Raw genomic sequence first — 57,671 nt, 5'->3', positions numbered from 1 at the left:
ACTACGATCCTGACTCAGGTCGTACAGTTCCCAGTCGTGCTGATCTTCTTTGACCAGTTTCCAGTTTCCCTCGTGAATGGCTTTGTTGCCTTCATGTTCCCAGAAGAGTGTGCGCGGTTTGGTCTGTTCTGGATGGTGAAAAGTCGGCAAGAGGCTGATGCCGGCAAGCGGGGTGATCTGTTTTCCGTTTCGAGTTTTGGGATATTCCGCTTTTGTTATGTCAACAAACGTGGCCAGCAGGTCAACGACGTGCCCCGTCTGTTGTGTCCAGTCGCCGGTCTGTTTGATCTGTTCCGGCCAGCGGGCAATCAGGGGCGTCGATATGCCCCCTTCATGCATCCACATCTTATGAAAGCGAAACGGCGTGTTGCTGGTATTGGCCCAGCCTACTTCAGCACAGCGAAAGGATTCGCGAGTGCCTGTGACTGCGCCAGGCTGGTGTCCACGGTCGATGTATTCGGCACTGGCACCATTGTCGGATAAAAAGAGGACCAGGGTATTGTCAGTGGCTTTCATTTCGTCGAGTTGTTGAAGTACCTGGCCGATGCCTCGGTCCATGCTGGTGATCATGGCGGCGTAGACGGACATCCGCAGATCCCATTCCTGCTGTTCTGTTTCCGTAAGTGATTCCCAGGATTTGGCATCGGGGTCGCGCGGGGAGAGCGGGCTGTTGATCAGTCCCAGGTTCTGCATTTTCTGATGGCGTTGTTTGCGGAACTGATCCCAGCCTTTCAGATATTTTCCTCGATAGCGGGCAATGTCTTTCGGCCAGGCATGCAGAGGGAAATGAGGCGCCGTATAAGCGAGGTACATAAAGAAGGGTTGCTGCGGTTGATTCTGTGCATGGTCTTTCAGGTACTCGACAGCCCGCTGGCTGAAGGCATCGGTGACGTAATAATCCTGCTGCGGAGGTTGAATATGTTGATTGTCTTCGTAGAGTGGTCGGGGGGCAAAATAGTTACCACCTCCCCCGGTACCATAGGCGCGTAAGAAGCCTCGTCCCAGGGGCCAGTTTTCATTCGCTTCCCGCATCCGGTAAGTCAGATGCCATTTGCCGACGTGATAACATTGATAGCCTGCCGGCGAAAGGACCTGGGGAATGCTGACACAGTGCTGGTTGAGTTCTCCTTGATAGGCGGGCAGTTTGTCGTTCCGGTTCATCCAGCCGATACCCGCCTGATGCGGATACAGGCCGGTCATGAGAGAGGCACGCGTCGGGCAGCAGCGACCGGCATTATAAAACTGTGAGAACCGGAGCCCGTCTTTCGCCAGTTGATCGAGATGGGGAGTCTGGATTTCCGAGCCGTAACAACCCAGGTCGGAAAACCCCAGATCGTCGGCCATGATCAGGATGATATTAGGAGACTTTGCCTGACAGGGGATTGTTGGAATAGCGGATAGAAGCGGGCAGAGCAGAAGCAGCAAAACAGGAAAGTTCAGTTGGCAGAATACATACTGTGAGTTTCGATTCTGGTGCATGATGTTTCTGTTGGTCCTTTGCGTGAGCGTCCGCATTCGAAACTGTTTTGTGTCAATTAAATTGTAGCTGATTCAGAAACGTATTGTATTTTCCTGATGTGAATTCTGTTCGTCAACTCTCTGGTGGAACCAGTGCCGTTTCATCTGGATCAGAGAACGATTTTCGGATCAGGTTGTTTTTGCGTTCGATTCGACGGATACTGCAGTTCAAGGCTTTGGAGATCTCCGCGTTGGTCATGCCGGCCAGTTTCATCGAAACAATGGTCTGACACTCCAGGTCCAGTCGTTGTGATGCTTCCTCAAGTTCGAGTCTGACCTGATGATTGACTTCGTGGAACACAATCTCTTCGAAAAGTGCCTCGAACGGAGTATAGATGCGAGAAATACTCTGGCAGACTCCCTGTTATCAATTATCACTTCCGGGTTTGGAGAGAGTCAATGAGCGAACTGTCTTTTCAAGATATTCCAGGATCTTTAATTAACCTGATTTATCCTTCCCCCTTCGTCTGAATTCTGCTTCTGGCAGGCAGTTTCGGTTGCTCTACAATTCCGGAGATTCTCTGGCTGTCGGGATTCAGGTCAGAGCGACGCAAGCGTGAAATGCAATCGCATCAGGCTCGAAGCGGGAACAGACTTCTTTTCATCTTTTTTGATTCATCAGTTTATGACCGCGTCCTTTTGTCAAACGCATGAGGCTGTCAAATGTCGATTATTCAGCGCCCAATGGACCAGAATACGATCAAACTCTGATTGCGATGAGAATGTACATAACTGTTGATTTGAATGAGTAATCTCTTCCTAAATGCACTGTTGCCGGTAATTTATGTCGATATTGGAAGATTAATTTTATATGATGGAACAGTTAATTTATTCTGAATTCGATTTTAATGGGGCCACATATGCGAATTCTGATTGGGTGGGATAATCCCGATGAATGCGAACTCATGTCTCTGTATCTGGGAGTGAGTGAGAATGAACTGGTAATCTGTGCGACACCCGAAGACTTCATGTCACAGGTACAGGAACAGCATGACTGGGACATCATACTGATGTCGATCATGTCTCCTGATCCGCAAACCGCCTTTGATCACTTTGAGCAGATACAAAAGAAGCACCTGGATACGCCCATCGTGGGAGCCTGTCCGACCCAGGGGACCTTTCATGTCGCCCGCTTCTTAACGGCCGGCATGCGGGCTTACATTATCCGCGATGAAGGCGGGGACTTCATGTTTCTGCTGGAAACCACATTACAGAGCGTCGTGGATTCTGTCCGCGCCGAGCGCGAACGTTTTGTGGCGGAGCGTCTGCGGGAGGAAGTGGAGTCTGTGCGCAAGCTGCAGGAATCAATCATCCCGACCAACCTGATTTCCCCCGACCGGTTTGATGTTACTGCGCGGTATGAATCTTCACAGATTCGCGTGTTCGGTGGTCAGCCGGTCACGCTGGCGGGAGGGGATTATTACGATGTCTTTATGCTGGATGATGATAATCTGGTGTTACTGGTCGGCGATGCTTCGGGGCACGGCATGAAAGCCTGCATGTCGATCATGACCATGCATACGCTGGTGGGAATGATTCGTTCCAACAAATATCTGGATACGGCTGCCTTCGTGAAAGATGTGAATAATCGACTGTGTGACCAGGCGATCGTAAATGATGATGGGGGTTTTATCACGCTGCTCTATGGAATCCTGAATTCCAAAACAAATGAATTTCAATGGACGTCCGCGGGTGCACCAATTCCAATGATTCAGGAACTGGAAACCAATCAGGTGCGCGAACTGGGGACACTCGATGATGGGGGGCTGCCCCTGGGGATTGTACCAGGTGCAGAATATGATATTCACACCTCCGTAGTTCCACCTGACAGTCGCCTGCTGATTTTTACAGATGGTCTGGCGGAAGCATTTCCCGGAGAGAAAGAGACATTCGGCGAATTTGGAATACCCGGAATCATGCAGTCATTACAGTCATCGCGGAGCCAGAATCTGGAAGAATCACTTGAAAACCTGTTTCGGGATTCCAATGCTTTTACAGACGGATCTGGCAGGCACGATGATACATCAGTTGTATTATTAGAGCGAAAAAACTAGAGTTCCTGTATTAATTTGAAACGAACTGAACGGATAAGTTTGTCTGGTTTAATGCAGGGTTTTCGGTTTTATGGCAGCTGATGCAGAATTGAATCTCTCGTTTATCGAGAAGAAATTAGGTACGCTCGGACGTATTTCACTTTATGCAGGGCTGGTCGGGGCTTACAGCCTGATACCTGTGGTCAAAGAAAACCCAGGTTGGCTTCACGACCTGGGTTTATCTGAAACACTAAGTGATGAAATCGAACAGTTCGGAGATCTGTCTTCCAGTCTGCATGGAATTCTGGGGCTGGTGCTGGGCCTGTTGCTGGTGTTTCGAACGAACAGTTCTTACTCCCGCTGGTGGGAAGCCCGTAAGCTGTGGGGCCGCCTGGTGAATGTGACCCGGAACATGGCGATCAAATTTCGCGAGTTCACCAACTTCAACCGCGATGAACTGCGGGAACTGGCGGGAATTATTGTCGCGTTTCCCGAAGCGCTACGCGATCACCTGCGTGAAGATGATGACTTTGACATGTTTCCGGAACTCGAACAGATCGATCCTCCACCACGTCATATTCCAGCTTATATTGCAGACCTGATCTACCGTCGCGTGATAGGCTGGAAACGTTCCGGGCTGATTGACGGTGATGAATTGCGAATCATCGATACCGAGGTTCGCGAACTGATGGAGATCTGCGGCGGTTGCGAGCGGATTCGCCGAACGCGGCTTTCGCCTTCCTATCGGCTGTTCGTGCGCCACTGTATTACGCTTTACCTGTGTACGCTTCCCTGGGGACTGGTAGAAGACTTCGCACTGTGGACGGTACCACTGACGGTCATCATGGCTTATTTCATGATCGGGATTGAAGTCATTGCACACTCCGTGGAAGAACCATTTGGTCTGGACGAAGACGACCTCGACCTGGATGGTCTGTGTATTACGATTCGATCCACGGTGAATGAGATTCTGGATCGCTTCGGTAAACAGACAGATAACCCCACCTGAGTCTCGGCCTATTCCGTGACCTGTTCCATGAAGTTGGTATAGGCGTACCAGTCGGGATCGGCTTCTGTATGGAACTCGATCGGAAGAGGTGCTGCCTCAGCTAGCGTTTCGTTCAATACCTGCAATGCCTGGTCTGCATCACGCAGGTACCATTGCCACTCACAGATCTGGTTACCGGTGATCAACATGGTCAGGTGTCCCAGGCCTGCTTTCAGCCAGATCTCGACCAGTAGTTCTTCAAACTGGTTCATCTGCTCCTGATCTTCCGGACCGGGCATGCCAGTTTCGTTGGGCGAAGTATACGACCAGATGATTTCTACCCGGGCGGGAAAATCAGACGTACCGAGGTCCTGTGGGATTGCCGGCAGGAGGCGAAACAGGACGGTGAACTCATCCTCCATCGCGGTTGCCGTGAGCCATTCCTGTTCATGTGGTTGATCTGTCAATTGACCGACTCCTCTGTTTTGGGCTGTGTCAATAACGAGACGACAATCAGGACAATGAAGCCCAGCGGGATGGTGACGAGTCCTGGTTGACTGAAGGGAACAATGGCTGTTTCAGGATCCCATCCATAGATACCTTTGTAGGAGTCGGCACTCAGCAGAATCCAGCCCAGTGAAGTGATCATGCCGGTAAAGATGGCGACGGTAATTCCCTGCTTCGTGGTTTTAGGCCAGAAGAGCAGCATCACCAGAGCCGGCAGATTCGCCGACGCCGCCACACTGAAGGCCCATCCAACCAGATAGTTCACGTTGAATTTTTCAAACAGAATGCCCAGGATAATGGCAATTACTCCGACTACAACCGACGCGATTTTGGCGATGCGGACTTTGGCGAAGTCATTCATTTCAATTTTCAGAAAGCTCGACATCAGGTCGTGCACTACTGCACCGCTGGATGCGATAATCAAACCGCTGACCGTTCCGAGTACCGTGGTGAAAGCAATCGCAGAGATAATCGCAAACAGCCAGTCGCCGATACTTTTTGCCAGTAGGGGGGCAGCCATATTGGAGTTAGTGACATCCATCGCGCCACTGGTCATGGCTCCCAGCCCCATGAACAGGGTCAAGATATAGAAGTAACCAATACTGCCGATCCCGACAATCGTACTTTTACGGGCACTGGCCTGATCCTTCACAGTGTAGTAACGAATCAGGATGTGTGGCAGTGATGCGGTTCCGCAGAAGAGCGCCAGCATCAATGAGAGGAAGTTGAGTTTTTCATAAAATTTATCCCCACGAATACCGGCAAACTTGGGATGGTTGCCGGGACTGAGGACTTTTTCCCCTGAAGTCGGTTTAGGGAAATAAATCGTCAGCGCTGAACCGTCTTCTTCTTTAATGGATTCAGAACCCCAGAGAATGATTTCACTTTCCCGAATGGTACTTAAAAAACCGGTCAGTCCCAGTGGACCAGTTTCGGTTTTGTCACCGGGTAGTTTGCTGATCCGACCGACAGGATAAAAATCAGTTTCTCCCTCGCCAGTCCCCTGCGGCAATCCATTGATAATGACCGCACCCTGGGAAGTGGTCAGTTTGTATTGGGTTTCGGAAAGAAAATACTGTTGTTCTTCATTTTCGGAAATTTTCCAGTAAGAGTTCTTACCGTCCTGTGTCAGTTGCAGGAATCCTTTTTCTGCCCATGCACCCTGATCGAGAGAAGTCAGTTTGTCCTGATCGGTCAGCTTGAGTTCTGATCTCCATTGCTTAAGATCATTCTCTGCAACAGGCCCGAGGATCTGGAACTGGTGTGTGCTCTTGCCGTCGTTGACCGGTTCGGTGGAAAGTCCACGCTGTAGAATCAGGACTGTGAGAATCGTGCTGAAGATGACGAGCAGAGAGCCTTTGAGAAACTGCACATAAGTTGTACTGACCATCCCTGCTGTGACCACAATCAGGATGACAATCGTTCCGACCATCAACACGCCAACATAGTGTGGAAAGCCGAGCAGGGGAGTGATCAGTGCGCCGGCACCAACCATCTGGGGGATCAGGTAAAAGATACTGACAGCCAGCGTACTGATGGCGGCGGCAAGTTTGATACCTCGTGACTGGAATTTACTGTCGAGCGCATCGGCGAAGGTAAAACGCCCCATGCGTTTCAGTGGTTCTGCAATAACGAACAATGCGACGATCCAGCCTGCCAGGTACCCAATGGAGTACAGAAACCCATCGTATCCATAAAAGGCAATCATGCCACAGATACCGAGGAAGGAAGCGGCTGACAGGTAGTCTCCTGCGAAGGCCACCCCATTCACAAACCAGTGGATGCCACCGCCGGCAGCGAAATAACCTTTCGCTGATTTGGCTTTGGCTCCCAGCCAGAAACTGAGCCCGAGGGTCACGGCAACGATGGCGCCGAAGATTAAGACGGCCATCAGAGAGGGTTCATAAATCATGATTTTGCCTCCCCGTTCTCTGCTGTCGGGGAGTCAATTTCATTACGGCACATCCAGCCATATATCATGGCCAGCAGAAACGCGGCGATGATCAGGGTAAAGCCATACACGATGGCCAGGTTCAAGCCGGCAAAAACCACTAATTCCATCCGGGCAGGCGAGAATGTATTCAGAAAAACAAATCCGCCGTACAACACCAGATAAACCATGAAGAGTTTGAGACCCAGTCGCGTGTTTCGCGAAATGGTCTCGAGGCTCTCTTTTTCATCTGGCTCGTTGGAGCCATGATCAAAACCTGCCATAAGAAGTAAACCCTTTAGATGAAACGCTATTTCGGGCAAGATCAGCCAGAAAGGCTGAATCTGGATAAATGATTGAAATGACTATTCAACCGTGATTCGGGTGTGGAATCAACTGACTTCAGAACGGGAGCAGCAAAGATATTGAAAAACGGCTCTTTTAGACAGGGAATCAGCGGACTTCCTCTTTCAGACGCTGTACAAGCCTGAACAAAATCAGATTCAGTCACTGGGAGTTTTCGAAGAGGAATTCAAAGCCAGATGCTTACGATTGGCATTCAGTTTCTTTTCTCCGATGCCTTTGACGTTCAGCAAGTCATTGATGGAAGCGAATGGACCATTTGCTTCCCGGTGGGCCACAATTCGTTTTCCCAGTGAAGTGCCGATACCCTCAAGTTGTGCAAACTCCACCCAGGTTGCCTGATTGATATCAACCTGATACTCGTACGGGAGATGGGGCAACCGCCCGATTTCAACCGCTTCTGTTCCCCAATGTGACATCTGGATCAAGTGAATCATTGCAGCTACAAGGATTGCGACGAACAGGATTCCTAAAAAATACTGGTCATCCCTTTTCAGGCCGAGGAAAGGGCGTGATGGGGGTTCGTTGGTTTCCTGCTCCTGCATCGGCGGTCTGTTCTCGCGTTGAAGAGTGATGAAAAAGTACTGAGAAATACCGTGTCCGGAAAGGAAAGGTCTTGAAAAGCGAGGACACTATTTGACCTCACTGAGAATAACCCATAGAATAAAAGTATAGTTCAACAGAATTATTGCCTATCCAGTTCAGATTGTATCAACAAGCTTACAACCACAGAGAATTTATTCCAACGTTGAGGGGGTTCCGTGCGAAATCTTTTACATTGTATGAAACACACACATTTGATCTGTTCGGTCTTCACGTTGCTTTCCATTTCGCTGATGAGTAATGGCGTGGTCTGTGCGCAGTCTGATACTAAAGGTCCGCCAAAACCTCAGGAAATGACATTAACGGCACAGGGGGGGTGGCCGATTGCGATTACCTACTATGAATCCAGTAATGCCTCTGATTCCCCGGTAGTTGTATTGCTGCATGGTAAAGGGGGAAGCAAACGGGTATGGGATCAGCAGTTTGCATCTATCCTGCAGCAAAATGGTTATGCAGTTGTTTCTGTGGATTTACGAAAGCATGGAAAAAGTAAGTTGAATGCCGCCGATGCAGGAGGCAATCAGAATCAGAAAGGGAATTCCCGGGATAAGCTGACCGCTCTGGATTACAGGGGGATGTTGGCCCTGGATATGGAAGCTGTCTGGAAGTTTCTTTACGACGAGCATCAGAAAAAACACTTAAACATGCAGAAGACGGCAATCATTGCTGCTGATATGAGTGTGCCGATTGTCTTGAATTATGCACTGTATGACTGGAGTAAAATTCCCTATGACGATGCTCCTGTGCTGGCAGCTAAAACTCCTAAAGGCCAGACGGTAAGAGCACTGGTGCTGATTTCGCCTGATACCAGTGTGCCTGGAGTCTCTGGAGCGCTTGCCGCAGTAAAAGTCAAGGACCCAATATTAGGGATGGGTTTTTTCGTGTGTACGGGGGCCAGCGACTCCCTGGATCGTGGTGCTGCCAAGAAGCTGTTTACGCAATTGTCTTCTTCACAGGATTCGAGCGAGCGGATGTACTTCAAGGAATATCCAGGCAAGTTGCGAGGCACTGATATGCTTGGAAAGCGTTTGGGACTCGAAGTGGATATCTTAAAGTTTCTGGATAAGCATCTGAAAAAGCTGCAGGGTGAGTGGTCTGATCGTCGTCCCCGCTATGACCGGGATGAATAAACTCACCACCGTGATTTGAGGGGGCAATGACTGTCAGGCTGCTTTTTGCGAAGGAGTGTCATCCTGACAGGTATTCTCGCACACGGACAGGGGATTCGAGGCAATTCTGTCTGACAGTATCGCGATTTCAGTCTTAATTGCATTGATTTCGCGTTCTTTTTCCAGCAGGATGGATTCCAGACGTGTGATCCTTTTTTCCGGATTGCGTTGCAGGAGTCGGTTGATGACATCCAGCATGAGAGCAGCCCGGTAGAGCTTCATGACCAGGCTCTTTAAGCGAAACATTCGTGCCGACTTCAGAAGTCCGGCCATACGAAACGCCCGCAGGAAGGCAATCATCGGCAGGCAGATGACGGCCAGATCGATCCAGTGTTTGCGGCAGTATTCGATACGTTTCTTTTCGATTGAAATCATCACGATGAATTCGAGAGTGAATGCAAACCAGATGAACCCGGTCGCGAGTGCAGTGATATCCGCCAGAAGGGGGCTGGCTTCAATCTGCTTCTGCCAGTAATTCTCCACAGCAAACAGAGGTAGCACGAGCAAGGCTATCACCAGCATCGGGACGGAAAAGGATTTTCTCACCCGTTCCAGAAATGCCTGATTCACTTCTCGCCACGCCAGAAGGGGAAACCAGATGGCCCGCCCTGTCATTTGATCTCGTGCGCAAATTCTGAGAGGGGGCGCCAGGCAATAGAGCAGGTTAAATTTCCAGCGGGGACTTCCCAGTGCAATATGCGTGACCGCTTCAACGACAAAGCAGGGGTATAGCAGGAACAGGCACCAGTTGCAGATATTCAATGCGATTCCCGGTGATTCCAGATTAATGAGATGTAGCGTGCCTGCAAAAAATACAAGAAACAGAATGGAGCAGCAGAACATGGGGGCTGCTGCAAACTGGTCTACTTTTTTGATATACCGATTCATGGTTCTCATCACTGGAAATGGGGATGGGTGCGAAATACATCCCAATGAAAACGTCAGCTGGGGCGAAGGTTTATATTGGATATCGGCAAGAGCGTCTATTCAGAATAACCGGACCAGCCTGGTCGCAGAAAAAAGAGACCAATCAATATGATGACAGAATGGAGCGGTCAGAATCCATGTAAACGCTGTTTCAGATTAGCTGATCCGTATAGATTCTCCGGATATTTAACCTGTGTTATTGAATGTGTCTCAAAGTGAGGTGTGTTTGTAGAAATGATGTCGTAATTGTTACAAAAGTTGATGGATTGTGTTGCGGATATGATTCTGGTACTTGTGACGCGGTTTTTGTAAGTTGTATTATTGTAACGTGATAAGTGAGGTAAGTTCTGTTTTGGGGGTTGTTTTGGCACGGCGAGTGCATAAGTTTCTGAATACCACGATGTGGTTTAAATGATAACAGAAACTTGTCTTTTCAAAAGTGGAGAAATCTCAATGAAACGTTTACTTACAGCTTTGGCAATTTGTACCGCGGCAGTTGTGATGCTGTCTGGCGATTCTCAGGCCGCTGAAACTCAGACTGCTTTTTTTCAACCTCGTCCCGGTGGTGTGGTTGACGTGATTACCTCGCCATTTCGTGCATTAACACAACCGGTCAGTTACCGGACTGCACAGCAAACCTATCGCCCCTATTACGGCCAGGCCTCTTATGGCAGTACGAATTGTGTGAATGGGGTCTGTTATCCCACCAGTAATTACTCCAGTTACAGTAGTCCTTGCGCTTCTGGTAACTGCGGGACAGGAATGGCATGTCCCGGTGGTAACTGTGGGACTGGTTACAATAATGTTAGCTGCCCTGGAGGAAACTGTAACTTGACTCAATACCGTTATCCTACGCAGAGTTACAGTGGGTATCGTGGAACAGGTCTGAATAATATGCAGCAATACCCTGCCTATCGTCCCGTAGCCCAGCCTGTGTACCGGACCTCTGTGCCGACGTCTACTAATTCTATCCGAAATGATCCATTTTTCCCTTAATTCAAGTGTGATTCTCACAAAAACTGGTTCAAAACTACAGGATGAATAATGTGGTTATGCAAACACTGAGCTGCTGGACTGTTCCAGCAGCTCAGTTGTCATTTTTGGAAAATTACTCTGGGTAAAGTTGTTTTACTTGTTAAACTAACTACAGGTGTCAGTTAATTTATGTATAAACTGACTATTGGTTGAATAAAGTGCAAAACGATCTTTCTCTCGATCATAGCTTCATCCAATTACAGATTTTGAGGTTCTCGATTTCAGTATAAAAAAGAATGATCAACTACAGGCAGGGACGTCGAAGTATAGAATTAGGGATAATGGTTAAAATTTAATGGCGGTTGCTTCTGTCCGATGACATGAGGTGACAGCTGTTTGGGAATATTAAAGACATGTAGCTGTATCGGACGGAAAGTTCTGATTTCTTTTTTTGGTGCTCAGGAGAAGATTCCTTAATTTTCAAATTAAACGTTTGATGCAGTCATTGTGAGGAACAGGACAGTAATGGGTCGCGAATTGGTACACTCTCTCAGCTCCCCGATTCATTCCATGCATACATTTTCCTACGGCGCGGTGCCGCAGGACAACGGGGTGCTTTTTTCTGTTTACAGTCGATCAGCTACATCCATGTGGCTTCTGCTGTACAATCATGTTGATGATACAGAGCCTTCGGAAGTCATCCGTTTCAATCAGGAATATGGGCGTCTCGGAGATATCTGGACTGCATTCATATCCGGCATTGGTCCAGGTCAACTTTATCACTTCCAGGCGGATGGTCCCTTTCAACCGGAAATCGGTCAGCGGTTTGATAAACGGGCACGACTGATTGACCCCTATGCAAAAGCGCTTGCGGGTAATTTTCAACCCTCATTAGATGGTATCGTAAGGCCTCCCAAATGTGTGGTCGTCGATGATCAGTTTGACTGGCAGGGAGACCGGCATGTCCGTCACCACCTGGCAGACACGGTGATTTATGAAATGCATGTTCGTGGTTTTACCAATTCGCCTTCGAGCGGAGTAGAGCATCCCGGCACTTACCTGGGTGTTATCGAGAAGATCCCGTATCTGATTGATCTGGGGGTCACCGCGGTCGAGTTAATGCCGATTCACGAATTCCCGATGAATGAGGCTGATGGTACATTCACAGACCATCAGAACTATTGGGGCTATGAAACTCTGGCGTTCTTTGCGCCACACCGTGGTTTTGCGACGAATTCAGAACCGGGGGGGCAGGTACGAGAATTCAAAGAGATGGTGCGGGCGCTGCATAAAGCCGGCATCGAAGTCATTCTGGATGTGGTATTCAATCATACTGCAGAAGGCAATGAAAACGGCCCGACTCTCTCATTCCGTGGATTGGAGAACCAGGTTTATTACCACCTGGATCAGGGTGGGAAGTACTATAAAAACTATTCCGGTTGTGGAAACGCAATCAACGGAAACCATCCGGTAGTGCGGGAAATGATCTTCCATTGTCTGCGGCACTGGACGTGTAACTATCATATTGACGGATTCCGTTTTGACCTGGCATCGATTTTGAGCCGAGACCGTAGCGGTCATCTCGTTCCCAGTCCTCCGCTGGTGGAAGCGATTGCAGAAGATCCATTGCTTGCCGATACCAAGCTGATTGCCGAAGCCTGGGATGCTGCCGGTGCTTATCAGGTCGGATCATTTTCCCACATCCGCTGGGCGGAGTGGAACGGTCGTTACCGGGATGATATCCGTCGATTCTGGAGAGGTGATGTTCCCACGCTGGGAGATTATGCCACGCGTATTTCGGGATCGAGCGATCTCTATCAGGAGACGGGGCGCGAACCCTTTCATGGCGTCAACTTTATTACCGCACACGATGGCTTCACGCTGAATGACCTGGTGAGCTACGAACACAAGCACAATTATGCCAACCGCGAAGATAATCAGGATGGCGAAAACAATAACATCAGCATGAATTTCGGCGTCGAAGGGCCGACTGATGATCCTGCGATTATCGGAATGCGTGAGCGTCAGATAAAGAACATGCTGGCGACGCTCTTTCTGAGCCAGGGAGTCCCGATGCTGCTCTCCGGTGATGAATGCCGCCGAACTCAGCGTGGGAATAACAATACCTACTGTCAGGACAACGCCATCTCATGGTTTGACTGGTCACTGGTCAACAAGTACAAAGGCCTGTATCGGTTCTGTAAGGAACTGATTCATTTCCGGCTGTGTGAGCCGACTCTGAGGCAGAAAAACTTCCTTACCGGTCAATCAGATGGTGTTGAAAAACTGCCTGATATCAGCTGGTATAATGTCATGGGCCAGTCTGTCGACTGGAGTCATGATAAGCACTGCCTGTTATGTATTCTGGGGGCAAGGCATTCCTCAAGACGGGTACGCGATGGTTCTGACTTGATGATTCTGGTGAATTCCTCACCCGATCCACAGGCATTTGAATTGCCTGTGGGGATCAAGCCTAAGGAGTGGAACCTGACGATTGATACGTCGGCCCGTTCTCCGCTGGATATTTACCCCAAGCGGGATGGAGCGACGCTGTATCCCCGTGTTGCCGTACTGCCGCCACGCTCACTGCGTTGCTATGTACGTCGGGGTGGTCGTAAATAAACCGTTGATGGTCAGATCAACTGCATGATTACGATGAGGATTCCCAGGGGAATGCACCAGTACGCGAAGTAGTGCAGCTTGCCTTTTTCCAGCCAGCGCACCAGCAACCAGAGGGCCACGACTCCCACCACTGCTGCGATCAGTGCGCCGGAGAGTAAGAGGTTCAGTGGTGTGCTGAGGTGCTGGTTCGAAATGATTTCCGCCGTCTCCAGAATAGTGGCACCGGAAATCGCCGGGATCGCAAGTAGAAAAGAGAAGGTGGCAGCGGACTGCCTCGACATCCCTGTGAACAGTCCAGCAACGATGGTGCTCCCGCTGCGTGAGATTCCCGGCAGAATGGCGATCGCCTGCGCCAGTCCTATCAGCAGCGCCTGCTTGTAGGTGATTTTTGTGTAACTTTGATCGTTCTGAGGGATGCGAGGGATCAGCAACAGGATCAGGCCGGTCACAGGCAGCATGCAGCCAGCCAGCAGGGGGCTCTCCAGAAAATGCTCTGCATATTTTTTGGCAGTCAAGCCAATGACAACGACAGGCAGTGTGCCCACGAGCAACAGCGGAATGACGCGTAGGTCCTGACTTACGAGCCGGAAGATCGTTTTGTGATAAAAGATCAGGATTGAGAGCAGCGTTCCTGCGTGAAGCACGATATTCACATCAGTCTGATCTGCCTGGATCTCCAGCAGGCTCTCCACGATCACCAGGTGCCCGGAAGAGCTGATGGGCAGGAACTCGCTGATTCCCTGGATGATGGACAGCAGTATCATTTTTAACCAGGTCATGATGGTGTCTTTTCAAGGAAACAGGAAGAGATTGGCATCGACCAGTCTTGAGACTGATCAGCGTTGATTGATCCCAAAGGCATTATAATGTCACGATGCCCTGGAGTTTGAAGTGATGTAAGTATTTATATAGATAAGGAATACAGAATGTGAAGGTTGTTGATTCTAAATGAAAATCGTGGGAGTCTATTGCAGAGACTCTATAACGAGGAATCGGAATCTTGTCAATTTGAGTCGAGTTTAACGGTTGAACGGGTTAGATTGAGTCGCTATTGTGGTTGCCTACTGTAAATGAGGTTTCAAAAGTCTTTAATTGTAATGGATCACAATGAATACACTCATCCCAGCAACACTGGTGTTATCTCTTTCATTAGCACCAGCTCAGTCAGTGGAAGTCCCTGCGTTACCTGACAACGTCATTCAACTTTTTAAAATGGAAGAAGATGTCTCCCGCCATCAGCTGTTACTGTTTACCGCAAGCTGGTGTCCTGCCTGCGTGCAGATGAAGAACAATGAATTTCCCGCGCTCAGAAAACAGAACTGGGAAATCAGTGAAGCGAAATCAAGCCATATCCGCGTGATTGATGTCGACCAGCACGCAGATTTGACTGATAAGTATAATGTGCAGTCACTGCCGACGTTGATTCTGATTGTCGATGGGAAAGAAGTCAGTCGTTCCGGTTCATTGAATGCCTACCGCATCGCTGAGATGTTCTATAATCGCAAATAGACTGTTTCGAGTATAGCTGTAGCGACTCCAGGACCAGTTGATCGAGTATCATTGATGGAGAGACGCTATGGTTAAAGGTGACGCGCTCTGGACAGCATTCAGGTTTAGTGAGTTGCTTGAGAGCCGATGTGCTTAATCGGCTCGTTTACTTTCCAGGAACCTAAGATTCTGGAAGATGCGATTTCAGAGCGAAGCTGATGTACTTCTCCCTGCATGCGTTCCAGTGAATGCTGTTGAGAGTAGATCTGACGGCACTCGCGTTCCAGGTGGGGGAACAGGCCGTGTGACAATCTGGTTTTGGCTAGATGGTCTGCCAGTTGATTGATTTCCTGTTCCAGCCCCCGTTTCAGTTTGCGGGTAAACATCATGACCAGAAACCCGGTCCAGATCAGGAAAATGACTCCCGCGGTGACGTAGAAGTCAATTGCCAGGATATTCGATTCGTCGAGGAACGAGTCGTAGAAAAAGTTTTTTCCGATGCGCGCGAGTGCATAGACGACCAGTGCCAGAAACAGGGTTTCATACACACAACGGGTAAACCAGCCTGAGTTTTTATGCGTCAGTCGGGTAATAATGCTGTCGATTTTGGTGCCGGCGTCATTCAGGAACTGTTCTTCGACATGCGCGGCTTCGGTCTGCAGGGATTCCAGTGAGCCGATCTGGTGTCCTTCGGGAGGGTTAAGGCCTGCCGCCTGGGTATATCCGTCGATCAGCAACTGTGATTCGCGTAGTTTATTATCATCCAGTCCGAATGAACCAATCCGTTTCAAGCGGTCATCCGCCGCTTGTTCCTGTTGCCGATTTCCCAGCCAACGAGCACCCTGCAGGGCACCGATCAAAGCGACCTGTGCCGAATTTCTGGCACGGAACAGGCTGGCTGAAGCGACCAGATTTCCTAGTCCATTGTATAGACGGAGCATCAGGGAAAAAGGGCTTGAGCCCCAGGAATCCGAGACGCAGGAAAGGAGTCTACGTTCCCAGAGGTTGCGGCTGACAAGTAGTTCCGTACGCAGTTCCTGTGACATTTGTTGCGTGAGAACAGCCTGCTGTTGCTTCAGGAATGACTCGAGTTCCTGTACTGCCGGCAGTGCGTTTTTGATTTTACCTGCACAGTGGTCGATAGCATTCTGCATTAATTCCAGCAGGTTGGCGCGCCGAACCTGAAGTCGTTCCGACTTGCCGAGCTGAGAACTTAAAATGTTCTGTAATGCAGCGAAATCCGGATCGGGGGTTCGGTCTGCCAGTTGATCTTCCAGTGCTTTGACCGAATCGACAAAGAAGATTTCCGGTACTTCAAACTGCTGTGAAAGCTGCTGTTTCCAGTCTTCGCGAATGTCCTCATCCAGTCCGGCGTGTGTCTGCACGAAAATCAGTCGCCGACCGATGGCTGCTTCGATCAGCTCTTCAGAGACCCGCGCGGAGCGATATTTCTGCTGTGTTGAGGTGTAAAGTAAAATGTCACACAGCGGAATAATGTGTTGCAGTCGGGTCAGGTTGTTTTCTTCGAAGTTAGATTCAGATGTATCCGGGTCCGGGCAGTCGATCAGAATGATGTTCTGCAACTGATCCAGTTTTTTCTGTTCGACTTGAAACTGGCTCAGGTCCAGCCCCAGACGATCAAGGTCTGTTTCCGGATGCGCGATCAGGACCGGTTTTGTTGTTGTTGGTCGCTGGCGTCCGGATGACGTGCAGTACGATCCGATCAGTGCATTGACCAGGCTGCTTTTTCCTGTTCCCGTTCCGCCAAAGGTGGCGATGACCAGGGGAGATTCCAGTCGAACGCGGAGCATTCCCAGGCGGGGCAGGAGTTGCTGGATCACTGCCTGGCATTGTTGTGCGGTTTTCCAATGCGTCTGCTGCTCACTCCATTGTTTGAGCTGATGGATCAGGTTGTCCACAGCTGCCAGCATTTCAATTTGTGCTAATTCTGATGTAGGCATGGTTTCTGTCTTTGTTTGTGATCTCATGTCTCAGATAAAGTTGAAGCGGTTTCCAAATTCAAAGTGGAGGCTCAATTCTAAAGCGTGATCTGCAGTTGATTCAGCTGTTGTTCCAGTTCGTTGACGGTCTGTTGAACTGCATGGTAATGTTTGGAGTCTGGCAAGGCGACGGCAGACTTCAGTTCTTCAGGAAGGGTTTTGAGTAAATGGGTTCGAACGGCATTTGCCAGCCACTCGGTCCGTTTCTGTGCAAAGACAGCGTGAAATCGTCTGATTTTTGCTTCCAGGTATCCCATGCCTGAAGCAGCCGAACTGCTGACGGCTGTTTCTCCAACTGTCGTGGCTGCAGCGCCGCCGGCCACATCACCGGCGACATTGACAACCGACTGAATCATAGTATCGGTGACGATTTGGGTTCCCACATCACCGACGGCGCCGAAGCCGACAAAGAATAATCCGACACTGAGGACCGGGCGTCCCACGGCAGCGGCTCGGTCGATCTGTTTGATCAACGAATAATACTGCGGGCTTTCCGATTTGAAACTGGTCATCTCTCGATCGACCAGCTCTTCAAATTGAGTCGTGAAGTCAAACTGTGAATGCTCTGAATGCAATGTCTTCAGAAGTGCTTCGCGTGAGGTCCCGCTTAACAACGATTTCAGACGACTGGTCAGCAGGGCATTACCCAGTTCACTGACGAGTGTCAGGCGATCATAGATGCCCTCCACTGTCTGCAGTACCACAGACCACTCCTGGTCACGATAAACTTCCATCGGAGGCCGTTTTTCTTCTGTAGTGAGTGCATGCAGGTAACGAACCGGCCAGAGGACTCCTTTGCCCAGTGAATTGTAGAAACCGTGCACGTGGGCGGACCAGCCTTCCCGCTGTTCCTGCCACCATTTACGGACGGCGGCAACGATCACGGAGTTGGGAACCAGCGGCCAGTTTTCGATCTCGGCCAGTTCATGCTCTGAAAGCAACTCTGCTGCAGAACGGAATTCCTGACTGCGGGATTTGATTTCCCTCAGATAAGAAGGGACCCCTGTATCCTGCTGGATGAGATACTTCAATGCACCACGCAGTGTCTGAATTTTGATCTCGCCGAATTGCATTTGTGACAGGACTTCCATCAGGTTTACAGGTGAGTCTGACTGTGGAGTGTCGGCATTAATCTCGGAGGGGGCATCTGTCGCAGCTGGTTCAAACTGACGAGGATAAAAAGGGAGTTCCAGGTTGGTTGCCGCACGTCGGTCATTCGGAGCGATAAAAACCAGTTCCGGATGCGCTCCGGTTTCCTGGCAGAATGTGTTTAACCACAAAGGCCAGTATGCTTCATCGTCGGGTAGCTGGCATTGATTGAAGACGGTGAGGATGACCTTGTCTTCCCGGGCGGCTTCCCGGAAAAACTTTTTCACCGCGGCGTCATTATATTTCTGCTGAGTGAGCACGGTGACCAGCACGTCTGCGCATTGCCTGATCCGTTCTGCACGTTCCCAGTTGACTTCGGCATCGCTGTCGATATCGGGGGTATCCAGTACGAGGAGGTTCGAAGCCAGGGTATCACAGTTTTTCCAGAAGAGCAGATGCGCTTCATCCTGTTTGAGGGGATCTTCAGCAGATGACCAGGGCACCAACTGGAATCCCTGGAAGACTTCCCGTAAATCGTGCTGCTGCTCAAAGTGCTGGGGCACGAGGCAAACCGGATGGCGTGTCTGGGAGGCAAGCGGGCTGATGGCGCTGGTCTGTTGATCCACCAGGTGATTGAAGATCACACTTTTGCCGATATTGGTTCCGCCCACCACTGCGACGACCAGATACATCTGGTTAGTCAATTGGGGGATCAACTTACGTTCCAGTATATCAAACCATTCGCGGCCACTGAGCCTGGGGATCTCCAGTTGGCTGGACTCTGCTTCCAGTGCCTGCAGATGATTTTGCAGCTGGTGGATCGTGTTCGAAAATTTGTCAAGCGTGGTGGACATAGGACAATTGAGCTCAGGGGGATTGTGTTTCAGTCTGTCATTCGTCTGTCAGAGTTCATTCTTGTGATGAATGGTAATGTTTGAGTATATCGATTTCAGGATTACAGGATGACCCCAAATTGAAGCTCAGTCACTTCAAATTCGATCCAATTCCCTGAATTAACGGTCGCAAGGTTTGACGGGCGCAAATAACTCAGATAGGATCCACCCAGCCGCACTTTGCAGTGTTCTCAGCTCAAATTGCGCAAAGAGAATTTGTAAATGCTGTTTGACGCCTTCAATAGCTAAGTCTATTGATTGTAATTCTTTAAGAACGTGGCCCCTGGCAGGTCATGTGCCCATTAACAAAAGAGGAGCTGAAGATGTCGGATTTAGTCGTCAAGGATATTCTTGAAGCGGGTGTTCACTACGGTCACAAGACGAGCCGCTGGAACCCCAAAATGCGACCTTATATTTACGGTCGCCGTAACCAGATTCATATTATCGACCTGAAAGAAACTGTCCGCGGTATTATTCGTGGAAAACGTTATCTGGAACGGGTTGCCTCACAGGGAAGTCTGATCCTGTTTGTAGGTACCAAGAAGCAGGCACAAGGCCCGATTCGCGATGCAGCGACTGCATGCGGTATGCCTTATGTGACAGAACGCTGGCTGGGTGGTGCATTAACCAACTTCCGCACCGTACGTAACCGCCTGAAACGTCTGGAAGAGCTGGAATCATTTGATGAAACTGGTGAAATTCATTCTTACTCCAAGAAGATGCAGTCCACACTGCTGCGTGAAAAGCGAAAAGTCTTCCGTAACCTGAACGGCATCCGGACGATGAACCGTCTGCCCGAAGCACTGGTTGTGGTTGACCCAACCAAGGAAAAGAATGCGGTTCACGAAGCACACATTCTGGGAATCAAAGTGGTTGGTCTGATTGATACCGACTCGGATCCTGATGAAGTCGATCTGCCGATCCCCGGTAATGATGACAGCATTCGTTCGATCCGCCTGGTGATGAATCAACTGGCTTCTTCCATCATGGAAGGTAAAGGCAAACTGCCTGATACCGGTAAAAAAGATGACAGTGGTGATGCAGGTGCTGAAGAAGAATTCAAGCCTGTTCCTTCGCTGTAAGCAATACATGGCAAATCGAGATGGCGACAGTGTCTCCCGCCGACTGGCAAATCAGCCAGTCAGCGGAGTCACTTCAAAACACACATAAATCGGAATATCAAATTAAAGCAATTGATGAAGCAGTTGCTTTCGAAGGAGATTACTGAGATGGCTGAAATCACAGCAGCAGCCGTGAAAGCATTACGTGAAATTACCGACCTGCCCATGATGGCCTGTAAAAAAGCATTACAGGAAGCAGACGGGGATCAGGAAAAGGCAATCGAAATTCTGCGGGAAGAAGCTGGCAAAATCCAGTTGAAGCGGAGTGATAATGCGACTTCAGAAGGTCGAATCACTGTTCTTTCCAGCGAAGATGGTTCAGAGACAGTGATGCTGGAAGTGGCCTGTGAATCTGCTCCCGTTGCCAGTGGAGAAGATCTGGTTAACTTTTCCAACGCCTGTGTCGCACAGCTGATTGCAAATCCGGAAGTCGATACGGTCGAGGGTCTGCTGGCACTGCCATCCGAAAAGACACCGGGAAAAACTCTGAATGATGACTTCATGGATATGTTAAACAAGATCCGTGAGAAAATCGTTGTTACCCGAATTGCCCGGTCACAGGGACCAACAGGCAGCTACGTGCACCATGATGGCAAAACCGGCGTGCTGCTGCAGGCAAAAGGTGAAACGGCAGATGCCGAACTGCTTCGTGGCGTGGCAATGCACATCGCTGCTTTGAAACCGGTTGCCGTCAATGAATCAGATCTGGACCCTGCTGTTGTTCAGGAAGAACGTGATCGACTGATTGCGGAAGCCAAAGCGACAGGCAAGCCAGATAATATTATTGAAAAAATTGTAGATGGCCGCATGAAAACATTTTTTGTGGAACAGGGAGTCCTGAATTACCAGCCTTATGCGGTTGATGATTCCAAAACTGTCAGCCAGGCTTTAGCCGAAAAAGGCCTGGAAGCAGTTTCGTTTACCCGTTGTGCAATTGGCGGTTAAGTATTTGAATACTGTGACGCATGCGTACTGATTCAGTGCGCGTGCGTTTTTTTCTATATCGACTCTGAGTGCTCTGTTTTTATACCAACATCTGACCGACTATTGAGGATACCACGGATGACCGATTCTCCTGCCCCTTTGCTTCAGCCTGCTTATGAGCGTGTTTTACTCAAATTAAGTGGCGAAGTTTTCTGTCGCGATGGTGAAGGTGGCATCAGCATGTCTGAGCTGGTATCGATTTCTGCTCAGATCAAGCGACTGGTTGATTCCGGAGTTCAACTGGCCATCGTCTGTGGTGGCGGTAATATTCTGCGAGGGAAACAGTTCTCCTCTTCCAGTGGATCCATCAATCCGGCGACCGCCCATTATATGGGGATGCTGGCAACCGTCATCAATGGTCTGGCTTTACAGGATGCCTTGGAAAATGCGGGTGTGCCAACTCGCCTGCAGACGGCAATTCGTATGGAAGGAGTGGCTGAGCCTTTTATACGTCGGCGCTGTGTTCGTCATCTGGAGAAGGGACGTGTGGTCATTCTGGCTGCCGGAACCGGGAGTCCCTTTGTGACGACGGACACCGCTGCGGCTTTGCGTTCGCGTGAAATTGATGCGGATATCCTGCTCAAAGCGACCAAGGTTGACGGTATCTATTCTGATGATCCAGAGAAAAATCCGCACGCGGTCCGTTTCTCAGAGATCAGCTATCAGGATGTCCTGCATAAGAACCTGCAGGTCATGGATGCCCAGGCATTGCATCATTGTATGGAACATGGAATTCCGATCCTGGTTTTCAATTTCCGCAAAACAGGAAATATCGAAAAGGCAGTGGCTGGTGAAAACATTGGTACTCGCGTCCTGCCAACCGTCGAATCGCGTACCGACGGTTAAGCAGATCTGCTGCCAGTTATTTCTTGCGAAGAATGAAGACAACATCTTCGGTCTGCGCATCGAGCTCGATGGTAAAGTCCATTTCATACATGAAGTCGTATAATTCAACGACTTCGAGTTCAGGGACTTTTTTCAGCAATGCCTTAAATTGGGGCGCGGTATAAGTACGGTAGTCCATCGTATCGAACAGCTGAAACTGACGGGACGGAGTATAGACATCAAACGTCATTTCCAGATGTTCGTTGCGTTTCTTCAGATCTGTTGAAATCGACTGCATATGCGAGTTAATCTGCAGGTTGCCTCGCCTGGCCGACCAGCTTTCACTCTGCATCGGCTCACCAACAGTGGGAGTCAGGTGCAGTCCCAAAATGTACAACCCGCCGGGGGCCAGCGCATCGGCCACACATTTCAAGTGGTTTTTTGCAGCGGTTTCAGAAGGCAGGTGACGAAAACTGTTGATGGTATTGAAAGCGGCGTCGACAGGCTTTTTCAGTTTGAAGTCAGACATGTCTCCCAGGACTGCAGAGCGGGGGAAACCAAAACGTTCGAGCCGGTCATTACAGTAGTTGATGGCGTGCTGGTTGAGATCGTTACCTGAGACCTGGTAACCCGCCTGGGCCAGTTTGATCAGCAGGCGACCCGTCCCACAGGCTGGCTCAAACAGTTTTTTCACTTTACGGGTAGCGTGCTTCTCAAAGCAGCTTTGCAGAAAGTCAAACTCGGCTTTCCAGTCATCACCAAAAATGAGATCGTAATATTTGGGATAGTCGTAGAGATGCCCTTTGATCGTTTCCATAATTCTTTCTTGCCGAGGTACGTATTATGCTCTGGATTATGACATGCGTGATATCAATGAAAAAAGCCTTAAGCAGAAGTTATAGTCTGCTTAAGGCTGATGTTCAACCAGTGGCAAAAGAATCTGGTTTACGCTGATCCGTTACAGGGCTTTTCCCAGTGTATGAGTCGGAATGTCTTCAACCATCTCGCCTGGTCCATGGACAAAATCAATAGAGGGGTTTTCTCCCAGTCCGACGTAGACGGTAATCGTGTAGTCTTTGAAGAAACCTTTCCAGGTATACTGCTTCATTTTTTTGCACATCTGGGTATGGTTGTCTGCAGGCCTTGTCACAACACTGGGAGTACCTGCAATGTACTGGTTCACTTCAGACATCCGTAGATCTTTGTTCTGCTCGAGCATTTCTGTCTGGGCAAGCTGTAAAGCAAGTTCGGTCTCGTGGGCATACGTCTGGGCGTAAAAGTCAATCATCGCCAGGCAAAACACAATTGTACCCAAGGTCCAGGACAAGACTTTAATTGCGGATTGTATAAATGATTCGACAGTGAGTGAGGAAGGATCATTTGAGCGCGATTCGGGCGCTTCGATAGTAATTGTGGACATCTTTGAGCCTTTCTGTAGTTCCTACTTAAGGTGGGTGCAGGACAGGGGTGGGATATTAAGGCGTTTCATCTCAATAGTAAGGCGGGGACTTAAAACTTAACCGGTGGGAATGTTACCTCCTGAGTTTGAATTTAACATAGACAACAGGTTAACTTTTCATGAACCAACGAACTTTTCTGGATAAAAAGGCTGGTTGATTCTTGCCCGTTATTTACAGGCACTTGCTTACTATATGTTAGGAGATTGGCTGTGTGATTGACAAGCCTGATTTTCTGAATTCGCCAAAAATGATACAGGAGAACACTATTTCTGGTCGAGGTCCTCAAGCTTAACGTCTTTGACCATAAACTGATTCAAATCTAAATTTCCTTTCAGTTCCGAGTCAATTAACTGTAGTCGAGCTTCAATCTTATGTAATCGGGCTTCCAGAGCAGGGTGGAACACCGATTTACCCGTTTGAGGCATATTGCGGGGGACTTCTGGATATCCCAGTTGACGTTGCAAGGCGCCAAACATGTAAAGGGGATCACGATTGTGATTGGCTTTGGCGATGCGCCCGTCCTGGCTGCTGAATAAAACCGGGTAACGAGGCTGAAAGTCGGCATTTCCGGGCCGTCTGCGCTGTTCATCGACAAAATGTTGAGAACGCAGATAGATCAGGTCTGCGAAATCAACCGACCCCAGTTGTTGTTTCAGTTTGCGGATCCATTCTGACCAGTCGGCATTATATTGCGTATCCTGGGAGATGGCTTCGAGTCCATGATGATAGCCCAGGCGGTTGCGTGAAATGCATTCGAACTGATATATGAACATACCTGCGCTGCTGGGGTTTTCGGTACGATATTTTGCTTCGCGTTCCAGGATTTTCAACGCGATTTTCTGGTCAAATTTGGACTTATCATCTTCCGCATTTTTCATGATGTAAGTCTGGAAGGGCGTGAAATAGTGCGAGAGCTTTTGCATGCCGTCGGAGATCCGACCAGTCAGCATTAATTCGCCTTTGAGGAAGTCGATGGCCATTGGGAGTTTGGTCGTGGCCAGGACCTCTTCGTAGATCGTTGCCAGAACAACCTGCGAGGGGATGGCATCTTCCAGTCTCTCGCGGTAGTTGCGAAAGAAGTAAGTCTGCTCGATATATTCTTCACGGTCCAGAGGGGGCTGTGGCATTGAGTTGAGTTCGAGATCTTAGAGTCTGGAAAATCAGGGCAAGTCTAACTGCCTCACTGTTCTCATTATACAACATCCGAGGCAAAAACGATTCAAAAAGATTCGGGAATCTGGTTACGGTTCGGACTGTCGAGAAATGACTGCAAAATTATCTGGGCCGCAAGTTTATCCAGATAGGCTTTCCGTTTGTTGCGACTCATATTCAGGTTGACCAGAATTTCTTCAGCGGTCGCGGAAGAATAACGTTCGTCCCAGTAACGGACGGGGATTTCTGCAAACTGACTGACCCAGTTGCCGAACTGGCGGGCCTCTTTGGCTTTCTGTCCTTCATCGCCACTCATATGGACGGGAAGTCCGACGACCAGTCCTTTACATCGATACTCTGTGATAATACTTAAGAGATGTTTCTGGTCCTGCGGCAGGCTTTGTCGGTTATAGTTATCAAGTGGACTGGCGATATTCTGTTCAAAGGTGGAAATCGCAATGCCGACGCGTTTGGTGCCGTAATCGAGTCCCAGCAGCCGCCCCTCCGCAGGGAATTCCGCTTCAAAAGGCTGCCCGTTTTCAGAGGTATTGGTCATAGCCACGCTCCTCGATCAGGGTCACCAGTTTTTTGATGGCGGATTCATCATCTTTGGGTGCGATTAACGTTGCATCGGGAGTGTGCACGATCAGGCAGTTTTCCACACCGAATGTGGCAATCAGGTGATCATCTGTGGTGCGAATGATACTGTTGGATGTTTCCAGACCGCAGTGCAGTCCGAGCACGGTGTTGCCATCGTCATCGGTCGGAAAATATTTCTGCAATGTATTCCAGTTGCCGACGTCGTCCCATTCAAACTCAGCGGGGATCACTGCCAGGTACTCTCTCGAGTGTTCAAAGACCGCATAATCGATCGAAATGGATTTCATCGTAGTGAATTCTGCTGCGAGGACTCTTTCATATTCCGAGGTTCCGATGGCAGCACTGATCCGATTCAAGGCGGCGTACATTTCCGGTTCCCATTTTTTCAAAGCCATCAGAATTCGATTGGCTTTCCAGGCAAAAATCCCGCAGTTCCAGAGATAGTCGCCGCTGTCACAATACTGCTGCGCAGTTTCCGGATCAGGTTTTTCCTTGAACTCTTTGACACTTAAACCTGGCAGGTCTGCTGCGATGGCAGATCCTGTCTGGATATAGCCGTAACCCGTCGCAGGGTAAGCTGGTGGTACGCCGATGAGCGCAAGAGTTTCCGGCTCGGCTTCAATCAGTTTTACCGCCTGATTGACAGTATTCACAAAACCCGACTCCGGCTGGATTGCATGATCGGACGAGAGCACGAGCATGATGGCTTCGGAATCGACGTGGAGCAGGTGAATTGCCGCCAGTCCAATACAGGGAGCGGTATTACGCGCTGCTGGTTCGACGAGAATGTGTTCCGGATTCAACTGCGGCAGTTGCCGCTTGATTTCAGGTGAAAGTGTACTGTTAGTGGCAATCCAGACATGTTGTTCATGTGAAAGTTCACGACAGCGCGCCACCGTCTCCTGAATCATGGTTTGTTGGCCCACGAGTTTCAGCAGTTGTTTGGGAATCGCTTTGCGGCTTTGCGGCCAGAAGCGTGTTCCGCTGCCACCTGCCATGACAACTGTGTGAAGCATGAAGCCTGTTTCTCCGAAAGGGAAATGTTGTTCGCGTGAATGAAAGTGGGAGTTGATTCTGGCAGCTTAACTGCCGAATTCTATTCTCCCAGATACACGGGAGATGTAAATTGCGCATCGGTTGAGATTTTTTGTTTTAACTCTGTTTCATCGACCGCAAATAAGGGACTGATCTCAACAGTCGCTTCTGCGGGGAGCGTCACGCCACAGGAGGTCAGCCAACTGGAAAAGATACGATTGAGCGCTGCATGGGCTGTCTGGGGAGAATCCTGGCCTTCCGCATTTTTAACGGGATTAAATTCTCGTTGTCGATCGATTTCATAGACCAGTACGGTCTCTGCTTCAGGCAGCACATCAAAGATAAACCGTTCAAACTTAATGGCGTTGGGCTCTGCAGGAGCGACCTGGGTCCCCGACGCATCAATGTACGGCACTTTTTTATTCGCCTGATGAAACGGAAGGCGTGCATCGTCGTTGGCGATCTGCTCCAGAAAATCCCGGTTGAAGATATGAATTGCCGTGCTGCCTGCCCAGTGCAGCAGCTTGCCGTCATCATCCGTTTGTTCAGAGATATGGTCGGGCAGATCGCTGTATTCGATGATTTGGGTTTTTTGGTCCACATCGCAGACGATCCCCATTTTTTCATCGGGTGCGCGTTTTGACACCACTTTGACTGATACGTCTGCATTTGCCGTCTGATGATAACCCAGGAACTCGGGGTCGCAGACGATGGCAGTCGGGTTGTCGACCTGATGGTAATAGAGTGTGTCGATTCCTTTTTCCCGCATCACGTCAAACATACCGTTGTTCTTGAGGGCTGCGAGCATGCCCCCATGTCCGTCCGGGCTGACGGCAATGCGGTGTTTTTCTTCCAGGAGAATTTGCCCGGAATCCGCATCGACAGCGGGCATCGTACCCTGTTTGAAGAAGTAGAGTTCGCCATCCGCCAGACCAAAATTCTGATGCTGCTGAAAATATTCCACGGTTTCATCATGAGTGGCATCGCTGGTCATGATGAAATAGCAGATCGGCTTTCCTGCCTGTCGTGCGCGGGCACGCAACTGTTCCACCAGAATCTGAAACAGGGAAGTCTGTTTGACGGGCCCGATGGGAAACATGCCTTTCGGATGGCTGAAGCCCAGACGGGAACCCTGACCGCCTGCAACCAGGATCGCCCCGACTTTGCCTGCTGCCAGCAGTTTCTGGCCACGTTTCGTTGCCTCTTCCGATTCAGAGGGAGACGAACAGCGATCTTCCAGTCGGACTACAGTCGCCGGACGCGTGGCGCGTTCCGCTTTCTGTGCCGGCGATTCTGCCTTTTGAGTTGTCTCTTCAGGGGCATACAACCGCTGGATCTGCTTGAAATTAATCGCCTGGATCTGTGCTGAGAGACTGGCTTGTTCCTGTTGACTCAGGTCGTTCCACCAGGTCAATAGATGGGTTTGCTGAAAGTCAGATAATGTCTGGTAAAGATCCTCTGGAAAGGAATCGGGGGCTGACATGATTTCTGGTTCCCTTGTATTTAAGTTGGGGTTCCGGGGTTATTCGCAGTCCGGCAGCAGGGCTTTACTCACACAGCCATGATGTGCCTGTGAGGTGGTGGCTGAAAAATCAGCCAGATAGCCGCGGGAATGTCTGACGGGTTGAAGTGGTTTTTTCACTCGGCGTTGCTGAAATTCCTGGTCGGAGACATCAACGCTGATTTCTCCTTTAAGCAGATCGAACGAGATCTGGTCACCATCCTGAATCAGACCAATCGGACCTCCGACTGCCGCTTCGGGAGAACAATGCACGCCGATGGCACCGTGTGAAACACCGGAGACACGTGTGTCCGAAATGAATGCCACTTTGCCATCCAGTTCCGGTACCGTCAGAGCGGCAGTCGCGACAAGTACTTCAGGCATGCCTGATGCGACCGGACCCAGGTTTCGTAGTACGATGACACTGCCGGGTTTGATCTTACCTGCTTCGACGGCATCGACTACGCCTTTCGCTTCATCGAAGCAGCAGGCGGTTCCCGTGAAATGTGATTCCTGCATGCTGGAAACTTTAAAGACAATGCCTCCCGGTGCCAGATTGCCAAAGCAGATCTGCATGTCGGCGTAAGTTTTATACGGTTGATCGAGCGAAGCGATCAGTTCCTGGTTCGTGGGGACATCGCCGATTTCTGCCAGGTTTTCCGCCAGGGTTCTGCCGGTTACAGTCAGGCAACTGCCATCGATGATGCCTGCTTTGAGCAGGTGTTTCATGAGGACCGGTGTGCCACCCAGGTGATGCAGGTCGACCATGGTTTTTTTGCCGCGTGGTGCAAAACTGCAATACACGGGCGTTTTTCGAAGAATTTCCTGAATGTCCTGCAGGTAAAATTCGACTTCCGCTTCTCGTGCCAGCGCGAGCAGATGCAGGATTCCATTCGTGGAGCCGCCGACGGCCGCGATGGTGGCGGCTGCATTTTCAAATGCTTTGCGGGTCAGGATGTCGCGCGGCCGGATATTTTTCTGCAGGAGATTTCGCACGGCAGAGGCGACATTGAGGCATTCTGTTTTTTTTGCATTATCAATGGCCGGCGTGGAACTGCTGAACGGGAGCATAAGGCCGATGGCTTCGAGCGCGATGCCCCAGGTATTGAAAGAAGCGGCGATACCACATCCCCCCGGGCCCGGGCAGGCGGTTTTCAGAATCTGGTCCGCTTCTTCTTCTTCCATCGCGCCGACTGCTGCAGCTGCCTGGGAATCGTAGACGTCGAGGATCGAAATGTCCTGTCCTTTGTGGCAGCCGGGCATGATACTGCCACCACTGACGACCAGTCCCGGATAGTTGAGTCGTGCCAATGCCATGGCGAAGCCCGGTCCGTTTTTATCGCAATTATGCAGGCCAATCAGGGCATCATACGAATGAGCACTCACGACGCATTCGGCCGCGTTGGCGATCATATTCCGAGAGGGGAGACTGGCGTTGCCTCCTTCCTGTCCCTGGGTGATGTTGTCACTGACGGCGGGAACTCCAAAAGGAAGACCGATCATGTCAGCGGATTGACATCCCTGTGCAATTACTTTCGCAAGATCGTAAGCATGCACATTACAGAGGTTGCCATCCAAGAGTGGCACGCCAATCCCGATCTGGGCCTTGTCGAAATCCTGATCCGAAAAGCCTAACCCGTAATAAAAAGCGGTGACTCCCCGTTGCCAGCCATGTGTCAGGTTTTGACTATTCCAGTTTAAAGGATGATCCATAATGTTGTTCCTGAGCGAATTGATATGTAACTGGGGACGACAGCCCTTGTTTTTATCTAACTCTAAACAGTCAACTGCGGCAGGCCAAGTTACTTAACATTTGATTTTCAAAACAGATACAGAGTCCTGAGCCCAACTGCTGAAAAGGGAACAGTGTGACCGGACAAGTCTCCTGTAATGGACCGTTCTTCTTGAGATGATTTCAAATGAGAGCCTGCAGATGAGAGTCCAGGTCAGGAAAAAATGAAAAATTGCGCGAATTGTTAAAAATCAGAAGGTCTGGGATAGCTGTATGTTATGTTTATTAAACGAGTTGCGGGATTTTATGGCCGGGGGCCTTTGCGCTTGCTCATTCGTGCAGAGGAACGTAAACTGTGATGTTTCATGAAGCAGATATTTCTATAAGCTGTTTTGTTTTCTAATTTTAGGAATCTGAGGACTCAGACGGTTTCGTTTGAGGGATCATTCCGGCAAAGCAGTTCGATGGTTGGCATCGGTAATAAAGCAGAGTCAGGGACAGCACACGGCAAGAAGTGCTTTCGGAGTCCCGATCCACAAGACTGGCAGCGGACAGTCTGTGAAATCGATTAAGGTTTTCAGGTAATAAAGAAGCTGAGAAAATGAAAAAAGACATTCATCCCGACTATCATCCTGTTGTATTTAAGGATACTTCAACAGGTGATTCATTCCTCATCCAGTCAACAGCCACTTCTAAAACTACAGTGGAATGGGAAGATGGTAACACTTACCCTTTGGTGGCAGTGGAAATCAGTTCCAAATCTCATCCTTACTACACCGGTAAGATGAAGTTTGTTGACAGTGCTGGTCGTGTGGAAAAATTCCAGAAGAAATACAACTGGGACAAACGCAAAGGTGCAGAAGAAGGCGACAAAAAAGAAGACAAGTAGCACAATTATCTATTGTCTAAAACTGAGGCTCTACGGATGATCCGTATGAGCCTCGTTTAATGCATGGTCGTCGCTTTTCTATTTTTAATGTCTGGGTTTGTATTTCAACAGAGAGTTGAAAGTCAAACCAAACACCACAGACAGTCTTTTACGTGGATTTGGGTAAATGAAGTTTCCCACCCTGCAGGTCAAACTGGATCGTTATGAGGAGTTGGAAAAAGAACTCCAGGATCCGGAAGTTCTGGCTAATACGAGTAAGCTGGTTGAAATCCAGCGAGAGTACGGCGGCCTGGCGAAGGTTGCGTTAGCAGTCCGCGAGTTTAATACCCGTGCCGAAGACATTGAGGTTGCCCGGGAGATGCTGGAAGAAGAGACTGATCCTGCTGCCAGAGAATACGCCCAGAAAGAACTGGACGAACTCTGTGAAGAGCACGAGAAGCATATTAAAGAACTGGAAGACCTGGTGGTAGCCGGCGATTCTATCACGCGTGGCGGCTTGATCATGGAAATTCGAGCTGGAGCCGGCGGCGATGAAGCGGCTCTGTTTGCACGCGAACTCTTCGACATGTATATGCACTTTGTGGAAGCGCAAAAGGGCTGGAAAACAGAAGTGTTAAACATGAGCGCCACCGAGTTGGGTGGTTTGAAGGAAGTCACGTTTTCGATTGCCGGTGAAGGTGCCTATCACCGCTTGCAGTTTGAAAGTGGAGGACACCGCGTGCAGCGTGTTCCCGAGACAGAGACACAGGGCCGCGTGCATACCAGTGCTGCTACGGTGGCCGTACTTCCTGAAGCCAGTGAAGTGGAAGTTGATATCAAGCCGGATGATATTCGCCTCGATACGTTCCACGCGAGTGGTCCTGGCGGACAGAAAGTGAATAAAACGGAAAGCGCCGTGCGGATCACTCACTTGCCGACAGGCACCGTGGTGCAGTGCCAGGATGAAAAAAGTCAACACAAAAATAAAGCCAAGGCCATGCGCGTGCTGCGAAGTCGCGTGCTGGAACAGATGCAGCAGAAGGCAGCCGATGAACGAGCTGACCAGCGTCGGACGTTAATTGGCTCGGGTGACCGCAGCCAGCGCATACGAACATACAATTTTCCGCAAGGCCGCGTGACGGACCACCGCATCAACCTTTCCCTTTACAAAATTGATCAGATCATGCAGGGCGACCTGAATGATCTCATCAGTGCCCTGCTACAGTTTGACCGAGAAGAGCGTTTACTGGGCGACGGCTCACAAAAATAAATTCGACTTTCTACCGATTATCGGTTAGCTGTCACTACGATGGATCGTGCCGTGAATGAGAACTCACCATCACCGGATCGCACTTCTGATGCTGCATCGGAACCATGGACAGTTCGTCGGATTCTGGACTGGACGACTGCCCATTTAGAGAAACACGGTAGCGATTCCCCGCGTCTGGATACCGAAGTTCTGCTGGCTCACGCAAGAAACTGTGAGCGGATTCGCCTCTACACGAATTACGAAGACGTCGTCACAGAACAGGAACGCGCTCTGATGAGACAACTGGTACAGAGACGCGCGAATTCTGAACCGGTGGCTTACCTGGTGGGGAATCGCGAATTTTTCGGACTCGATTTTTATGTCGATAAGAATGTGCTTGTTCCCCGGCCCGATACCGAAACGCTGGTCATCGAACTGGTCGATGAGGCACAGAAACTCACGAATCCTTTTATTCTGGATTTGTGCACCGGGAGTGGTTGCATCGCGATTTCAGCAGCTGCGAATTGTCACAATGCAAAATTCCAGGCAACTGATATCAGTGAACCGGCGCTGGCAATCGCCCAGAAAAATGCCGCTTCCAATGAGTTATCAAACCAGATTCAGTTCCTGCTCAGTGACTGTTTCGAACAGATTCCGCCTGGGACCTTATTCGATATCATCGTGAGTAATCCACCTTATATTCCGGATGCAGAAATCGAGCAGCTTGAAAAAGATGTCAGGCAGCATGAACCACGTCTGGCTTTGTCAGGGGGGAAAGATGGTCTGGATTTTTATCGTAAGATCATTCAAGAGGCGGGACGCTATTTAAAAGACCAGGGGTTATTGATGCTCGAGTTCTCACCGGAACAGGAAGCTGATTTACTGGCTCTGTTTAAAGCGACTGGTGAATACACAAATGTGAGGGTGAAAGCGGACCTGGCAGGGCGGGCCCGGGTGATAATCGGGCAAAAATTGCCTATCTTAAAATGAACGGATTTTCTATACTGCGTCAGCAAATCGACGTTTAATCTACAACAGGAGATCCAGGGATGGATATGTTTATCGTTCGCGGAGGCGAGCGGCTTTCGGGTAGCGTTTCTGTCAGTGGTGCGAAAAATTCCGCGTTACCACTGATGGCAGCGGCAATGGCCTGCGAAGGCGAAACTACCCTGTACTCTATCCCCGACCTGGTCGACGTCAAAACACAGTCCCAGGTTCTGGGTTCCCTGGGTATGGATGTGAACCGCGATCCGGATGGTGCATTGCGTCTTAAAACTGTGGATGAGACATCCTGTATCGCCGATTATGAACTGGTACGACGCATGCGGGCCAGTGTCTGTGTGCTGGGACCTCTGCTGGCCAAACGTCGTATGGCCTGTGTCTCACTGCCGGGCGGATGCAATATCGGAGACCGGCCGATTGACTTACATCTGAAAGGACTCTCCGCGCTGGGGGCACAAATCCGCGTGGACCGTGGTTATGTCATCGCGCGGGCGGATCGGTTGCGCGGCGCGAATATTTTCCTGGGGGGGGCCTTCGGGAGTACCGTCACGGGGACCTGTAACGTGATGGTTGCGGCTGCCCTGGCAAAAGGGACGACCACTATTGAATCGTCGGCCTGCGAACCGGAAGTGGTCGACGTCGGTAATTTCCTGAATGCAGCGGGAGCAAAAATCGATGGTCTGGGAACACCGTTTCTGACCATCGAGGGTGTGGAGCAACTCAATGGTGTGAAACATGAAGTCATTCCGGACCGCATTGAAGCAGCCACGTTAATGATTGCCGCTGCCATTACGGGAGGCGATGTCTGCTTGAAAGAGGTCAGACCCGATCATATTACAGCTGTGATTGAAAAACTCAGGGAAATCGGCGTGACAGTACAACTCGCGTTTCCCGATCAGCCGGCAAAAAAACAGTCTGTCACGGTGCGGGTGACGCAGCCACTTCGGTCGGTTGACTGCATAGCACTTCCGTATCCCGGCATTCCGACAGACGTGCAGGCGCAATTGATGTCATTGCTGGCGTGTGTCCCTGGAATCAGTATTGTCACTGACAAGGTCTTTCCGGATCGATTCATGCATGCCTCGGAGCTGGCACGCATGGGGGTAAATATCCGCAGGGAATCGGCCAGTGCGATTTTGAATGGGGTGTCTCGTTTAAGTGGTGCCTGTGTGATGGCCTCTGATTTACGTGCGAGTGCCGCGCTGGTTTTGGCTGGCCTCGCCGCGGAAGGGGAGACCGTTATTCGCCGGATTTATCATCTGGATCGCGGTTATGAACGTCTCGAAGAGAAACTGATTTCACTGGGCGCGCATGTCGAACGCGTCAGAGACGAACCCCAAAACATGCCGGACAGTCTGAAACTGACAGATGGGGAAAGTCGTCCCAGTTATTCTGAGCTACTCGATGCTTTAACGGGTCCGCATTGGAATCAGAGTGTCAGTCAGCAGAACACTGAGAGCGTAACGGCATCTCAGGATCCCGCAGACGAAGACTGAAGTCGCTAACGCCGGAGAAATCAGATTAAACGCCTATTCTTTCTTTTTGGACTGCTGTTTGGCAAAGTCGAGGCAGATCAGATGTGATTCACTTCTGAGGTACAGCTTTTTGTGAGCGAGTACCGGGGCAGCCCAGGCCGGGTATTTGATTTGTGGAAATGACGTACGGCAGACTTCATGAAATTCTTTGGGATCTACTTTGACGATCGCCAGAGTTCCTTTTTCTCCCAGGACGATGAACTTGTTGTCCGCCAGAATCGCAGAGCCGCGTCCATATAAAGGCCAGGGGGCAGTTTTACCGGAATCGATCCACAGGAACTGACCGGTGAGTGTGTTGCGTTGGATTTTGTCGATGACAGCCGCAGCACCGTCGGTCTCCCACATTACTTTGCCGTCAGACAGACGCACGCAGCGCATTGTCGCGCCACGCTCATGGCGACCGCTGAAACCATACAGGTATCCATCGTGATGAATGGTCGTTGACCAGTGGGTCATCATATTAGTGGGGTTACGCCAGAGTTCTTTATAGCTGTTGCCGTTCGGTTCTACCTGCAATAACGCCGAGCCCACCTGATAGGCGGCGGAGAGAAATATTTTATCATCGATGACCACCGGTCGGGCGGCGTTGACGGAATCGTTGATCATGGATCGGAACCAGTATTTGAAGTTCAGCGAACCATCTTCCGGATTGAGGGAGACCAGCCCCTGGCGCATCAGGCAGAGCAGGTGCCGCTTCCCGTGAATGGTGACGACGAGGGGAGAGGAATAGCTGGATATTTTCTCATTGCCGCGCCATTTGTAAACAGGCATTCTCTCCCAGCCAGTTGAAGTGCCGTTCCAGACATCTTTGCCGACATTGTGCCAGAGTGTTTTGCCTGTCTTCGCATCAAAGGCGACCATGCCGGAATCTGGTTTCCCGCCGACCATCACGATGAGCTTACTGCCTTCAAGAATGGGCGTGGCACCAACGCCGAAGAACCCGGGAGGCACGTCGAACTCCTGCAGGCAGTCGCGATGCCAGACCAGGGTGCCGTCTTTGATGTTGAGGCAGTATAGTTTTCCCTGTGCTCCGAAGGTGTAGCAATACTGTTCTGTCAACAGCGGCGAACAGCGGGGGCCATTGTTGTATCCATAGGGGTCGCGGAAATCAGAGTCGTAGGCGTACTTCCAGAGTTCTTTGCCTGTATCTGCCGCCAGACATTGAATAACTTCCTTGCCCTCATCGTCCCCTTTTTCCGGACGATGGTGGATCACCAGGCGATTCCCCAGAACAGAGGGGGCGCTGTAACCAGTGCCAATACTTTTTTCCCAGAGCAGGGGAGGCCCTGACTGGGGGAAACTGTCGATCAGGCCTGTCTCTGCTGAGATGCCTGTCTGCTCTGGACCGAGAAAGTAAGGCCAGTCTCCCGTTTTGACAGCCGGTGGTTGTGCCAGAAGCGACGCCGTTGGCTGGCCAGTTTGAGGCGTGGGTAAAGACAGGTTCAGCAGCAACACCATTCCCAGGCAGACGCGGATACAGGTTTTTCGGTTGAGATGATTCATGAGTGAGTCTATTGCTTTCATCAGTAAACCAGTCAAAGGCAGGAGGTCAGGGAAGTTGGTAGACTTTATAAGTACGATTCTGATAGATCGGGTCGATGGTTGTAAAGGGGCCCAGACGTTTTACCAGCAGATACGTAATGCCGGTCTTCTGCTGCAATGCCTGTAAGGCACGATCATCGAAGCCCTCATTATAGTATTCCTGGCCCCATTTTCGTAGGTATTTAAGGCGTCGATTCCATTCTACAATGCCGCTCGCGTCCTGGGGGCAGTCTTTATAGGTCACATATTCGGGACGCTGGGCATACCATTTAAAATCGGTTGCATGTGCCGGGGTTAGAAAGAGTGATTCTTCCGGCGTATGATCTCGAATCCATTCACAGGCGTCGATCCAGTCAGCCCGCTGCGCGGGAGTCATCTTGTGAATCGGCGGGTGGTTCCAGGCGGAATAAAGTGTGCCTGAAAAGATTCCCAGGCAGAGAACTGCCAGAATCGTTTTACGTAAAGCTGGAGGCAGCCAGGCTGGTGTGGTTTTCTGTTCTGAATCAACGTTCAAATATTGCTGGATCAGATGAAATATGGCCACGGAGAATGCCAGCGGGAGTAAGGCGTCGAACAGACGAAAGGGATAGAATTTGAGCAGCGACATGCGAAATGCATAATAGGGCATTTCGCTGGCAGGTCGGGGGCCGGCACCCAGCAGAATTCCGATGCACGCCAGTCCTACAGTGCCGATGATAAAAAACTGAAAGAAGCGACTGGTAAACGACGGGCTTTCCTTACGCGCCAGAAACAGCCAGGTCACCAGCAGAACCGCATACATCAGGTAGCTGAAGAGATTGAAATCCATGGGATCAAGGTGGTGCTTCAGTCGATAAAATACCTGGATATAATTGGCAGCGAAACTGTCTTTGGGGTCCCCTTGCATCAGTAACGCCAGGGAGGGGACCAGCCCGGGCAGCGAACAGAGCAGGAGGCAACCTAAGGCAGGTATCGCGGCTTTGAGTGAATGGACCAGTGTTTTGCGATCCAGGTTCTTTCTGTTGAAAAAAGCCAGGCAGGCCAGTGCAAACAGACTGCAGGCCAGTGACCAGACTCCAACGACTGGATGCCAGGTGATGGTCAGTCCGGCATAGATTCCGGCACGGTTCCAGTTTTGCTCACAGGCATTCGCAAGTGCCAGAAAAAGGAAACCATATGCGAAGACTTTCGATTCAATTCCGCCAATGATCCATTCCCCGGAGAAGTTCCCGATCGCTGCGAGCGCGAGATAGAACCAGGCCGTGATTAAAGGGGCCCAGAACCCGGGACACAAAATGTTGATCAGACGATACCAGCCAATTGCCAGCAGCAGGAACCCTGCAATTCTGCCCAGCACTGCTGTCAACGGAAACGACAGAACCTGTGTGACCGCGCCGACAGTCTGGAATAAAAAGAGATGCGCGTTGGATGATTCAAGAAAGAAGTCATCGGCGCACCACTGTGGATTCCAGTAATGACGTGCCTTCGTGAGGTAGTGCGGTTCATTCGTGCCGGGAACCGGGAACCGCATGAAAGAATCGGCGGCAAACGATCCGCCGATTAATATTATCATGAGTATGGCTGGAGCCGGTATCTTCGTCGCTGTGGATTCAGAGGTCACTGAACTTGAGCACCTTGTTTAGCCATCAGACGTTAACCGGAATAGCGCCTGCCGGATCAGTATCTGGTAGTCTGTTCCGGAATCCAGTTTATTTTTTCTTCGTTTTCTTCTTTGCTGTTTTTTTGGCCGCCGCTTTGGGAGCGGCTACTTTTTTGGCAGAAGTTTTTGCAGCGGTAGCTTTTCCTGCGGTTTTTTTAGCCGCTTTTTTCTTTGTACTTTTTTTGGCAGCTGCTTTCTTTTTGGTGCCTTTTTTGGCTGGATCGCCGAAGATCTTGTCGTAATTTTCCCAGAACTTGGGAGTGGTACCTGTTCGAACAATCGGGCCGCTCATAATCTCGCTTCTCCATTTCGAATCTGAATTCGCCAACTGGCTATTTCAAACGCAACACATTTCGTCAAAGGTTAGTGATCATATTATAACAAGAGTTGGTGGTCTTGTCTTTTCTGAGCGGTGATTCTTTCGATCTGACTCTGAATTGTCAAGTCTGTTCACAATGATCGACCAGTGGCGGGGCGTCAAACGTCTTTTGCAGTTCATCCGCCCGGTGTCGAATCGTGTTTAATAACTGATTCAACTGCACTTCTGTTGTCAGGGGATTCATGACAGTGATTCGGAATGCCGCCTGTTCATTAATCACGGAATGCACAATATAAAATTCTCCGGATTCAATCAACTGCCGTCTCAGCTTGAAATGGAACAGGTTCTGCTGTTCCCTCGACAGGGCATTGAGCCAGTCGGACTGATAGCGGAAGACGACGATGTTGCATTCCGGTTCGTGAAGCGGTGTAAAATCGGATGCCTGCTGGAGCAAATCATAAAATGTCCGGGTGGTGGCAAAGGTGATATCGACGAGATCAGCAAACAGATTTTTGCCAAACAGTGACCAGATCCCCCAGAGTGCGTAGCTGTTGGCACGCTTGGTACATTCGATGGTCCGCAGGCCGATATCGTATTCCGCGATTTCAGGGGCAGAGGGATCGAACAGGTAAGCGGCCTGCTGCTGGAAGGCTGAGAACTGATACGCTTTATTTTTGTAAAACAGAAATGCGCTGAGGGCGGGCATGAACATCATCTTGTGGGCATCGAAGACTACGCTGTCAGCCCGGTGCAGACCGGCAGTTAAATGTTGATGCTGCTGTGAGAAACAGGTAGGGCCGCCATGCGCGGCGTCGACGTGCAGCCAGAGATCATGCTGTTCACACAGATCAGCGATTTCATTCAAAGGATCAAATGCACCAATCGGCGTGGCACAGGCACAGGCGACGACGGCGATGATGGTTTTGTTTTCTGCCTGGCAGGTGAGAATCAGTTGCTGGAGCGCAGCAGGATTCATTTTCCGCCGTTCATCCAGGGGGACCTTGATAATATTGTCTGCTCCGATGCCTAGTATGCCTGCGGACCGGGTGACGCTGTAGTGTGCATCGCTGGAGACCAGGATCACGGGGGCTGCATCCAGTTTTGCCTGCGGTCCCTGTGACCAGAGCTCAGGGCATTTCAGATTGCGGGCTGCCAGTAGTCCTGTCAGATTTGCCAGCGAACCTCCATGAGTCACCAGGCCGGCGAATGTACCTGGGGTGAAACCGATTTCACGTCCCAGTGATTCAATCAGAGCCAGTTCGACGGCAGTGGCCCAGGGCCCCATTTCATAGACGGCCATCACCTGATTGGTCACGGAGACAATGGCTTCGAACAGACCAGCGAGGGGGAGAGAAGCGGGGACCTGATGACCGATATAACGGGGATTCTGCAGGTTATGTCCCCGGTCCAGCATGGTCTGAGCGAGTTGACGAAAAGCGGCGACAGACTGAGGGATATCCAATTCCCCCGCATTCTTCCCAGGGGCCTGGTTGAGTTGCTGCAGTGCTGCTTTGAAGTTGTCGACAGGGTGCGCCCAGTTGAGAACGTTTGTTGTCTCAAGTTGCAGGGAACGGGCATGGTTTGTGAGTAATTCACTTAAAGTCTGGCTGGCCGTCTCCAGTAACTCAGGGGAATAAATCGCCTGGATTCGGGTTCGGGCCGCGGATAAATCGGGGGCTGCTTTGGTCATGCGTGTTTCTTACTGATTACAAATTCAGATCGTACGCTGAAAAAAATCAGCGTACTTGAGTGAATATTGTAGCTGTTTCTCAGCGTGCGGGAATGTGTACAAAACGAAATCGAACTGTTCCGAGCAGATCTGCAGAAGCAGTCATACAGAAGAGAGTTCTAAAAGCGAAATGGTTCGGCGTTCATTTCGTAACCGGGGTGCATGCAGATATTAATCAACAGTCCCAGCGCCAGGCAGGTACTGAGCATACTGGTCCCCCCGTAACTCATCAGGGGGAGCGTCATCCCGGTGATAGGCATCAGTCCGACGGTCATGCCGGTATTAATTATCGTCTGTGAAGCCAGGAGTGTCACGATACCGACAGCGACGAGACGCCCGAATGGTTCACGGGTCGCCGTAGCGATCTGGAGACCGCGAATATAGAGCGCAGCAAAGACCAGGACGGTAAACAGGCAGCCCATCATGCCGAAGCGTTCGCCGACCAGGCAGAAAATGAAATCGGTTCGTCCCGCGGGAAGGTGGTACGCAGCGGGATCGTCGACAGGCATGCCGGCGATTTCACTCCCCCAGACACCCCCCAGTGCCAGCATCTGCTTGGACTGGTAGAGATGGTAGCCGTCACCTTTGGGTAACTCGCCTCCATCCTGTTGTGTGAACAACGCGACGATACGTGATTTCTGTTCCGGGTTCATCTGCAGCCAGAGCAGGGGGAGTGTGCAGATTCCCAGGATCACGATGGTGACCAGATGTCGGGGACGTGCTCCCGCGGAAAACAGCATGGCAAACAGAATGGGAAAGAAGAGGAGCGATGTTCCCAGGTCTGGTTCGCGCAGAATCAGAAATACGGGAACGCAGGTCAGGATAAAGGGAACAATCAGTCCCGGAATCCGTCGATAGTTCTTGCGATACATCAGGTAATGTGCGAGAGCGAGGATATAGGTGATCTTCGCGAGTTCGGAAGGTTGGAACTTGAAAAATCCGAGTGGGATCCAGCGACGGGATCCGTTGACCGCGGGAATAAAAAAGACGGCGATCAGGAAGAGCAGCGTACCTAGAAAGAGAGGATAGCTGATGCCGCGCAGATTGCGGTAAGGAAACAGGATCGTCCCACACAGGGCGGTCAGCGAGATCAGGATCCAGATACACTGTTTCTGGAAGTAATTTCCCTGGCCGACCAGTTCATCTCCGCGCGCAATGCCTGCCAGACCGCATCCCATCAGAATCAGGATGCAGCAGAGAATCGACCACGGAATTCTACGAATACCAGTATGGATCATTGCGAGCTCAAGCACCGGGTATTGAAACGAACAGGCGTTTTTTAGCGAAAATCGGCAGATCAGGAAAGAGGGATCTTTTTTTGATGAAGTTCGCCGGGGTGGAATAGGATTACGGGTGTCAAAGCTTTGTAAATCAGCTATTCTTTCAGTGTCAGTTACTCATTTTCCCGTCATGATCAATCGTTTTTCATGTTTCATTCCCTGTTCAGAGCCTGTTCAAAATATCCTGTCACTGCGGCTTATATTGCCTGTGCAGTCGGGTTGTTTCTGGCGGTACAGATTTACAGAGTCGATCATGGTATCTCCCATGAGGGGAGTTTTGACGATGCGCTGTGGAAATTAGGTGCTGTCCAGCCCCTTGTTTTTGTATACGATCATCCCCTGGTTGAAGAGAAAGAATATCCGACCGGGGGGCCCTTCGATCTGTGGTCGGGAGAATGGTGGCGCATTCTGATCAGCGGCTTTCATCATGGCGATGTGTTGCATCTGCTGTTTAACTGCCTAGCGATCGGATTTTTCGGCCGACTGATTGAACCTGTGATGAAGCATTGGGTTTACGCTGCGTTCCTGTTACTGGCGACCTATGTTTCCTTGCTGCCGGAATATTTTCTGGAACATTATCCCGTTGGTTTATCGGGAGGCGCTTTCGCGATGTTCGGGTTGCTGATGCTGCTCCGCCGCATTCACCCTGAAATCGCAGAAGTATTTACTGAGCGTGAAATCAACTGGGGACTGGGCTGGCTGATTTTGTGTTTTATTTTAACACATTTCGGTATTATGAATATTGCGAATGCCGCCCACGTTACCGGATTTGTCTACGGAATCCTGGCAGGGGCTGTTCTCATCAATCGCTCCCGCTTTGCAGGAACACTCCGATTTCTGTTTGTGTTGTCGCAGGTTTTGATTATCCCCGGTACCTATCTGGTATCTCATCCATTCTGGAATGGTAAGTATTACTGGTACCTGGCGCGGCATGAAAATGATCTCGAGCAGAAGATTGCCTATCTGAAGAAGGGGATGGAACTGTCTCCTGGTGAACCGAAAATCGGGGCAGAACTGGCACTCAGTCTGTTTCGAACAGAAGAAGTACCGCTTCATTCGTGGGAGATTATGCTGCGATCGCTGCAACGCAATCGTTCCTATGATAAAGGGGTCGAGATTACGCGATTGATCTGGAAACAGTTCAATTCGGAACAGCAGAAGCAGAAAGCGCTCGCGATCGTCACAGATGTTTTCGGCGATGAATCCGATGCCTGGCTGGAGCGGTTCCAACTGGATCAGTCGGCAGTGGCGTCAGCTGATGTGCCTTTACCAAAGCCAGGTCAATCCGGGAATGAGTTTCTGTTTCTGAGAGAAACGGATCGCCGTGTGGCTCCCCAGCCACGCGATCTGTCTGCGCCTCCCGTTGATCCCGGATCTCCTCAGAGTGCGATGGAGGGAGTGACGCTTTAGACTGTTTCCAGCTTTACCGTAGTGTCACAAGAATCATTTAGACCGAGTGTAATAATTTGACAGACACTCTAGTTAAGTGTGATGTACTCCAGCTGGACCGTTTAATTGATCTTATTAATTAATCCGGGCAACTCCTGAAATCGGTAAAATCAGTATATCTGCTGTTAAGGTCAACTTTGGATGTCGTTTTTTAGCGACATCCCTGATTCCCGCAAGACAGTTTTCCGCGACTGCTTTACCTGACCTACTCTTTACGTAAACAAATCTGCTGTGATGCTGCGCTACAGGGTTTTTCGCGGAGAGAAATACGAATCTGTTGATCTCTCTCGTTTGGCCTTACCGGACAGCATATGATGTAAACAATCCCTCTTTCATATCGATCTGTTTATTATGGCTACAGCTTTGGAAAACCAAAACGACTCCAAAAATCAGAATCCTGACGAAGAGCAGACTGAAGATGCGGTCCTGGTTGATCGCTTTCCAGAAGCACTGCGTGTCTCGCGGTTCACGTTCTTCACGGTCTGTGTACTCTCCCTGTCCTTTGTGTTGTTCTGTTCAATGCCGCTCTGGCATACCGATATCTGGGGGCATTTGACATATGGTCAGCTGATCTGGGAGACCGGCAGCATTCCTGCGCTGGAACCGCTGGTTCCATTGTCGTCAGGGGTACCGTTTATTGATACCGCCTGGCTGTCGCAGATCTTTGCCTTTCAGACATTTGAAATCTTCGGTGTTGCAGGAATTAAACTGTTGTATGCCGCTGCGATTACTGCCTGCCTGGGCCTGTTGCTGTTCCGCGTGCAAAAGCGGACCACCAGTTTCTGGTGGGGGCTGGTTTGCATATCTGCTTTTTTGATAAGCGACTGGAAACAACTGGGGATCGTACGACCTCAACTGGCAGGTCTGCTCTGCTTTGTGCTGCTGTTTACATTATTGAACGCCCGCCAATGGCGCAAGTATTACTGGTTTTTGATTCCCGCGGTATTTGCATTATGGGCGAATCTGCATGGATCCTTCCCGGTGGGACTGGGTTTGATTGGCTGTCTGCTGGTGGGGCGCGCAATCGATGTAGGCCGGAAGGCCGGTTCCTGGAAAGCGATGTTCAGCGACAGTGTTACGCGTCGTTATTTCCTGCTGCTGGAACTCTCAGCCGTAGCGGTCCTGTTTAATCCTTACGGTATTCAATTATATTCAGAAGTCTTCAGTTTTTCTTCCAACCCCAATCTGGAGGCCCTTATTGAATGGAATCCTCTGACTCTGCGAATGTTCCAGGGGAAAACAGCGGCTGTACTGGCATTGCTGCTGGTGATCGCCAGCCGATTTACCCCACGCCGCATTAGTACTGCAGAAGTTCTGCTGCTGGTGGGGCTGGGAGTGGCCGCCTTGTGGAGTTCGCGGATGCTACTCTGGTGGGCTCCCATCGCCGCCTATTACCTGGCGCTGCATGGTGCTGCGATTTGGGGACAGAAACTCAAACAACTGGCTGATCCCGAGGCAGAAGGAGTGTATTGTGCCGGGAAATGGACTGTTGTTTCTGTGGGGATGGTCTGGATCTGTTTTGCGATTACTCCGATTGGTTCACAGATTCTGCACGGAAAACAGGTTGACTTTGAAAAGAGTGTCTCTGCTTCGACTCCCATTGGTGCTGCCGATTATCTCAAGGAAAAGAAAATTGAAGGCCAGCTGTTTAATGCCATGGAACTGGGAGACTACCTGCTCTGGGATGGCCCGGAGCAGGCCTCTGTTTTTGCAGACTCGCATGTGCATCTGCTGCCTCGCGAAGTCTGGGAACACTACTTGAGAATCGTGAACTCATCGGGTGATGCGGAAGAACTGCTGGAGCGTTATGGAGTGAATACGGTAGTTCTTGATTTACCCAGACGAAATACCCTGATGCGTCGTCTGGAACGAGGGGGAGCGTGGCGCGTAGGGTATAAAGATGATCGTAGTGTCGTACTGATACGAAACAAACCGATCTAATAAACGACAACAAAGAATTATACACAAATCAAATCGTTCTAAATTTCAATCTATATAGAGATCTGTCATGAAATCACGCAAGTTGTCATCGAAAACCATGATTGCAGTTCAGGTTCTGGTGGTTATCGCTTTTTGCGGAGCCTATACACTGGGCTCACGTGATACCCGCCAGGCATTCAACAGTACGTTTCTGGATCAAACTTATTACCCGGAAGTGAAAATCGAGCGGGAAGTGCCTCTGCGGATTTCACCTTTGTATGACGATCCCTCCGTGGTGACCGATGAAGAACTGGCGGCGGTGCTGAAACAGGTTCGACCCAAGTTTCCACGAAAACATCTGAAGCCGAATCATGTCGAACATGCTTTACGTACCTGGAGTATTCATTCCACGTTTCAGGATCCGAGTGTCGTCTCGGGAGCCGAAATGTGTGATTTCCTGACCGATCATGGCCGCTACCTGGCATCGTGGGGTGATGAAGCATCCCCGCTGCTGATTGATCAGCCCAATGGGATTTCGATTCGTTGGGGCAGCCAGGTAGGAGGCTCGGTCCACCACGATCACTGGCTGGCGTCATTGACGGAAGCAGGCATTCATCGGGATGCCCCCGTATTTGCTCCGGCCCGACGTAATATGGATATCAATGATGTCATTCAACAGTCATTGCGTGACTTTCGTCTGGATGAACGGGAAATCGAATGGTCGGCGATGGCGTTTGGCTTGTGGATTTCTCCTGTCAAAGAGTGGCAGACGACCGATGGTCGGACTGTTTCGTTCGACCAACTGACACGACGACTGATTCGCGGACATAAGAAGTATGGCGTTTGTGTGGGAACCCACCGGGTTTACTCCCTGATGCTGCTGATTCGCCTGGATGACGAGTTCGATATTCTGTCTGATGCTGCACGAGCAGAAGCATACGCCTACCTGGAGCAGGTGCGGGACCTGATCAGTGTGTGTCAGCATGAAGATGGGCACTGGCCTGCCAACTGGATGGAAGGCAAGGCGGCATTGACCAGTACAGAAGTCATTCCCGAATACAAAAATGTGATTGCTACGGGTCATCATCTGGAATGGCTGGCGATCGCTCCGAAAGAACTGCATCCTCCGCATGAGCAGATTGTGAAAGCAGCCAAATGGGTGATTAAGAATACCACTTCGCACACAGAAGAAAAAATTCTGCAGAAATATACTTTCTACAGCCATGTTGGCAATGCACTGGCACTGTGGAGGAATACGCATGCCGCCACGTTCTGGAAAGAATGGCAGAAGACGCATCCATATGTACCGGATGCGACTGCCGAACAGGACGAAGCGATTGAAGCCCCTAAGCCGACGCTGTAGGGGCATAGCGAACCGCGATTACTTTCCGCCAACCACGGTGAATGATGCTTTCGAGCCGGCTGGTTTGAAGAATTCAGCCTGCACGCCTTGCTCACTCCGGTTGGAAAGATCGATCAGCAGCGTCAGTTTATGGATGCCTTTCGACAGTTCCACCTCATTTTCCGGCTGTGATTTCAGACGCTGTGAATCGATCCAGATGCGCGTTTCCTGAGCGGAATTGACGCGAATGCCAACGGTACCCGCCTCAGTGACATCCAGTTCGGCCTGCAGCAGAACCTGCGAGTCGGTGCTCAGACTCTTGAGTTCTTCGAAGGGAAGCAAACCTGCCACCATCGCATACTGGGGAACAAATGCAGTGGTCGGTGCCCGCAGGATATGCTCTTCGAACAGTTCTTCGTCCGGGTTTTGATTGGTCAGTAACAGGTTGGGGATCTCCCGCATGGCCAGCCAGCGCTGAATAGTCGGTTTGGAACGGATCGCATACGGACCCGGTTTGCCCAGTACGGACAGGTATTTGACAAGATCAAGCAGTTCATCGCGTGTCAGGAATTTGGTGAGCCCCTGGGGCATGAGGGAGCCCCCTTCGGCTTCATCATCGATGTCAACAACGGGAATGACGATTTCTTTACCATTGGCGTCTTTGAGGATCACACGCTCCTCGTTGCGATCGACAATGATACCGCGAATGATTTTACCTTCGATGGTGACGATCACATAGGTCTGGTACGCTTCTTTGACTGCCTGGTTGGGGTAGAGAATGGAACGAACCAGGTAATCGACGGGGGAGCTGGCGCCGATGGGGCTGAGATCAGGGCCGACTTCACCTCCTGCTTTACTGACAGAGTGGCATTTCAAGCAGCTCAAATCGGCGCGGCGGAAAATCTGCTCGCCTCGTTCCGCATTCCCTTTGGCGATGACATCGGTGAGGAGTTGTTTGAATTCTTCTTCGGTGAGTTTTTTATCTTCGCCTGACATGCCGGCTGCTTTACTGAGGGCATCGCTCAGTGCTTTATCGCTACGGCCTACAGAGTACATGTAACGGAGTTTTTTCTTGGCGACATCTTCCGGTACTTTTTGTGTGGAAAGCGCGGCTGCGAGTTGATCAGCGGCGCCCTGGGTATCGAGGATTGCTTCAATGAACGGGGTTGGGTCGCCTTCCTTGGAAGTTGACATGATTTTGATGCCTGCGGTGATTGCCTGCTTGAGATCAAGGGTGACCAGGGCGGCTGCACCCAGGTAGCGGATGTCGGCGGGGGAGTTTTCCTGAGTGAGTTTCTGCATGGCTTTGATGCTCTCAGGTCCGCCGATGGAAACAAGTGCATCGATGGCGGCCAGTCTTAATTTCTCATCGGTTTTGGCAGAGAGTGCCAGTTCCTGTAATTTGGCTGCTGCTCCGGAGACTTTCCATAAACCTGCCAGTTCAATCGCGATCTGGTTAACCGGGGGTTTGGCATCGATCAGTTTGCTGATGTCAGCCAGGGAACCGGTGGGTTTGATTTTTCGATTCTGAAACGCCTCTTTCAAAGCGATCAGCGATTTCTCTTTCACTTCGCCCTGGAACTTATCGTTGACGATCTGCTCCCAGATGAAGCCGAGTTCTTCCGGATTTCCTTTGCGGCAGATCAGTTCGATGATTGTTCCCTGACGAGATGCCGGGACGCGGCCACTCTTGAGGAGCTTCATCATAGGGGAGACGCTGCTCTGGGCTGTGGCTGGACTTTGAACAGCCAGGTTCAGGAACAAAGTGATCACTGAAAGGGTCAAGGCGGAAAAAATACGGGATCGAATTCTCATTATGTAACTAACTCTGCATAAAGTGTGAAAATATGACAGGCTGTCAGATGGCCTGGCATCAAAGGAAATTCAGGCGAGGGAAACCATCCCGGAGCACGTTTTGACTCCGGGATGGTTGCTGATTCCTTCAGGTGTGACTCGAAAAACTATTTAGCTTCCAGACGTTTTTCGAGGGTATCCATCGTTTCTTTCAATGCGTACTCCAGGTAGTAATCCTGCGGATGAATCAGCGATTCCACAGCGATCTCAAGTGCGCGGGGATCGTGGTAAAAGCTGAGTGCACGAATGGCTTCCAGCCGAACCCGTGGGTTTTCATCATTGATCTGAACCTGCAGCAGGTCCAGGGAGTTATCAACGCGATCGCGCCAGTAACAGAGGACCCGCGTGGCAGCGGCTCGTGCTTTGGGTTCGGGTGACTGCAGCATCTTTTTCAGAAATTCGACATCAACTACGTCCAGGCTCTGACGGACCCAGAGCGCTTCCAGCAGGTTGTGCTGATAGTTTTCGTCCTTGGGATCCAGGCTGTCCACCCATGTATTGAGTGCCGCGATGACTTCATTGGTGTCACGCACACGTAGTTCACGACGCACCCGGTAACGAACCTGGTCCTCGTAGGTTTTCAGCAGATCGAGCAATTCCGGGACGGAAGCGTCTGCGATATTCGGATCTTTCAATAACGGTTTTTTCGAATAGGTGACACGCCAGATACGTCCGTGTTGTGCATCGCGGTTGGGGTCGCGGATGGAATGCTGCATGTGCCCTACGAGCGGGTTGAACCAGTCAATCAGGTATAATGCACCATCGGGGCCGAACTGCAGATCGACAGGTCGGAAGTTGGTGTCGGTCGATTTGACCAGTGGTTCGACCGGATCAGCGGCGAAGCCGGAACCATCTTCTTTCATTTTGTACTGGAGCACCCCATGAAAGCCGATGCAGTTATTCAGCAGATAATTTCCCTGGAGTTCATCAGGAAACTGGCGGCTGGAAACGAATTCACAACCGGCGGTCGGTCGCCATTGTTTTTTCAGGAAGTGTTTCATGCCGGCATGCTTGCGTGGGTAATCCACGTCGCCTGAATAAGCGGTTCCAAAGTAATTGGCTCCGCCGGACGCGTCGGCGACAAAGTTCTGTCCCCAGCGATCGAAGACGTGACCCCAGGGATTGGCATAGTTGTATGAAACAAAGATACTCGTTTTTTCGGTTCGAGGTTCATAGCGGAAGATACCCGCATTCTTGACTCGCTGTGGTCCATAGGGGGTTTCGACCTGACTGTGGTGAAACGTTCCTTCCTGGAAGTAAAGTCCGCCACCGGGACCCCAGGTAAAGGCGCTGATGGAGTGATGGGAGTCAGCGGAATCGAATCCATGCAGGACGATTTCCTTAAAGTCAGCGTGATCATCGCCATCGGTGTCTTTCAGGAAGACCAGGTTTGGTTGCTGTGCGACATAGACTCCGCCATCTCCGAGTTCAATTCCCGTGGGCAGATGCAGGCCATCTGCGAAGATCGTCTGTTTATCGGCACGTCCGTCGCCGTTCGTGTCTTCGAGGATCAGAATTTTGTCATCGACTTCTTTGCCTGGCAGGTACATCGGATAGGAAGCCATTGTGCAGACCCAGAGGCGGCCTTTACTGTCGAAGGCGAACTGCACGGGGTTTTTGAGATCGGGGAACTCGACTTCGGAAGCGAACAGATTGATTTCGAAGCCTTCTGGTAATTCAAAGTGTTTTTTCGATTCCTCCGGAGACGTGATTTTAATAGACGCGGGATCTTTGACATTGGTTTTGATATCAGCGAAATCGCCCGTGTTACTGTCATCAATTTTTACAGGGACGTTTTTGCCTTGTGCCACTGCCCAGATGCGTTTGTCGCGATTGGCGATCATTTTACGGAGCTTGGCAAACTCGGCGGGGAAGTTGACTACTCCAAATGGTTCTTTGCGACCGCCGTAAATATAGTAGCCATTGACGGCGCGATAGTCGTACCAGAACTGTTTATTTTTCTCCAGAACTTCCGCGCGGAGTTTTTTCATGTCTACTGTTGAGCCTGATGTATCACGTGGTCCGAACAGCGCTTCATCGATGACGGGGGCAAGTTGCTGGTAACCGTAATCAGTCAGGTGGATGCCATTGAAGGTTAAAGGGTGGTCATCCGATTCCATCAGCTTTTTGCTGGGGGTGAAAAGATCGACAAAGATCACATTTTTCTCTTTAGCGATTTTTCGCATCGCGTCGGTGTAGAGTTGGATGCGTTCGTTATTTTCCTTGCCATCCGTCAGACCGGGGCGATTCAGATTTTCATTGGCGATGGGAGAAAAAAGAACCAGCTGCGGGTGAGATTTGCCGTTGTATTTGGCGGCCAGTGTTGTATCGATGAAGTTTTTCAGGTCCTCTTCAAATTTGGGGAGACCTGATTTTCCACCGAAAGATTCATTGAACCCGAAGCAGGCAATGATCACATCTGCTTTGTGATCTTCGAGGTTATGGCCGTGGTCCTGAAAGTCTTTGGAGCGGGGGCGCAGTGTGAGTTCATCAGCCGACCAGCCCAGGTTTCGTACGACCAGTTCCTTGTCAGGGAAGCGACTGTGGAGCAGGGTTTCAAAATAGCCTGCGTCCTGCATGCGCTCCGGAAACGTATTGCCGATCAATACAATATGATCGTGTGGTTTCAACTCCAGTTTCTGGTCGGCTGCGATGACCTGTTCTGGTAATACTGCCGCCAGGCACGCTGTGATCAGGCACAGGGCAATTTTTATAGATATCTTCACTGTTGTGGGCTTTCTTCTAGGACTTAAAAGGCAGGAGACCCTGAGGGTAATTTTGTGAACCAAATTTTCGGGATTGTAATTTTGGTATATCGATCCAAACTCTAATTTTGTAGCATGTGACTACCTATGTCAAATCAAAGCAAGAGGTTGTAATAAATGACCTGGTACTATGGGCAACAGTAGATTACGGGGAATTTGAGTGTATGAAGTACCACTTTGCTTCCACGAGAGGGAATATTAAACAGTTCCGCATAGATACTACGCAAAAGTCGCAGGATTCAACAAATGAATCCTATCCGCAAGTTTCTGACAATGCATCTATTAAATTAATAATCGAAAGTATTCCAGCGGGCGTGGTATATCGGTCTGGAGAAACGCTCTTCATTAATCAACGTTCCGAAGAGTTATTAGGGTACTCGAACGAAAATCCAGAATTGTTCGAACAGAATCTGGAGCGGCTGTTTGAACTGAAGGAGACGAATGCGGAACCTCAATCAGGTTTCAGCGAATCCGGACAGTCCGAGATCTGGCTGCAACACCCTGACGGTGTTCAGCATTTGTGCGAAGTCAAATTGCCGAATAACCCGGAACAACAACTCTGGTTGTTGAGCAGCATTTCTACGCAACGGCAAAATGAGCGATTACTGAAAATATTAACTCAAGCGACCAGTGATGTCACCGGCGATGAATTTTTTAAACGTCTGGTACAGGAATTATCTCGCGCTTTAAAGATGAAATGTGTCTGCCTGGTTCAGCATCACCATAAACAGCGTGCGAAGTGTAAAACCTTTGGCATATATCTGGATGGTGAGTTAAGGCCTGACTTTGAATACGATGTCGCTGGCACTCCGTGTGAACATGCTCTTGGAAGAGATCCCTATTCCATTCATGAAGGAATCACCAGGCTGTATCCTGAAGATGAATTTCTTGTCATAAATGGAATTGAATCGTATTTCAGTCTCCCGATGATCGACAAAGATGGAGAGGTTCAGGGGCATCTGATGCTGCTGGGAGACCGTCCTGTTTATGAAGATCTATGCAAGCTTCCAGTCATCAGAAATTATACATACCGGGCAGCTGCTGAATTCAGTCGTGCGCAGGCGGAAAAAAAACTGCAGGAAAGCGAACTGAGAATTACGATGGCAGCCCGGGGGTCGTCTATCGGTTTCTGGGAATACGATCTGACGACAGGCCAGGTTCATTTCGATGAGCACTGGTATACCATGCTGGGGTATGAGCCCGGCGAATTTCCGGATTCGTTTGCCAGACTGCAGGATCTGAAGGATCCAGCAGAAATCGAGGCTGAAATCAATAAGGCGTGGACTCAAATGATTCACCCTGATGACTATATGACTTCAGTGAAAGCCCTTAACGATTACATATCAGGTAAAGCGAACTCTTATGACGTCGAGGTTCGCATCAGGAAAAAAGACGGTGCATGGAAATGGGTATTTACACGGGGCAGAATCTCAGCTTACAGCCCACAAAAAGATCCTCTACAGATGATTGGTACCCATATTGATATTGATGATCTGAAGCGTTCCCAGCAGATACGCCTGGAGAGTGAAGCCCGCCTCCGCATTATTATGGACCAGATCCCCGCAATTCTCTGGACGACTGATCTGGATAATATATATACATCGATCGTAGGAGCAGGCCTGAACCAGTTGGGGATTCAACCGGCCGAGACCGTGGGGAAAGGCATCTCAAATTTCCATAAATCGCAGGAAGTGTCTGCGAATATGGCCGCGATGCATCAGCGAACCATGAAAGGTGAATCAGTTCGATTCGAACAACAGCTGGAAAATACCTACCTGGATATCCATATCGAGCCTTTACGGAATTTAAAAGATGAAATTATTGGTTGTATCGGGCTGGCGATTGATGTCACGATTCGCAAGAAAACAATTGAGCAGTTGAACCGGCAGCGGATTTTATTACAGACCATTTTCCATTCCGTGACCGATGCCATGATCGTAACGGACCGCAGCCATCATATCGTGATGTGTAATGAGTCGATTCAGATCCACTTTCGTTGTCAAGAGGCGGATCTACTGGGCAGGCCGGTGCGCGAACTCATTTTTTCTTCCAGTAAGTACGAAGAGCAATTCAACCGGGTGTCGTTTCCTAATACCCGGGTATTAAAACCGTTTATCGTTGAGTATGTGCGTGCCGACGGTTCCTGTTTTCAGGGGGAAACGATTGTCACCCCGTTAAGGCGATCTGATAACCAGATTACCGGGTATATCAAAGTGATCCGGGATATCACCGATCGTATTCAGATTGAAGAAGAAAAAGACCATCTTCACGCACAGATGCTGCATTCCCAGAAACTGGAGAGCCTGGGAGTCCTTGCAGGGGGAGTCGCGCATGACTTTAATAATCTGCTTCTGGCGATCCTGGGGAATACGAATCTGGTGTTGATGGAACTGGATGAAGAATCTCCAGTGAATCCATATGTGAAAAGTATTGAAATGGCCGCGCGTCATGCTGCAAAAATCTGCGAACGGCTGCTGGCTTATTCCGGGCAACGTACTTTCGCCTCAATGACGTTTAATTTAAATCGAGTGATCCAGGAAACTGTGGAGATCATGAAATCGATTGTTTCTCCGAATGCGTATATTGAGCTGGATCTGTCTGATGAAGAATTAATGATTCATGGCGATGTCGGGCAGATCGAACAGGTGGTTCTGAATCTGCTGACGAATGCATCTGAAGCGATTCAAAACCAGGCAGAATCAGGCAGAATCGCTATTCGCACGGGCGTCACTCAACTGGCGAAGAATGAATTTTCAGAATATTATTTCTGTGAAAATGGGGCACCCGGAAAGTTTGTCTATTTCGAAGTGGAAGATAACGGGAACGGTATGGATATTGACTGCCAGTCCAAAATGTTTGACCCGTTTTTTACCACCAAATTTACCGGTCGTGGGCTCGGACTGGCGGGCGTATCAGGAATTATCAGAGGACATCAGGGAGGTTTACGTGTAAACTCCATTATTGATCAAGGCTCCTGCTTCCGAGTGATCTTACCTCTGACAGCCGAAGCTTCTACCGATGCTGACGATGAGGGCAGTGGCGAAAATATTTTACCTGTAGAAGCTGGTTCCATTCTGGTCATTGATGATGACAGTGCTGTATGTAATGTCGTTAATCGAGTATTGAAACGGTATGGTTTTTCCGTGCTGACTGCTTTTTCGGGAAGTGAAGGCGTAGAACTCTACCAGAAGCATCGTGATGAAATCAGCGCAGTACTCCTGGATATGACCATGCCAGGATTAAGTGGCGTCGAAACGTTTGAACTGCTCCGCAAGAAGGGGATTGATATTCCAGTGATTCTGACCAGCGGCCTGAGTGAGACAGATATTTCAGAACAGATGCAGGGATCCGAGATCGTTCATTTCCTGAAGAAGCCTTACAAGCCTCAAAAACTGGTGAATGTGATCAGTAAATCACTGATCAGGCAGCAGATTCAGGATGATGCCACCAGCTAGGCAGTGTCTAGTTTTACTGCAGCGTCTCCCGGGCCAGTTGGACCGAGTAAACTACACTGAAAGATGCGATGGTTAAAATGTGCATCGCTCTGAAAACAAATCAGCATCATTGCAGCAGTAACAGCTGTAATTGATCAGCGTATTGGTTTAAAACAATCGCCAGAATCAGAAGCAGGCCGGCCACCAGATCACTTCGGCCGAAACGATCTGCCCTGCCATGGGAGCGGACAAATTCAAAAATGGCACCTGTGGGGCAGCCATAGTGACAGTAAGCCTGTGGGACAAACAGGGATGCAATGAGTCCTGCGACTGCAAGCACGATCGAAGCGATTCCCGCGGATGCCAGCAGATAGGCATCAAAGGCTTCCAGTTCTGCCAGATCCACGGGGATTCTTAAAAACAGAATCGTGAGAATCAGTCCGATCAATAAAGCGGGGATCCACCGCAGTGCCCGTTTGATATCCGGTCTGATTTTCCATTTGGACCGCGCGGGGAGTACTCTTCCCAGAAATTCCTGTGCGGTCCCATGCGGGCAGATGCTCTGGCAGTACACATTGCGTCGGGTTGTCCAGGGAATGAGCACGGCCACTGCGGCCAATACAACCAGGCCGAAGACTGTTCTCCAGGGAACCGTATACCGGGCCCAGCCGGCAAACAGTGATTCCGCCAGCAGATCTCCGGTCCAGAAACCCAGATAAATCATGGCGACGAGCTTATACAACTTTCGCAACCAGTGAATCCGCTTGAGCCTCGTGAAGGTAATCAGGCAAGCACCGATACAAAACGCAATAATGGTTGCATCTTTTGCACGGAAGAGAAAGGGGGGATCTGCCTGAATCTGCTGTTCGGAGGAGCGAATTCGATGTGCGATGGCATGCGCGATGCCCATACTGGTCATGGTGGCGCCGGAAACACCTTCGATCTCCCCGGACTGGAGGTCGAGCGCGGCGATTTGATTCCAGCCATAATCTTTCCAGAGGTTCATCCAGTACTCATTCTGACGGACATCATTCACGTGAGATGTAGTGTCTCCACTGCTGCGGATTGAGATGCCGACGATGTGGTCTGTCTGCGAGTTAAATACGATCAAGGTGTCTGAGGGGCCGCAATAGCCGATAATGTCGTCGGAGACAGGCGAAGTGCGGATGGCGTACCCAACAGTTCTCTGTTTTTCATCCAGTACAAACAGCCCCATCCGTTCCGAATGATCGACTTGCAGTGAATGAGCGGCGGGAATGAATTTCTGAACTTCCCGCAGTTCGATGGGGGCCTTACCCTGCACGCGCAGTCGCACAAAGTAGTCCCTGATGAGACAGACAATGAGAACCAGGATGGTAATGCGGTAGAGTTTGAGAGAGAGTGACTTGAATTGACTGGCGCGCCGTTTCGGTGATGGTGGCTTCACAGCTTGCGGTAAGTCTGTCATCCTGTTCTCATCGTCCCAGGCAAGCTGCTTTGCCTGGGACGTTTATCTCTGGTGTTGGTTTCAAGCGATGGTTGAACGGAACTCTGAATACAGGGGGGCGAGGTCAGTCAGCAGGCAGGACCTGGATCGCATCGGCGTGTACATTCCCGTCCACACCCTCATTGGACATGACAACTTCAATCTGCTGACCTTTCTCGAATTTAAAGGTGCCTAGAGAAATAAAGCCATTCTTCAAAGGGGGTTTGATTCTCTGATTGATCTTTACCGTTTTTGAATCCTGGGGTGAGTGAATTGTGACCGGGGTATTCGTCGCGCGGTTTTCATGATGTCCGTAAGAAAGACGCACTTCGTATTTTCCGGTTTTTTCCACCTGGAATTTGAAGTGGATCTCGGCTTTTTTACCTTTGCCATGATAGACATAGTGATTGCCGACAAAACCTTTCAGACCTTCGCCTTTTGTCCATGTCCCGACGAACTGCACATTGTTGCTTTCGTCATCGATGACAAGCCCGGGAAGTGTAGTCGGATCGATATAGGCATCGATGACGGGAGGCAGTTCTTTAGAGTCTTTCGAGATATAAAACTCTCCATCGATGGTATCGCGGCGTTCAACACCTTTGCGGGCCATCAGTTTTTCGAGGTCCTGATAGTAGTCTGTATAAACTTCGCGGGGACTGCAGTCTTTTTCGGTACAGACTGCTGCCGCTTTACCGACGACTTCGCCCATCATGCCCCCTGTTTTCATGACGCGTACCGTTCCGAGTGCCTCATGTGTCACACTGATGCAGCGCCCGGCCATGAACAGGTTTGGGATATTCCGAGAGTAAAAACATCGATAGGGAACCGGATAACCGAACCTGCGGTCGACGCGACTGTCAAACACAGCCTGCGAGATGAAAGGGTCTTCCGGGTACTTCTGCATGTATTGCTTTTTGGGGTAGTGTAAATCGATGGACCAGGTGCTGGGGACGCAGCCATCCGGAAAGGCGATTTTATTCACAATGTCTTTTTTACGCAGAATTACGTCGCCGCGGAGCATACGAGATTCGCGTGGTCCACCTATGAAGGCCATCCAGGTTAATTCCGCGTTGGCATGTTTGTCTTTACCACCTTTGTTTTTTATGGCATTCCAGGCACCATAGACGGCACGGAAATTCCAGTCCCGCATCGATTCGAGGTCTTTGATCGGATCTTTATCAAAGCCGCTCTCCCAGAACCATTCACCGTGAAAGCGCTTGGGGTAGGGGAAGTCTTCCATATTCAGGTTGAGCGCCCAGCTGACATCCGGGAATGATTTTTCTGTATCGGCTTCTTTCCAGGTCCACATGTTGCTCATGCCCATGTGCCCTTTTTCATGTGTGTAATAATCGGCGCCGGCTAAATATCCGATTTCACCATGCCCGGTGCAGTCCGCGAAGAGGGAACCAAGAAATTCCGTCCGTTTGCTGGTTCTGGTATTGAAGGCGGTGACGCTCTGGATGGATTCTCCCTCTTTATTCACCTCATAAGCACGCGTATTGAGGAACAGATCAATGTTTTTTTCGGCGCGGACTACATCCTCTTTCAATTTGTCGCCGTACTCTTCATAAGTGCCGGGAGAGGCAGCAGCCGAATCGGCAAATTCTGCGATAATCTCGCCGATATGAGGATATTTTCCGCGTCGTACCAGCCCCTGTGCCCAGACACGGACTTCCGAACTCCCGTTTCCACCCAGTACAGGGCGATCCTGAATCAACGCGACCGAACATCCCATGCGGGCCGCAGAGATCGCGGCTCCCATGCCGGAATATCCACCACCGACCACCACCAGATCATATTTCTTTGTTTTTTCCGGCTGAGCGGGCAGGCCGAGCATGTCTTTGCGCCACTGATCCATGGGGGACAGATCGTTGGGGGGCTGATAGTTAAGATCTTTGGTAAACAGTATTGCGTCACAGCGGCCTTCAAAGCCTGTCAGGTCGTGGAGCGTCAGTTTGACTTCCGGTTTGGTGATCTCCACGGTGCCGCCATCGTGCCAGAACCATTTGGCACTCTTCGTTCCGAATGTCTCATCTAATGGTTTGCCATCAATGGCCAGTTGGAAGCGACCTGGTGCTCCCTTGGCCTGCCAGGGAGCAACCCAGTCTTTTGTGCGAACCAGAACGCGGTATGTTCCTGTTGAAGGAAACGAGACGGTTGTTTCTGCGTCTGCCACCGGCTGGCCCAGTCCATGCGCCAACAGATAGGGAGATCCCATGATATTGATAAACTGCGTGTCCAGTTTCCAGCCACCATGCTGATCGAAACTCTCTGCTTCCACCAGAACACCTTCGACTGGCTGTGAAGCGGCCGCGTGCGGGACCGGGAACAGTGTGATCGCAAGCACTGCGAATACAGAAAGGGTTTTAGCCGGGTAGCGCATTCTCACAGACTCCTGCCATTGATTTCGTTGAGTGTGATTTATTGAGTGTACATCTCACTCGTCTTAAAACGGATTTGATCCGAAATTAACGTCTGATGAGATTATAAACCCTCTATCGAATCAATTGCAAACAGGCGGTCGTGCGAAATGCTGGAGCGAACTGTTAAATAATGTTCTTAATTATTGGGCATGCTTACCCAGAAATTCCAAAAGCTGCGTATCAGAGACTTCGGCCTGGTTCGAGAACGATTTTCCCTTAAAAGAAGCAGGCACAACAGGGCGCTGAAAATGAACATAGTCAAATCCAGCCACCAGATCGGGGCGACCGTTGCGGATGACCTGGTTATTCTGCTGCGGAGGTTTCAGACGCGAGGCTGTTGA

The 57,671-nt window shown here is 50.2% G+C and carries 44 protein-coding genes (2 of these 44 cut by a window edge); 17 read left to right on the top strand and 27 right to left on the bottom strand.

The window, feature by feature from the left end:
- Window positions 1–1,479 carry the 5' portion of an arylsulfatase gene (locus GmarT_RS17490; RefSeq protein ID WP_002645639.1) on the bottom strand. Its footprint begins 156 nt before the window's first position, so the window shows 1,479 of its 1,635 coding nt (coding positions 1–1,479); it begins with the start codon at window positions 1,477–1,479; its stop codon lies off the left edge, out of view.
- Between the two features lie 112 nt (window positions 1,480–1,591).
- Complete coding sequence (locus tag GmarT_RS17485) at window positions 1,592–1,819, bottom strand: ECF-type sigma factor (protein ID WP_002645640.1); 228 nt, start codon at window positions 1,817–1,819, stop codon at window positions 1,592–1,594.
- 559 nt (window positions 1,820–2,378) lie between these two features.
- Here GmarT_RS17485 and GmarT_RS17480 point away from each other — a divergent pair.
- Both GmarT_RS17480 and GmarT_RS17475 read left to right on the top strand, forming a co-directional pair.
- Window positions 2,379–3,572: a PP2C family protein-serine/threonine phosphatase gene (locus tag GmarT_RS17480; RefSeq protein WP_002645641.1), complete on the top strand. Its 1,194-nt coding sequence runs from the start codon at window positions 2,379–2,381 to the stop codon at window positions 3,570–3,572.
- Between the two features lie 70 nt (window positions 3,573–3,642).
- On the top strand, window positions 3,643–4,560 hold the full coding sequence (locus tag GmarT_RS17475; protein WP_002645642.1) for a bestrophin family protein: 918 nt from the start codon (window positions 3,643–3,645) through the stop codon (window positions 4,558–4,560).
- Between the two features lie 8 nt (window positions 4,561–4,568).
- Here GmarT_RS17475 and GmarT_RS17470 read toward each other — a convergent pair whose 3' ends face one another.
- The 4 genes from GmarT_RS17470 to GmarT_RS17455 form a co-directional block, all read right to left on the bottom strand.
- Entirely contained in the window at window positions 4,569–5,006 is a 438-nt protein-coding gene (locus GmarT_RS17470; RefSeq protein WP_149303034.1) for a DUF695 domain-containing protein, read from the bottom strand.
- Window positions 5,003–6,958 carry a sodium/solute symporter gene (locus tag GmarT_RS17465; RefSeq protein ID WP_149303032.1) on the bottom strand — a complete coding sequence of 652 codons (1,956 nt, stop codon included), beginning with the start codon at window positions 6,956–6,958 and terminating at the stop codon, window positions 5,003–5,005. Before GmarT_RS17465 ends, GmarT_RS17470 begins: the two co-directional genes overlap by 4 nt.
- Window positions 6,955–7,260, bottom strand: a complete 306-nt coding sequence (locus GmarT_RS17460; protein WP_149303030.1) for a DUF485 domain-containing protein — start codon at window positions 7,258–7,260, stop codon at window positions 6,955–6,957. Before GmarT_RS17460 ends, GmarT_RS17465 begins: the two co-directional genes overlap by 4 nt.
- Window positions 7,261–7,479: 219 nt before the next feature.
- A complete protein-coding gene (locus GmarT_RS17455) occupies window positions 7,480–7,884 on the bottom strand; it encodes a ComEA family DNA-binding protein (protein WP_149303028.1) in 405 nt (134 codons plus the stop codon).
- A 216-nt stretch (window positions 7,885–8,100) separates the two neighbouring features.
- Between GmarT_RS17455 and GmarT_RS17450 the strand changes: the two genes are divergently transcribed.
- The gene (locus GmarT_RS17450) at window positions 8,101–9,072 is read left to right on the top strand and encodes an alpha/beta hydrolase (RefSeq protein ID WP_149303026.1); all 972 of its coding nucleotides are present in this window, start codon (window positions 8,101–8,103) and stop codon (window positions 9,070–9,072) included.
- Window positions 9,073–9,105: 33 nt separating this feature from the next.
- Here GmarT_RS17450 and GmarT_RS17445 read toward each other — a convergent pair whose 3' ends face one another.
- Window positions 9,106–9,999, bottom strand: coding sequence for a hypothetical protein (locus tag GmarT_RS17445; RefSeq protein ID WP_002649770.1), 894 nt, complete (start codon window positions 9,997–9,999; stop codon window positions 9,106–9,108).
- A gap of 492 nt (window positions 10,000–10,491) precedes the next feature.
- Between GmarT_RS17445 and GmarT_RS17440 the strand changes: the two genes are divergently transcribed.
- Window positions 10,492–11,034, top strand: a complete 543-nt coding sequence (locus GmarT_RS17440; protein WP_002649772.1) for a hypothetical protein — start codon at window positions 10,492–10,494, stop codon at window positions 11,032–11,034.
- 504 nt (window positions 11,035–11,538) lie between these two features.
- Window positions 11,539–13,635 (top strand): glycogen debranching protein GlgX, encoded by a 2,097-nt coding sequence (glgX, locus tag GmarT_RS17435; RefSeq protein ID WP_002649773.1) that lies wholly within the window; start codon window positions 11,539–11,541, stop codon window positions 13,633–13,635.
- Window positions 13,636–13,646: 11 nt separating this feature from the next.
- On the opposite strand, the gene GmarT_RS17430 is transcribed toward glgX, so the two are convergent.
- Window positions 13,647–14,414: an undecaprenyl-diphosphate phosphatase gene (locus tag GmarT_RS17430; protein ID WP_002649774.1), complete on the bottom strand. Its 768-nt coding sequence runs from the start codon at window positions 14,412–14,414 to the stop codon at window positions 13,647–13,649.
- Between the two features lie 328 nt (window positions 14,415–14,742).
- Between GmarT_RS17430 and GmarT_RS17425 the strand changes: the two genes are divergently transcribed.
- Complete coding sequence (locus GmarT_RS17425) at window positions 14,743–15,144, top strand: thioredoxin family protein (RefSeq protein ID WP_002649775.1); 402 nt, start codon at window positions 14,743–14,745, stop codon at window positions 15,142–15,144.
- A gap of 104 nt (window positions 15,145–15,248) precedes the next feature.
- Here the strand turns inward: GmarT_RS17425 and GmarT_RS17420 are convergent, their stop codons facing one another.
- Window positions 15,249–17,084: a GTPase gene (locus GmarT_RS17420; protein WP_157159015.1), complete on the bottom strand. Its 1,836-nt coding sequence runs from the start codon at window positions 17,082–17,084 to the stop codon at window positions 15,249–15,251.
- Window positions 17,085–17,161: 77 nt separating this feature from the next.
- Complete coding sequence (locus GmarT_RS17415; protein WP_149303022.1) at window positions 17,162–19,066, bottom strand: GTPase; 1,905 nt, start codon at window positions 19,064–19,066, stop codon at window positions 17,162–17,164.
- A 362-nt stretch (window positions 19,067–19,428) separates the two neighbouring features.
- Between GmarT_RS17415 and rpsB the strand changes: the two genes are divergently transcribed.
- The 3 genes from rpsB to pyrH all read left to right on the top strand — a co-directional run bounded on the left by rpsB (window position 19,429) and on the right by pyrH (window position 22,056).
- A complete protein-coding gene (rpsB, locus tag GmarT_RS17410) occupies window positions 19,429–20,187 on the top strand; it encodes a 30S ribosomal protein S2 (protein WP_002645116.1) in 759 nt (252 codons plus the stop codon).
- Between the two features lie 147 nt (window positions 20,188–20,334).
- A complete protein-coding gene (gene tsf, locus GmarT_RS17405; RefSeq protein ID WP_149303020.1) occupies window positions 20,335–21,171 on the top strand; it encodes a translation elongation factor Ts in 837 nt (278 codons plus the stop codon).
- Between the two features lie 117 nt (window positions 21,172–21,288).
- Window positions 21,289–22,056 carry a UMP kinase gene (pyrH, locus tag GmarT_RS17400; protein WP_002645120.1) on the top strand — a complete coding sequence of 256 codons (768 nt, stop codon included), beginning with the start codon at window positions 21,289–21,291 and terminating at the stop codon, window positions 22,054–22,056.
- 16 nt (window positions 22,057–22,072) lie between these two features.
- On the opposite strand, the gene GmarT_RS17395 is transcribed toward pyrH, so the two are convergent.
- The 7 genes from GmarT_RS17395 to ilvD all read right to left on the bottom strand — a co-directional run bounded on the left by GmarT_RS17395 (window position 22,073) and on the right by ilvD (window position 29,496).
- Entirely contained in the window at window positions 22,073–22,852 is a 780-nt protein-coding gene (locus GmarT_RS17395) for a class I SAM-dependent methyltransferase (RefSeq protein ID WP_002645121.1), read from the bottom strand.
- A 141-nt stretch (window positions 22,853–22,993) separates the two neighbouring features.
- The gene (locus GmarT_RS17390; protein WP_002645122.1) at window positions 22,994–23,455 is read right to left on the bottom strand and encodes a hypothetical protein; all 462 of its coding nucleotides are present in this window, start codon (window positions 23,453–23,455) and stop codon (window positions 22,994–22,996) included.
- Window positions 23,456–23,758: 303 nt separating this feature from the next.
- Window positions 23,759–24,622 carry a hypothetical protein gene (locus GmarT_RS17385; protein WP_002645123.1) on the bottom strand — a complete coding sequence of 288 codons (864 nt, stop codon included), beginning with the start codon at window positions 24,620–24,622 and terminating at the stop codon, window positions 23,759–23,761.
- A 92-nt stretch (window positions 24,623–24,714) separates the two neighbouring features.
- The gene (gene ruvX, locus GmarT_RS17380; RefSeq protein WP_002645124.1) at window positions 24,715–25,203 is read right to left on the bottom strand and encodes a Holliday junction resolvase RuvX; all 489 of its coding nucleotides are present in this window, start codon (window positions 25,201–25,203) and stop codon (window positions 24,715–24,717) included.
- Entirely contained in the window at window positions 25,187–26,263 is a 1,077-nt protein-coding gene (locus tag GmarT_RS17375; RefSeq protein ID WP_002645125.1) for a mannose-1-phosphate guanylyltransferase, read from the bottom strand. The genes ruvX and GmarT_RS17375 overlap by 17 nt, the downstream gene beginning before the upstream one ends.
- Before the next feature lie 80 nt (window positions 26,264–26,343).
- Window positions 26,344–27,765 (bottom strand): UTP--glucose-1-phosphate uridylyltransferase, encoded by a 1,422-nt coding sequence (locus tag GmarT_RS17370; RefSeq protein WP_002645126.1) that lies wholly within the window; start codon window positions 27,763–27,765, stop codon window positions 26,344–26,346.
- A gap of 39 nt (window positions 27,766–27,804) precedes the next feature.
- On the bottom strand, window positions 27,805–29,496 hold the full coding sequence (gene ilvD, locus GmarT_RS17365) for a dihydroxy-acid dehydratase (RefSeq protein ID WP_002645127.1): 1,692 nt from the start codon (window positions 29,494–29,496) through the stop codon (window positions 27,805–27,807).
- Window positions 29,497–30,116: 620 nt separating this feature from the next.
- On the opposite strand from ilvD, the gene GmarT_RS17360 reads away from it, so the two are divergent.
- The 4 genes from GmarT_RS17360 to murA all read left to right on the top strand — a co-directional run bounded on the left by GmarT_RS17360 (window position 30,117) and on the right by murA (window position 34,130).
- Window positions 30,117–30,404 (top strand): type B 50S ribosomal protein L31, encoded by a 288-nt coding sequence (locus GmarT_RS17360; RefSeq protein ID WP_002645128.1) that lies wholly within the window; start codon window positions 30,117–30,119, stop codon window positions 30,402–30,404.
- Between the two features lie 166 nt (window positions 30,405–30,570).
- Window positions 30,571–31,653, top strand: coding sequence for a peptide chain release factor 1 (gene prfA, locus GmarT_RS17355; protein ID WP_002645129.1), 1,083 nt, complete (start codon window positions 30,571–30,573; stop codon window positions 31,651–31,653).
- A gap of 51 nt (window positions 31,654–31,704) precedes the next feature.
- Window positions 31,705–32,622: a peptide chain release factor N(5)-glutamine methyltransferase gene (gene prmC, locus GmarT_RS17350; RefSeq protein ID WP_044236956.1), complete on the top strand. Its 918-nt coding sequence runs from the start codon at window positions 31,705–31,707 to the stop codon at window positions 32,620–32,622.
- Window positions 32,623–32,681: 59 nt separating this feature from the next.
- Window positions 32,682–34,130, top strand: a complete 1,449-nt coding sequence (gene murA, locus GmarT_RS17345; RefSeq protein WP_002645131.1) for a UDP-N-acetylglucosamine 1-carboxyvinyltransferase — start codon at window positions 32,682–32,684, stop codon at window positions 34,128–34,130.
- Window positions 34,131–34,163: 33 nt separating this feature from the next.
- On the opposite strand, the gene GmarT_RS17340 is transcribed toward murA, so the two are convergent.
- From GmarT_RS17340 to GmarT_RS17320, 5 genes are all read right to left on the bottom strand, one after another.
- Window positions 34,164–35,672, bottom strand: coding sequence for an outer membrane protein assembly factor BamB family protein (locus tag GmarT_RS17340; RefSeq protein ID WP_002645132.1), 1,509 nt, complete (start codon window positions 35,670–35,672; stop codon window positions 34,164–34,166).
- 46 nt (window positions 35,673–35,718) lie between these two features.
- Window positions 35,719–37,263, bottom strand: a complete 1,545-nt coding sequence (locus GmarT_RS17335) for a DUF6798 domain-containing protein (RefSeq protein ID WP_149303018.1) — start codon at window positions 37,261–37,263, stop codon at window positions 35,719–35,721.
- Between the two features lie 136 nt (window positions 37,264–37,399).
- Entirely contained in the window at window positions 37,400–37,642 is a 243-nt protein-coding gene (locus GmarT_RS29555; RefSeq protein ID WP_002645135.1) for a hypothetical protein, read from the bottom strand.
- A 148-nt stretch (window positions 37,643–37,790) separates the two neighbouring features.
- On the bottom strand, window positions 37,791–39,359 hold the full coding sequence (locus tag GmarT_RS17325) for a pyridoxal phosphate-dependent decarboxylase family protein (protein ID WP_002645136.1): 1,569 nt from the start codon (window positions 39,357–39,359) through the stop codon (window positions 37,791–37,793).
- A 158-nt stretch (window positions 39,360–39,517) separates the two neighbouring features.
- Entirely contained in the window at window positions 39,518–40,636 is a 1,119-nt protein-coding gene (locus tag GmarT_RS17320; RefSeq protein WP_149303014.1) for an FtsW/RodA/SpoVE family cell cycle protein, read from the bottom strand.
- A gap of 189 nt (window positions 40,637–40,825) precedes the next feature.
- Here GmarT_RS17320 and GmarT_RS17315 point away from each other — a divergent pair, with 189 nt between their 5' ends.
- From GmarT_RS17315 to GmarT_RS17305, 3 genes are all read left to right on the top strand, one after another.
- Window positions 40,826–42,088 carry a rhomboid family intramembrane serine protease gene (locus GmarT_RS17315; RefSeq protein ID WP_002645139.1) on the top strand — a complete coding sequence of 421 codons (1,263 nt, stop codon included), beginning with the start codon at window positions 40,826–40,828 and terminating at the stop codon, window positions 42,086–42,088.
- A gap of 390 nt (window positions 42,089–42,478) precedes the next feature.
- On the top strand, window positions 42,479–44,068 hold the full coding sequence (locus GmarT_RS17310; protein ID WP_002645140.1) for a hypothetical protein: 1,590 nt from the start codon (window positions 42,479–42,481) through the stop codon (window positions 44,066–44,068).
- 67 nt (window positions 44,069–44,135) lie between these two features.
- Window positions 44,136–45,410 carry a hypothetical protein gene (locus tag GmarT_RS17305; RefSeq protein WP_002645141.1) on the top strand — a complete coding sequence of 425 codons (1,275 nt, stop codon included), beginning with the start codon at window positions 44,136–44,138 and terminating at the stop codon, window positions 45,408–45,410.
- A gap of 18 nt (window positions 45,411–45,428) precedes the next feature.
- Here GmarT_RS17305 and GmarT_RS17300 read toward each other — a convergent pair whose 3' ends face one another.
- Window positions 45,429–47,096 (bottom strand): HEAT repeat domain-containing protein, encoded by a 1,668-nt coding sequence (locus tag GmarT_RS17300; RefSeq protein WP_157158917.1) that lies wholly within the window; start codon window positions 47,094–47,096, stop codon window positions 45,429–45,431.
- Between the two features lie 254 nt (window positions 47,097–47,350).
- Window positions 47,351–49,969: a PVC-type heme-binding CxxCH protein gene (locus GmarT_RS17295; RefSeq protein WP_002645143.1), complete on the bottom strand. Its 2,619-nt coding sequence runs from the start codon at window positions 49,967–49,969 to the stop codon at window positions 47,351–47,353.
- A 203-nt stretch (window positions 49,970–50,172) separates the two neighbouring features.
- Here GmarT_RS17295 and GmarT_RS17290 point away from each other — a divergent pair, with 203 nt between their 5' ends.
- The gene (locus GmarT_RS17290) at window positions 50,173–53,463 is read left to right on the top strand and encodes a hybrid sensor histidine kinase/response regulator (protein ID WP_002645144.1); all 3,291 of its coding nucleotides are present in this window, start codon (window positions 50,173–50,175) and stop codon (window positions 53,461–53,463) included.
- 106 nt (window positions 53,464–53,569) lie between these two features.
- On the opposite strand, the gene GmarT_RS17285 is transcribed toward GmarT_RS17290, so the two are convergent.
- The 3 genes from GmarT_RS17285 to GmarT_RS17275 all read right to left on the bottom strand — a co-directional run.
- Window positions 53,570–54,889, bottom strand: coding sequence for an FMN-binding protein (locus tag GmarT_RS17285; protein WP_002645145.1), 1,320 nt, complete (start codon window positions 54,887–54,889; stop codon window positions 53,570–53,572).
- 103 nt (window positions 54,890–54,992) lie between these two features.
- On the bottom strand, window positions 54,993–57,290 hold the full coding sequence (locus GmarT_RS30295; RefSeq protein WP_002645146.1) for an FAD-dependent oxidoreductase: 2,298 nt from the start codon (window positions 57,288–57,290) through the stop codon (window positions 54,993–54,995).
- Between the two features lie 180 nt (window positions 57,291–57,470).
- A protein-coding gene (locus GmarT_RS17275) for a hypothetical protein (RefSeq protein ID WP_002645147.1) crosses the window boundary here: on the bottom strand, window positions 57,471–57,671 show its end. Its footprint extends 723 nt past the window's final position; the window shows 201 of its 924 coding nt (coding positions 724–924); its start codon lies beyond the right edge, outside the window — the gene reads right to left on this strand; the stop codon is at window positions 57,471–57,473.

It is taken from the genome of Gimesia maris, from assembly GCF_008298035.1.
GTDB lineage: Bacteria > Planctomycetota > Planctomycetia > Planctomycetales > Planctomycetaceae > Gimesia > Gimesia maris.
The sequence above is the reverse complement of the archived record's forward strand: the minus strand, read 5'-3'. Positions and strand labels throughout refer to the sequence as shown.

What these genes read in the sequence shown, in the direction of transcription:
- GmarT_RS17335 (WP_149303018.1), bottom strand. Translation starts at nt 37,263, where the DNA reads ATGATAATATTAATCGGCGGATCGTTTGCCGCCGATTCTTTCATGCGG.
- glgX (WP_002649773.1), top strand. Translation starts at nt 11,539, where the DNA reads ATGGGTCGCGAATTGGTACACTCTCTCAGCTCCCCGATTCATTCCATG.
- rpsB (WP_002645116.1), top strand. Translation starts at nt 19,429, where the DNA reads ATGTCGGATTTAGTCGTCAAGGATATTCTTGAAGCGGGTGTTCACTAC.
- GmarT_RS17300 (WP_157158917.1), bottom strand. Translation starts at nt 47,096, where the DNA reads ATGATGAAGCTCCTCAAGAGTGGCCGCGTCCCGGCATCTCGTCAGGGA.
- GmarT_RS17460 (WP_149303030.1), bottom strand. Translation starts at nt 7,260, where the DNA reads ATGGCAGGTTTTGATCATGGCTCCAACGAGCCAGATGAAAAAGAGAGC.
- GmarT_RS17475 (WP_002645642.1), top strand. Translation starts at nt 3,643, where the DNA reads ATGGCAGCTGATGCAGAATTGAATCTCTCGTTTATCGAGAAGAAATTA.
- GmarT_RS17440 (WP_002649772.1), top strand. Translation starts at nt 10,492, where the DNA reads ATGAAACGTTTACTTACAGCTTTGGCAATTTGTACCGCGGCAGTTGTG.
- GmarT_RS17290 (WP_002645144.1), top strand. Translation starts at nt 50,173, where the DNA reads ATGAAGTACCACTTTGCTTCCACGAGAGGGAATATTAAACAGTTCCGC.
- GmarT_RS17455 (WP_149303028.1), bottom strand. Translation starts at nt 7,884, where the DNA reads ATGCAGGAGCAGGAAACCAACGAACCCCCATCACGCCCTTTCCTCGGC.
- GmarT_RS17465 (WP_149303032.1), bottom strand. Translation starts at nt 6,958, where the DNA reads ATGATTTATGAACCCTCTCTGATGGCCGTCTTAATCTTCGGCGCCATC.
- pyrH (WP_002645120.1), top strand. Translation starts at nt 21,289, where the DNA reads ATGACCGATTCTCCTGCCCCTTTGCTTCAGCCTGCTTATGAGCGTGTT.
- GmarT_RS17430 (WP_002649774.1), bottom strand. Translation starts at nt 14,414, where the DNA reads ATGACCTGGTTAAAAATGATACTGCTGTCCATCATCCAGGGAATCAGC.
- GmarT_RS17415 (WP_149303022.1), bottom strand. Translation starts at nt 19,066, where the DNA reads ATGTCCACCACGCTTGACAAATTTTCGAACACGATCCACCAGCTGCAA.
- ruvX (WP_002645124.1), bottom strand. Translation starts at nt 25,203, where the DNA reads ATGACCAATACCTCTGAAAACGGGCAGCCTTTTGAAGCGGAATTCCCT.
- GmarT_RS29555 (WP_002645135.1), bottom strand. Translation starts at nt 37,642, where the DNA reads ATGAGCGGCCCGATTGTTCGAACAGGTACCACTCCCAAGTTCTGGGAA.
- GmarT_RS17370 (WP_002645126.1), bottom strand. Translation starts at nt 27,765, where the DNA reads ATGTCAGCCCCCGATTCCTTTCCAGAGGATCTTTACCAGACATTATCT.
- GmarT_RS17305 (WP_002645141.1), top strand. Translation starts at nt 44,136, where the DNA reads ATGAAATCACGCAAGTTGTCATCGAAAACCATGATTGCAGTTCAGGTT.
- GmarT_RS17445 (WP_002649770.1), bottom strand. Translation starts at nt 9,999, where the DNA reads ATGAATCGGTATATCAAAAAAGTAGACCAGTTTGCAGCAGCCCCCATG.
- GmarT_RS17360 (WP_002645128.1), top strand. Translation starts at nt 30,117, where the DNA reads ATGAAAAAAGACATTCATCCCGACTATCATCCTGTTGTATTTAAGGAT.
- GmarT_RS30295 (WP_002645146.1), bottom strand. Translation starts at nt 57,290, where the DNA reads ATGCGCTACCCGGCTAAAACCCTTTCTGTATTCGCAGTGCTTGCGATC.
- GmarT_RS17390 (WP_002645122.1), bottom strand. Translation starts at nt 23,455, where the DNA reads ATGTCCACAATTACTATCGAAGCGCCCGAATCGCGCTCAAATGATCCT.
- GmarT_RS17375 (WP_002645125.1), bottom strand. Translation starts at nt 26,263, where the DNA reads ATGCTTCACACAGTTGTCATGGCAGGTGGCAGCGGAACACGCTTCTGG.
- GmarT_RS17310 (WP_002645140.1), top strand. Translation starts at nt 42,479, where the DNA reads ATGGCTACAGCTTTGGAAAACCAAAACGACTCCAAAAATCAGAATCCT.
- GmarT_RS17385 (WP_002645123.1), bottom strand. Translation starts at nt 24,622, where the DNA reads ATGCCACAGCCCCCTCTGGACCGTGAAGAATATATCGAGCAGACTTAC.
- murA (WP_002645131.1), top strand. Translation starts at nt 32,682, where the DNA reads ATGGATATGTTTATCGTTCGCGGAGGCGAGCGGCTTTCGGGTAGCGTT.
- prfA (WP_002645129.1), top strand. Translation starts at nt 30,571, where the DNA reads ATGAAGTTTCCCACCCTGCAGGTCAAACTGGATCGTTATGAGGAGTTG.
- GmarT_RS17480 (WP_002645641.1), top strand. Translation starts at nt 2,379, where the DNA reads ATGCGAATTCTGATTGGGTGGGATAATCCCGATGAATGCGAACTCATG.
- GmarT_RS17425 (WP_002649775.1), top strand. Translation starts at nt 14,743, where the DNA reads ATGAATACACTCATCCCAGCAACACTGGTGTTATCTCTTTCATTAGCA.
- GmarT_RS17420 (WP_157159015.1), bottom strand. Translation starts at nt 17,084, where the DNA reads ATGCCTACATCAGAATTAGCACAAATTGAAATGCTGGCAGCTGTGGAC.
- tsf (WP_149303020.1), top strand. Translation starts at nt 20,335, where the DNA reads ATGGCTGAAATCACAGCAGCAGCCGTGAAAGCATTACGTGAAATTACC.
- ilvD (WP_002645127.1), bottom strand. Translation starts at nt 29,496, where the DNA reads ATGGATCATCCTTTAAACTGGAATAGTCAAAACCTGACACATGGCTGG.
- GmarT_RS17320 (WP_149303014.1), bottom strand. Translation starts at nt 40,636, where the DNA reads ATGATCCATACTGGTATTCGTAGAATTCCGTGGTCGATTCTCTGCTGC.
- GmarT_RS17315 (WP_002645139.1), top strand. Translation starts at nt 40,826, where the DNA reads ATGTTTCATTCCCTGTTCAGAGCCTGTTCAAAATATCCTGTCACTGCG.
- GmarT_RS17285 (WP_002645145.1), bottom strand. Translation starts at nt 54,889, where the DNA reads ATGACAGACTTACCGCAAGCTGTGAAGCCACCATCACCGAAACGGCGC.
- GmarT_RS17340 (WP_002645132.1), bottom strand. Translation starts at nt 35,672, where the DNA reads ATGAATCATCTCAACCGAAAAACCTGTATCCGCGTCTGCCTGGGAATG.
- GmarT_RS17325 (WP_002645136.1), bottom strand. Translation starts at nt 39,359, where the DNA reads ATGACCAAAGCAGCCCCCGATTTATCCGCGGCCCGAACCCGAATCCAG.
- GmarT_RS17395 (WP_002645121.1), bottom strand. Translation starts at nt 22,852, where the DNA reads ATGGAAACGATCAAAGGGCATCTCTACGACTATCCCAAATATTACGAT.